54 protein-coding genes, 1 pseudogene and 1 riboswitch (1 of these 56 only partly in view) are annotated in these 56,861 nt (G+C 71.8%); of the genes and pseudogenes, 38 read left to right on the top strand and 17 right to left on the bottom strand.

All coding sequences use genetic code 11. The annotated features are described in order from the left end of the window. The 8 genes from lepB to QHG49_RS10535 form a co-directional block, all read left to right on the top strand. Positions 1-249: the final stretch of a signal peptidase I gene (gene lepB / locus QHG49_RS10570; protein ID WP_301488874.1), read on the top strand. The gene continues 537 nt to the left of window position 1, outside the view; the window shows 249 of its 786 coding nt (coding positions 538-786); its start codon lies beyond the left edge, outside the window; its stop codon occupies positions 247-249. Beyond that, positions 239-757, top strand: coding sequence for an NUDIX hydrolase (locus QHG49_RS10565; protein WP_145485573.1), 519 nt, complete (start codon positions 239-241; stop codon positions 755-757). Before lepB ends, QHG49_RS10565 begins: the two co-directional genes overlap by 11 nt. A 56-nt stretch (positions 758-813) precedes the next feature. Next, positions 814-1,122 (top strand): DUF2469 domain-containing protein, encoded by a 309-nt coding sequence (locus QHG49_RS10560; RefSeq protein ID WP_014675276.1) that lies wholly within the window; start codon positions 814-816, stop codon positions 1,120-1,122. A gap of 126 nt (positions 1,123-1,248) precedes the next feature. Next, positions 1,249-1,611, top strand: a complete 363-nt coding sequence (locus QHG49_RS10555) for a YraN family protein (protein WP_167532241.1) — start codon at positions 1,249-1,251, stop codon at positions 1,609-1,611. After that, a complete protein-coding gene (locus tag QHG49_RS10550) occupies positions 1,612-3,237 on the top strand; it encodes a YifB family Mg chelatase-like AAA ATPase (protein WP_159705422.1) in 1,626 nt (541 codons plus the stop codon). It abuts the gene before it with no gap. Beyond that, entirely contained in the window at positions 3,234-4,589 is a 1,356-nt protein-coding gene (gene dprA, locus QHG49_RS10545; protein ID WP_301488861.1) for a DNA-processing protein DprA, read from the top strand. Before QHG49_RS10550 ends, dprA begins: the two co-directional genes overlap by 4 nt. Positions 4,590-4,924: 335 nt before the next feature. Further along, the gene (gene whiG, locus QHG49_RS10540; RefSeq protein ID WP_145485569.1) at positions 4,925-5,767 is read left to right on the top strand and encodes an RNA polymerase sigma factor WhiG; all 843 of its coding nucleotides are present in this window, start codon (positions 4,925-4,927) and stop codon (positions 5,765-5,767) included. A gap of 65 nt (positions 5,768-5,832) precedes the next feature. Further along, positions 5,833-6,387 carry a TetR/AcrR family transcriptional regulator gene (locus tag QHG49_RS10535; protein WP_159708595.1) on the top strand — a complete coding sequence of 185 codons (555 nt, stop codon included), beginning with the start codon at positions 5,833-5,835 and terminating at the stop codon, positions 6,385-6,387. A gap of 12 nt (positions 6,388-6,399) precedes the next feature. Here the strand turns inward: QHG49_RS10535 and QHG49_RS10530 are convergent, their stop codons facing one another. Further along, a complete protein-coding gene (locus tag QHG49_RS10530) occupies positions 6,400-7,002 on the bottom strand; it encodes a M23 family metallopeptidase (RefSeq protein WP_301488857.1) in 603 nt (200 codons plus the stop codon). 271 nt (positions 7,003-7,273) lie between these two features. On the opposite strand from QHG49_RS10530, the gene rpsB reads away from it, so the two are divergent. From rpsB to QHG49_RS10475, 11 genes are all read left to right on the top strand, one after another. After that, positions 7,274-8,191, top strand: coding sequence for a 30S ribosomal protein S2 (gene rpsB, locus QHG49_RS10525; RefSeq protein ID WP_301488855.1), 918 nt, complete (start codon positions 7,274-7,276; stop codon positions 8,189-8,191). 159 nt (positions 8,192-8,350) lie between these two features. Then, positions 8,351-9,187: a translation elongation factor Ts gene (gene tsf / locus QHG49_RS10520; protein ID WP_145485566.1), complete on the top strand. Its 837-nt coding sequence runs from the start codon at positions 8,351-8,353 to the stop codon at positions 9,185-9,187. Between the two features lie 204 nt (positions 9,188-9,391). Further along, on the top strand, positions 9,392-10,150 hold the full coding sequence (pyrH, locus tag QHG49_RS10515; protein WP_046421052.1) for a UMP kinase: 759 nt from the start codon (positions 9,392-9,394) through the stop codon (positions 10,148-10,150). Between the two features lie 184 nt (positions 10,151-10,334). Next, positions 10,335-10,892, top strand: coding sequence for a ribosome recycling factor (gene frr, locus QHG49_RS10510; protein ID WP_046421122.1), 558 nt, complete (start codon positions 10,335-10,337; stop codon positions 10,890-10,892). Positions 10,893-11,032: 140 nt separating this feature from the next. Further along, positions 11,033-12,289, top strand: coding sequence for a phosphatidate cytidylyltransferase (locus QHG49_RS10505; RefSeq protein ID WP_301488849.1), 1,257 nt, complete (start codon positions 11,033-11,035; stop codon positions 12,287-12,289). A 196-nt stretch (positions 12,290-12,485) separates the two neighbouring features. Continuing rightward, complete coding sequence (locus QHG49_RS10500) at positions 12,486-13,262, top strand: VOC family protein (RefSeq protein WP_159705434.1); 777 nt, start codon at positions 12,486-12,488, stop codon at positions 13,260-13,262. A 275-nt stretch (positions 13,263-13,537) separates the two neighbouring features. Beyond that, positions 13,538-14,644 carry a 23S rRNA (adenine(2503)-C(2))-methyltransferase RlmN gene (gene rlmN / locus QHG49_RS10495; RefSeq protein WP_145485563.1) on the top strand — a complete coding sequence of 369 codons (1,107 nt, stop codon included), beginning with the start codon at positions 13,538-13,540 and terminating at the stop codon, positions 14,642-14,644. A gap of 51 nt (positions 14,645-14,695) precedes the next feature. After that, positions 14,696-14,802, top strand: a riboswitch (TPP riboswitch). A 70-nt stretch (positions 14,803-14,872) separates the two neighbouring features. After that, complete coding sequence (locus tag QHG49_RS10490; RefSeq protein ID WP_145485562.1) at positions 14,873-15,943, top strand: thiamine ABC transporter substrate binding subunit; 1,071 nt, start codon at positions 14,873-14,875, stop codon at positions 15,941-15,943. Positions 15,944-15,990: 47 nt separating this feature from the next. After that, positions 15,991-17,592 carry an iron ABC transporter permease gene (locus tag QHG49_RS10485; RefSeq protein ID WP_301492750.1) on the top strand — a complete coding sequence of 534 codons (1,602 nt, stop codon included), beginning with the start codon at positions 15,991-15,993 and terminating at the stop codon, positions 17,590-17,592. Next, the gene (locus tag QHG49_RS10480; RefSeq protein WP_301488845.1) at positions 17,592-18,608 is read left to right on the top strand and encodes an ABC transporter ATP-binding protein; all 1,017 of its coding nucleotides are present in this window, start codon (positions 17,592-17,594) and stop codon (positions 18,606-18,608) included. Before QHG49_RS10485 ends, QHG49_RS10480 begins: the two co-directional genes overlap by 1 nt. Positions 18,609-18,663: 55 nt before the next feature. Next, the gene (locus tag QHG49_RS10475) at positions 18,664-19,104 is read left to right on the top strand and encodes a maleylpyruvate isomerase N-terminal domain-containing protein (RefSeq protein ID WP_370530450.1); all 441 of its coding nucleotides are present in this window, start codon (positions 18,664-18,666) and stop codon (positions 19,102-19,104) included. A 224-nt stretch (positions 19,105-19,328) separates the two neighbouring features. On the opposite strand, the gene QHG49_RS10470 is transcribed toward QHG49_RS10475, so the two are convergent. From QHG49_RS10470 to QHG49_RS10450, 5 genes are all read right to left on the bottom strand, one after another. Next, entirely contained in the window at positions 19,329-20,456 is a 1,128-nt protein-coding gene (locus QHG49_RS10470; RefSeq protein WP_301488843.1) for an LOG family protein, read from the bottom strand. Between the two features lie 162 nt (positions 20,457-20,618). Further along, positions 20,619-21,950 (bottom strand): hypothetical protein, encoded by a 1,332-nt coding sequence (locus tag QHG49_RS10465; RefSeq protein ID WP_301488841.1) that lies wholly within the window; start codon positions 21,948-21,950, stop codon positions 20,619-20,621. After that, the gene (locus QHG49_RS10460; RefSeq protein ID WP_145485558.1) at positions 21,932-22,672 is read right to left on the bottom strand and encodes an ABC transporter ATP-binding protein; all 741 of its coding nucleotides are present in this window, start codon (positions 22,670-22,672) and stop codon (positions 21,932-21,934) included. The genes QHG49_RS10465 and QHG49_RS10460 overlap by 19 nt, the downstream gene beginning before the upstream one ends. A 190-nt stretch (positions 22,673-22,862) precedes the next feature. Next, positions 22,863-24,245 carry an aspartate aminotransferase family protein gene (locus tag QHG49_RS10455; RefSeq protein ID WP_145485557.1) on the bottom strand — a complete coding sequence of 461 codons (1,383 nt, stop codon included), beginning with the start codon at positions 24,243-24,245 and terminating at the stop codon, positions 22,863-22,865. After that, entirely contained in the window at positions 24,230-24,748 is a 519-nt protein-coding gene (locus QHG49_RS10450) for an Lrp/AsnC family transcriptional regulator (RefSeq protein WP_145485556.1), read from the bottom strand. Before QHG49_RS10450 ends, QHG49_RS10455 begins: the two co-directional genes overlap by 16 nt. Before the next feature lie 205 nt (positions 24,749-24,953). Between QHG49_RS10450 and QHG49_RS10445 the strand changes: the two genes are divergently transcribed. The 3 genes from QHG49_RS10445 (at position 24,954) to QHG49_RS10435 (ending at position 28,214) form a co-directional block, all read left to right on the top strand. Beyond that, entirely contained in the window at positions 24,954-26,390 is a 1,437-nt protein-coding gene (locus tag QHG49_RS10445; protein ID WP_159705449.1) for a gamma-aminobutyraldehyde dehydrogenase, read from the top strand. A gap of 160 nt (positions 26,391-26,550) precedes the next feature. Continuing rightward, positions 26,551-27,741: an extracellular solute-binding protein gene (locus QHG49_RS10440; protein ID WP_159705452.1), complete on the top strand. Its 1,191-nt coding sequence runs from the start codon at positions 26,551-26,553 to the stop codon at positions 27,739-27,741. 287 nt (positions 27,742-28,028) lie between these two features. After that, a complete protein-coding gene (locus QHG49_RS10435) occupies positions 28,029-28,214 on the top strand; it encodes a hypothetical protein (protein ID WP_301488832.1) in 186 nt (61 codons plus the stop codon). Here the strand turns inward: QHG49_RS10435 and QHG49_RS10430 are convergent. The 5 genes from QHG49_RS10430 to QHG49_RS10410 are packed head-to-tail and all read right to left on the bottom strand — an operon-like array spanning position 28,198 to position 33,510. After that, positions 28,198-29,073, bottom strand: coding sequence for a carbohydrate ABC transporter permease (locus QHG49_RS10430; protein ID WP_236576468.1), 876 nt, complete (start codon positions 29,071-29,073; stop codon positions 28,198-28,200). The two genes, QHG49_RS10435 and QHG49_RS10430, sit on opposite strands and share 17 nt — an antisense overlap. Continuing rightward, entirely contained in the window at positions 29,070-30,026 is a 957-nt protein-coding gene (locus tag QHG49_RS10425; RefSeq protein WP_145485553.1) for a carbohydrate ABC transporter permease, read from the bottom strand. Before QHG49_RS10425 ends, QHG49_RS10430 begins: the two co-directional genes overlap by 4 nt. After that, a complete protein-coding gene (locus tag QHG49_RS10420) occupies positions 30,020-31,336 on the bottom strand; it encodes an extracellular solute-binding protein (RefSeq protein WP_301488830.1) in 1,317 nt (438 codons plus the stop codon). Before QHG49_RS10420 ends, QHG49_RS10425 begins: the two co-directional genes overlap by 7 nt. Then, the gene (locus tag QHG49_RS10415) at positions 31,333-32,310 is read right to left on the bottom strand and encodes a GNAT family N-acetyltransferase (protein ID WP_301488828.1); all 978 of its coding nucleotides are present in this window, start codon (positions 32,308-32,310) and stop codon (positions 31,333-31,335) included. Before QHG49_RS10415 ends, QHG49_RS10420 begins: the two co-directional genes overlap by 4 nt. 30 nt (positions 32,311-32,340) lie before the next feature. Further along, a complete protein-coding gene (locus QHG49_RS10410) occupies positions 32,341-33,510 on the bottom strand; it encodes a DUF1343 domain-containing protein (RefSeq protein WP_301488827.1) in 1,170 nt (389 codons plus the stop codon). A 168-nt stretch (positions 33,511-33,678) separates the two neighbouring features. On the opposite strand from QHG49_RS10410, the gene QHG49_RS10405 reads away from it, so the two are divergent. Beyond that, positions 33,679-34,200: a hypothetical protein gene (locus QHG49_RS10405; RefSeq protein WP_301488825.1), complete on the top strand. Its 522-nt coding sequence runs from the start codon at positions 33,679-33,681 to the stop codon at positions 34,198-34,200. Here QHG49_RS10405 and QHG49_RS10400 read toward each other — a convergent pair. Continuing rightward, positions 34,148-34,579, bottom strand: a complete 432-nt coding sequence (locus QHG49_RS10400; RefSeq protein ID WP_145485549.1) for an ATP-binding protein — start codon at positions 34,577-34,579, stop codon at positions 34,148-34,150. The two genes, QHG49_RS10405 and QHG49_RS10400, sit on opposite strands and share 53 nt — an antisense overlap. A gap of 193 nt (positions 34,580-34,772) precedes the next feature. On the opposite strand from QHG49_RS10400, the gene QHG49_RS10395 reads away from it, so the two are divergent. Genes QHG49_RS10395 through QHG49_RS10370 form a run of 6 tightly spaced genes read left to right on the top strand, consistent with a single transcriptional unit; the run spans position 34,773 to position 40,881 of the window. Beyond that, positions 34,773-35,621, top strand: a complete 849-nt coding sequence (locus tag QHG49_RS10395) for an STAS domain-containing protein (RefSeq protein ID WP_301488823.1) — start codon at positions 34,773-34,775, stop codon at positions 35,619-35,621. Further along, positions 35,618-35,986 carry an STAS domain-containing protein gene (locus QHG49_RS10390; RefSeq protein ID WP_159705467.1) on the top strand — a complete coding sequence of 123 codons (369 nt, stop codon included), beginning with the start codon at positions 35,618-35,620 and terminating at the stop codon, positions 35,984-35,986. Before QHG49_RS10395 ends, QHG49_RS10390 begins: the two co-directional genes overlap by 4 nt. Further along, the gene (locus QHG49_RS10385) at positions 35,983-36,402 is read left to right on the top strand and encodes an anti-sigma regulatory factor (protein WP_145485546.1); all 420 of its coding nucleotides are present in this window, start codon (positions 35,983-35,985) and stop codon (positions 36,400-36,402) included. The genes QHG49_RS10390 and QHG49_RS10385 overlap by 4 nt, the downstream gene beginning before the upstream one ends. After that, positions 36,390-37,442, top strand: a complete 1,053-nt coding sequence (locus tag QHG49_RS10380; RefSeq protein ID WP_370530449.1) for an ATP-binding SpoIIE family protein phosphatase — start codon at positions 36,390-36,392, stop codon at positions 37,440-37,442. The genes QHG49_RS10385 and QHG49_RS10380 overlap by 13 nt, the downstream gene beginning before the upstream one ends. After that, a complete protein-coding gene (locus tag QHG49_RS10375) occupies positions 37,439-39,256 on the top strand; it encodes an ATP-binding protein (protein ID WP_301488818.1) in 1,818 nt (605 codons plus the stop codon). The genes QHG49_RS10380 and QHG49_RS10375 overlap by 4 nt, the downstream gene beginning before the upstream one ends. Beyond that, positions 39,253-40,881 carry a fused response regulator/phosphatase gene (locus QHG49_RS10370; RefSeq protein WP_301488817.1) on the top strand — a complete coding sequence of 543 codons (1,629 nt, stop codon included), beginning with the start codon at positions 39,253-39,255 and terminating at the stop codon, positions 40,879-40,881. Before QHG49_RS10375 ends, QHG49_RS10370 begins: the two co-directional genes overlap by 4 nt. On the opposite strand, the gene QHG49_RS10365 is transcribed toward QHG49_RS10370, so the two are convergent. Beyond that, positions 40,878-41,561, bottom strand: a complete 684-nt coding sequence (locus tag QHG49_RS10365; protein ID WP_301488816.1) for a glycerophosphodiester phosphodiesterase — start codon at positions 41,559-41,561, stop codon at positions 40,878-40,880. The two genes, QHG49_RS10370 and QHG49_RS10365, sit on opposite strands and share 4 nt — an antisense overlap. A 32-nt stretch (positions 41,562-41,593) precedes the next feature. Further along, positions 41,594-42,737, bottom strand: a pseudogene (locus QHG49_RS10360) (adenosine deaminase). A 225-nt stretch (positions 42,738-42,962) separates the two neighbouring features. Here QHG49_RS10360 and QHG49_RS10355 point away from each other — a divergent pair. Then, complete coding sequence (locus QHG49_RS10355; protein ID WP_301488813.1) at positions 42,963-43,709, top strand: DUF4190 domain-containing protein; 747 nt, start codon at positions 42,963-42,965, stop codon at positions 43,707-43,709. Positions 43,710-43,785: 76 nt separating this feature from the next. Here the strand turns inward: QHG49_RS10355 and QHG49_RS10350 are convergent, their stop codons facing one another. After that, complete coding sequence (locus tag QHG49_RS10350) at positions 43,786-44,343, bottom strand: NADAR family protein (RefSeq protein WP_301488812.1); 558 nt, start codon at positions 44,341-44,343, stop codon at positions 43,786-43,788. 210 nt (positions 44,344-44,553) lie between these two features. Between QHG49_RS10350 and QHG49_RS10345 the strand changes: the two genes are divergently transcribed. The 8 genes from QHG49_RS10345 (at position 44,554) to QHG49_RS10310 (ending at position 54,311) form a co-directional block, all read left to right on the top strand. After that, positions 44,554-46,089, top strand: coding sequence for a gamma-aminobutyraldehyde dehydrogenase (locus QHG49_RS10345; protein WP_301488810.1), 1,536 nt, complete (start codon positions 44,554-44,556; stop codon positions 46,087-46,089). Positions 46,090-46,201: 112 nt separating this feature from the next. Then, positions 46,202-47,449 carry a PotD/PotF family extracellular solute-binding protein gene (locus tag QHG49_RS10340; RefSeq protein ID WP_301488808.1) on the top strand — a complete coding sequence of 416 codons (1,248 nt, stop codon included), beginning with the start codon at positions 46,202-46,204 and terminating at the stop codon, positions 47,447-47,449. Between the two features lie 8 nt (positions 47,450-47,457). Then, positions 47,458-48,603 (top strand): ABC transporter ATP-binding protein, encoded by a 1,146-nt coding sequence (locus QHG49_RS10335; protein ID WP_145485729.1) that lies wholly within the window; start codon positions 47,458-47,460, stop codon positions 48,601-48,603. Continuing rightward, positions 48,603-49,532, top strand: coding sequence for an ABC transporter permease (locus tag QHG49_RS10330; RefSeq protein ID WP_145485536.1), 930 nt, complete (start codon positions 48,603-48,605; stop codon positions 49,530-49,532). The genes QHG49_RS10335 and QHG49_RS10330 overlap by 1 nt, the downstream gene beginning before the upstream one ends. After that, complete coding sequence (locus QHG49_RS10325) at positions 49,533-50,333, top strand: ABC transporter permease (RefSeq protein WP_145485535.1); 801 nt, start codon at positions 49,533-49,535, stop codon at positions 50,331-50,333. Between the two features lie 55 nt (positions 50,334-50,388). Further along, complete coding sequence (locus QHG49_RS10320) at positions 50,389-51,819, top strand: FAD-binding oxidoreductase (RefSeq protein ID WP_159705497.1); 1,431 nt, start codon at positions 50,389-50,391, stop codon at positions 51,817-51,819. A 124-nt stretch (positions 51,820-51,943) separates the two neighbouring features. After that, positions 51,944-52,402, top strand: coding sequence for a hypothetical protein (locus QHG49_RS10315; RefSeq protein WP_145485533.1), 459 nt, complete (start codon positions 51,944-51,946; stop codon positions 52,400-52,402). A gap of 85 nt (positions 52,403-52,487) precedes the next feature. Continuing rightward, entirely contained in the window at positions 52,488-54,311 is a 1,824-nt protein-coding gene (locus QHG49_RS10310) for a chitinase (RefSeq protein WP_301488803.1), read from the top strand. Here the strand turns inward: QHG49_RS10310 and QHG49_RS10305 are convergent. Continuing rightward, complete coding sequence (locus QHG49_RS10305) at positions 54,250-54,942, bottom strand: phosphatase PAP2 family protein (protein WP_301488801.1); 693 nt, start codon at positions 54,940-54,942, stop codon at positions 54,250-54,252. The genes QHG49_RS10310 and QHG49_RS10305 overlap by 62 nt on opposite strands. 399 nt (positions 54,943-55,341) lie before the next feature. Further along, a complete protein-coding gene (gabT, locus tag QHG49_RS10300) occupies positions 55,342-56,676 on the bottom strand; it encodes a 4-aminobutyrate--2-oxoglutarate transaminase (protein ID WP_145485530.1) in 1,335 nt (444 codons plus the stop codon). Positions 56,677-56,861 lie beyond the last annotated feature (185 nt).

Below are 56,861 nucleotides of genomic sequence, written 5' to 3'. Positions count from 1 at the left end.
GTCGCCCGCACCGCGGTGATCGCCCGTGTGGACGCCGTCGTCTTCCCGTGGAAGGGCGGACTGAAGCGCCCCACCGGGTTCGAGGCGCTGGGCCCCCTCTCGCAGCCGGGTCCGCTGGCCACCATCGAGCTGCTGATCGTCGTCGGCGCCGTGCTCGTCCTCGGCGGCGGCGCCTACGGGCCGATCGCCAAGCGGGCCGGCCGCTCCCGGGCGCGTGCCGCCCGCGCGGAGGCGGCCGGTGTCCGCTGAGCCCGAGTGCGAACAGCCGTACGAGGGTGGCCTGCGCAAGGTGGCCCGTGTGGTGCTGCTCGACCCCCAGGACCGCATCCTGCTGCTGCACGGCCATGAGCCCGACGACCCCGCCGACGACTGGTGGTTCACGCCCGGCGGCGGCCTGGAGGGCACCGAGACCCGCGCTGAGGCCGCGCTGCGGGAACTGGCCGAGGAGACCGGCATCACCGAGGTCGACCTCGGCCCGGTGCTGTGGCGGCGCCGCTGCTCCTTCCCGTTCGCGGGCCGCCGCTGGGACCAGGACGAGTGGTACTACCTGGCCCGTACGACCCGGACCGCGACCGCGCCGACCGGTCTGACGGAGCTGGAGCGGCGCAGCGTCGCCGGAGCGCGCTGGTGGACGTGCCGGGAACTGACCCGGGCACATGAGACGGTGTATCCGACCAGACTCGCCGAGCTGCTGCGCACGCTGCTCGACGAGGGTCCCCCGGCCGCCCCCGTGACCCTCGACACGGAAATCGTCTGAGGGCCGGCGGAACTGGCGCACAATGGGTGGATCGCACGGCTGAAGGGGAACATGCCATGAGCGCCGAGGACCTCGAGAAGTACGAGACCGAGATGGAGCTGAAGCTCTACCGGGAGTACCGAGATGTCGTCGGTCTGTTCAAATACGTGATCGAGACGGAACGGCGCTTCTACCTCACCAACGACTACGAGATGCAGGTGCACTCCGTCCAGGGCGAGGTGTTCTTCGAGGTGACGATGGCCGATGCCTGGGTCTGGGACATGTACCGGCCGGCCCGGTTCGTCAAGCAGGTCCGGGTGCTCACGTTCAAGGACGTGAACATCGAGGAGCTGAACAAGAGCGATCTGGAACTGCCGGGCGGCTGATGACCTGCGGTTTCCGTCCGATAGACCCATCCGGGTGACGGGTTTTTCCACAACCACCCGGTAGCCCACCAAGATCCACTCGGTGGGGCGGGATGCGTGACGGTTGGCGCCGGAGGTGGTGCCGACATGAACGCACGAGAAGCGATCGGCAGGTACGGAGAAGACCTGGCCGCCCGGCGGCTGGCCGAGGGCGGGATGACGATCCTGGCGCGCAACTGGCGCGCCGGACGCAGCGGCGAGATCGACATCGTGGCCAGGGACGGCGAGATCCTGGTCGTCTGCGAGGTCAAGACCCGCGCGGGCGGCCGGTACGAACATCCCATGGCCGCGGTGACCCCCGAGAAGGCCGCCCGGCTGCGCGACCTCGCCGAACACTGGATCCACGCCCACGGCGGCGCCCCACCGGGCGGGGTCCGCATCGACCTGGTCGGCGTCCTCGTCCCCGGCCGCGGCGCACCCCAGGTCGAGCACGCCCGGGGGGTGGCCTGAATGGCATTCGCCCGCACCTGCTCCGTCGCCCTCGTCGGCGTCGAGGGCGTGGTCGTCGAGGTCCAGGCCGACCTCGAACCCGGCGTCGCCGCCTTCACCCTGGTCGGCCTCCCGGACAAGAGCCTGACGGAGAGCAGGGACAGAGTGAGGGCGGCGGTGGTGAATTCCGGCGCGCCCTGGCCCGCCAAGAAGCTCACCGTCGGCCTCAGCCCCGCCTCCGTGCCCAAGAGCGGAAGCGGCTTCGACCTGGCGGTCGCCGCGGCCGTCCTCGGGGCCGCGGAACGGATCGACCCCCGGGTCCTCGCCGACATCGTGATGATCGGGGAACTCGGGCTGGACGGTCGGGTGCGTCCCGTACGGGGCATCCTGCCCGCGGTCCTCGCCGCGGCCGACGCGGGGTACGAGCAGGTGGTCGTGCCCGAGTGCGCCGCCGCGGAGGCCGCGCTGGTCCCCGGTGTCTCGGTGCTCGGCGTCCGCAGCCTGCGCCAGCTCATCGCGGTACTGGCCGAGGAACCCGTGCCCGAGGAGGAGCCCGATGAACTGGGCCGCCCGGACCCGCTGCTGGCCGGGCTGCGGGTGCCGGGCACCGGCGCCGCCACCGGCATGCACAGTCTCGGCGCGGCCCAGCACGACTGCGAGCACGACCTCGCGGACGTCGTCGGCCAGACCTCGGCCCGTACGGCCGTGGAGGTGGCCGCCGCCGGCGGACACCATCTGTTCCTGGAGGGGCCGCCGGGCGCGGGCAAGACGATGCTGGCCGAACGCCTGCCCGCGGTGCTGCCGAGGCTCACCAGGGAGGAGTCCCTGGAGGTCACAGCGGTGCACTCGGTGGCGGGGCTGCTGCCACCGGGCAAGCCGCTCATCGACATCGCCCCCTACTGCGCCCCGCACCACTCGGCGACGATGCAGTCGCTCGTGGGCGGCGGCCCCGGCATCGCGCGCCCGGGGGCGGTGTCCCTCGCCCATCGCGGAGTGCTGTTCCTGGACGAGGCACCCGAGTTCCACAGCCAGACCCTGGACGCGCTGCGGCAGCCCCTGGAGTCCGGGCATGTCGTGATCGCGCGCAGCGCGGGAGTGGTCCGCTTTCCGGCGCGCTTCCTGATGGTGCTCGCGGCCAACCCCTGCCCCTGCGGCCGCTTCTCCCAGCGCGACGCCCTGTGCGAGTGCCCGCCCTCGGCGATCCGCCGCTACCAGGCCCGGCTCTCCGGGCCCCTGCTGGACCGGGTGGACCTGCGCGTCGAGGTCGATCCGGTCACCCGGGCCCAGCTCACCGCGCCGGGCGCCCGCGGGGAGCCCACGGCGACCGTCGCGGACCGGGTCCGCGGGGCAAGGGAGCGTACGGCGGCCCGCCTCGCCGGCTCACCCTGGCGCACCAACAGCGAGGTCCCCGGCAGGGAGCTGCGCAGCCGGTTCCAGGCCGTCAGCGGGGCGATGGACGAGGCCGAGCGCAGCCTGGAGCGGGGCGTGCTCACCGCCCGTGGCATCGACCGGGTGCTGCGTGTCGCCTGGACGGTCGCCGACCTCGTCGGACACGACCGCCCGGACGCGACCGACGTCGCCCTCGCCCTGCATCTGCGCACCGGCGTCCCGCGCGGGGTCCCGATGGCCATCGGCGCACTGACATGACCGGCGACGGCCTCACGGCAGGCCGACCAGCACCCGGACGGACCGAGGAGAACCCGCCACCCCCCGAACCGACTTCACCGGCCAGGACCGGAGGAGACGGTCCTGGCCCCGGCCCCGGCCCGAGCCTTGGCCTCGGTTCCTGCCCTGATCCTCGCCTGACCGAGGTCGGTCCTGGTGCGGCAGCCCCGCCCCCCGACCCCGACCCCCCTGTGGACGAGGAGACACTCGGCCGGATCTTTCTGGGGCGGGTGATCGAGCCCGGGGACGAGGTCGGGGGGCGATGGGTGAGGGAGGTCGGAGTCGGAGAGGTGGTGCGGCGGGTCAGGGCAGGGGGCGCGGCGCTGCCGGGGGTCGGCAAGGTGCGGTGGGCCGGGCTCCTGGCGCGGGCCGCGCGGGCCGAACCGGAGCGGGACCTGGCACGGGCCCGGGCGGCGGGCGCCCGCTTCGTCGCGCCGGGAAGCCCCGAGTGGCCCCGGCAGCTGGACGACCTCGGGGACGCCCGCCCCCTCGGACTCTGGGTCCGCGGCCGCCCCAGCCTGCGCATGTGGGCGCTGCGCTCGGTCGCCGTGGTCGGCGCCCGCGCCTGCACCGAGTACGGCACCCACGTCGCCGCCACCCTCGCCGCCGGCCTCACCGAACGCGGCTGGGTCGTCGTCTCCGGCGGCGCCTACGGCATCGACGCCGCCGCCCACCGCGGCGCCCTCGCCGCCGGCGGAGCCACCGTCGCCGTCCTGGCCAGCGGCGTCGACCGGCCCTACCCCCGCGGCCACACCACCCTGATCGAACGGATCGCGCACCAGGGCCTGGTGATCGGCGAACTGCCCCCGGGCGACCACCCGACCCCGAGCCGCTTCATCCTGCGCAACCGCGTCATCGCCGCCCTGACCAGGGGCACCGTCGTCGTGGAGGCCGCCTGCCGCAGTGGCTCGCTCGCCACCGCGCGGGCCGCGCAGCGCCTGGGCAGACACACCATGGGCGTGCCGGGCCCGGTCACCAGCGCCCTCAGCGCCGGGGTGCACGAACTGCTGCGCGGCGAGGCCACCCTCGTCACCGACGCCGCCGAGGTGGCCGAACTCGTCGGCGACATGGGCGACCTGGCCCCGCCCCGCAGGGGCCCGGTGCTGCCCCGCGACCTGCTGGCACCGGCCGCCGGAACCGTCCTCGCCGCGCTGCCCGGCGACCGCGCGGCCCCCGCCGGGGAGATCGCGGCGGCCGCCCGCACCACCCCGGACGAGGCGATCGCGAGACTGTACGAACTCCGAGCACTTGGATACGTCGAACGACATGGCGATGGCTGGAAGTTGACACGCCAGGCGGTGATCTCGGCCCGGACGGGCCGCTCCCCATGCTGACCGAGCGTGTTCGGCCGTCCGGGGGAACACCCGACGCCCTTGGGGTTTCCCGCAGTTGGCGCCCATCCGCCATCACACAGAGCGACCTGCGGAAGGTGATGCCGATGGGGCCCCCGAGACCCGCGCAGGGGTGGTGCCTCGTCGTTCGCGCACCGCGACTCCTCAGTCACGCTACGCTCACGAAGACGTCTCCACAGACCACCCAACTCGACATCGGACCGACACCTCACCCAGGCGGCCCCCTTTCGGCCCACGACCTCCCCGCACCGCACACACGGTCACGGCACTTGACGGCACTTGACGGCACTTCACGGCAGAACGGCACAAGGCGACGAATGCCCCAGCACACCTCCGGGTCCGACCGGGCGGCGATCCCCCCAGCCGCCCGCGACGGTGGCAGCGTGCGGCCGCCCGCTCCCTCGACGCTCGACGAGCTGTGGCGGTCGTACAAGGCGACGGGGGACGAACGGCTGCGGGAGCAGCTGATCCTGCACTACTCGCCGCTCGTGAAATACGTGGCGGGCCGGGTGAGCGTCGGCCTGCCGCCCAACGTGGAGCAGGCCGACTTCGTCTCCTCCGGGGTGTTCGGGCTGATCGACGCGATCGAGAAGTTCGACATCGACCGGGAGATCAAGTTCGAGACGTACGCGATCACCCGGATCCGCGGTGCCATGATCGACGAGCTGCGGGCGCTGGACTGGATCCCGCGCTCGGTGCGGCAGAAGGCGCGCAATGTCGAGCGCGCCTACGCCACCCTGGAGGCCCGGCTGCGGCGCACCCCGAGCGAGAGCGAGGTGGCCGGGGAGCTGGGCATGGAGGTGGACGAACTGCACGCCGTCTTCAGCCAGTTGTCGCTCGCCAACGTGGTCGCCCTGGAGGAGCTGCTGCACGTCGGCGGCGAGGGCGGGGACCGGCTCAGCCTCATGGACACGCTGGAGGACACCGCCGCGGACAACCCCGTGGAGGTGGCCGAGGACCGGGAGCTGCGAAGATTCCTCGCGCGGGCCATCAACACACTGCCCGACCGGGAGAAGACGGTCGTCACGCTCTACTACTACGAGGGCCTCACGCTGGCCGAGATCGGCAATGTCCTCGGGGTCACCGAGAGCCGGGTCAGCCAGATCCACACCAAGTCGGTCCTTCAGCTGCGGGCCAAGCTGGCGAGCTTCGGACGCTGAGCGGACACCGCATCGCGCGGGCGCGTCCTAAAGTGGTCGACGTGCCAAGGATTCGAGCGGCCTCCGTGGCCGAGCACCGGTCGATGCAGCGAGCCGCCCTGCTGGACGCGGCTCGTTCCCTGTTGTCCGAGGGCGGGACGGAGGCGCTGACCTTCCCCGCGCTGGCCGAGCGCACCGGGCTCGCGCGCTCCTCCGTGTACGAGTACTTCCGGTCCCGGGCGGCCGTGGTCGAGGAGCTGTGCGAGGTCGACTTCCCGCTGTGGGCGGCGGAGGTGGCCGCGGCCATGGAGCGCGCGGACTCACCCGAGGGCAAGGTCGAGGCGTACGTCCGCCGGCAGCTGGTCCTCGTCGGGGACCGGCGGCACCGGGCGGTCGTGGCGATCTCCGCGAGCGAGCTGGACGCCGGGGCCCGGGAGAAGATCAGGGCGGCGCACGGCGAGCTGGTCGCGATGATCGTCGAGGCGCTGGGGGAGCTGGGCCAGGCGCAGCCGAGGCTGGCGGCGATGCTGCTCCAGGGCGTCGTGGACGCGGCCGTACGACGGATCGAGATCGGCGCGGAGGACCCGGCGGCGGTGACGGAGGCCGCGGTCCGGATGGCGCTGCGGGGCGTACAGGGCTGAGCGGCGCGGGGGTCAGCCGGTGAGCACCGGCAGCAGTCTCGACGGCCCCCGCCCCAGCAGCCACGGCGGCAGCAGGGACAAGGGGTTCAGATAGGCTGCGCCCCGCAGCAGACCCCAGTGGACACAGGCCGCCGCCCCGCAGTGCGCGCCCGTCGCCACCACCCCGACCACGTCACCCGCCGCCACCTCCGCCCCCTCCTCCACCGAGGGGCTCACCGGCTCGTACGTCGTCCGCAGCCCGGTCCCCGTCAGCTCCACCGTCACCACTCCCCGCCCGGCCACCCGGCCCGCGAAGGACACCCGGCCCGCCGCCACCGCCCGTACAGGGCTCCCGGGCGCGGCGGCCAGATCCACGCCCCGGTGCCCGGGGCCGTACGGTGTCGCCGGCGGCTCCCAGCCGCGCAGGACCGGCGGCCGTACGCCCACCGGCCAGACCCGCGCGACCGCCGGCACCCCGGCCCCGGCCCCGGCCGGAGCCCAGGGCGGCCCCGTCGGCGAAGACCCCGCCCACGCCAGCCCCCCGAACCCGGGTCCCACCCCGGTCCCGTACACCACCAGCGTCAAGGCCGTCACCAGGACCGCCCAGCCCGCCCCGCATCCCACACGTCGTCGCATGCCCCCACGGTCCCGCAGCCCACCGCCCCGGCACCTTCACCTGTGGGCTACTCCCCGGTTGTGGACAGCCGCGTCACCCGGTGGCCCGGCGGTCCCGTACACTTCTTCTGGCGATCCGGGTCACCGGGTCGACTTCGCACGCCCCGGTACGGCATCCGGAAACGGTTCGTACCAAGCGCCTCTCGGTCCTTCGCGGCACGGCGCACGCGGGCGTCAGGCGCGACCGCCGTCCGGCGGACGCGGCACAACCGAGAAACTCAAGGAGATGGCCATGGCCGTCGTCACGATGCGGGAGCTGCTGGAGAGCGGCGTCCACTTCGGTCACCAGACCCGTCGCTGGAACCCGAAGATGAAGCGCTTCATCTTCACCGAGCGCAACGGCATCTACATCATCGACCTGCTCCAGTCGCTGTCGTACATCGACCGCGCCTACGAGTTCGTCAAGGAGACCGTCGCCCACGGCGGCACGGTCATGTTCGTCGGCACGAAGAAGCAGGCGCAGGAGGCCATCGCCGAGCAGGCCACCCGCGTCGGCATGCCCTTCGTCAACCAGCGTTGGCTGGGCGGCATGCTCACCAACTTCTCGACCGTCTACAAGCGTCTGCAGCGCCTCAAGGAGCTCGAGCAGATCGACTTCGAGGACGTCGCGGCCTCCGGTCTGACCAAGAAGGAGCTGCTGGTCCTCTCCCGCGAGAAGGCCAAGCTCGAGAAGACCCTCGGCGGTATCCGCGAGATGCAGAAGGTGCCCAGCGCCGTCTGGATCGTGGACACCAAGAAGGAGCACATCGCCGTTGGTGAGGCCCGGAAGCTGAACATCCCGGTCGTCGCGATCCTCGACACCAACTGCGACCCCGACGAGGTCGACTACAAGATCCCGGGCAACGACGACGCGATCCGCTCCGTCACCCTGCTCACCCGCGTGATCGCCGACGCCGTCGCCGAGGGCCTCATCTCCCGCTCTCGCGTCGCCACCGGTGACAAGGGCGAGAAGGCCGCGGGCGAGCCGCTCGCCGAGTGGGAGCGCGACCTGCTCGAGGGTGAGAAGAAGGACGAGGCTCCGGCCGCCGAGGCCACCGAGGCCACGGAGGCTCCGGCCACCGAGGCTCCGGCCGCTGAGGCCCCCGCCGAGGCTCCCGCCGCCGAGGCCGCTCCGGCCGAGGAGAAGGCCGCCGAGGGCGAGCAGGCCTGATCCGCCGCGTCAGCGTTTGACAGCGGGGGCGGCGACATCAACTCCGCCCCCGCTGTTCACCCATAGGTCGGTACGACGTACGCGCTCCGCGTCTTCATGCGGATCGTGAACCGTGCGGATCTGAAGATCTCCCAGACTTCGAGAAAGACTCACTGACTCATGGCGAACTACACCGCCGCCGACGTCAAGAAGCTCCGTGAGCTCACGGGCGCCGGCATGATGGACTGCAAGAAGGCGCTCGACGAGGCCGAGGGCAACGTCGACAAGGCCGTCGAGGCGCTGCGCATCAAGGGCCAGAAGGGCGTCGCCAAGCGCGAGGGCCGCTCCGCCGAGAACGGCGCCGTGGTCTCCATCATCGCCGACGACAACTCCTCCGGCGTCCTGGTCGAGCTGAAGTGCGAGACGGACTTCGTCGCCAAGGGTGACAAGTTCCAGGCCGTGGCCACGGCCATCGCCGAGCACGTCGCCAAGACCTCCCCGGCCGACATCGAGGCCCTGCTCGCCTCCGAGATCGAGGCCGGCAAGACCGTCCAGGCGTTCGTGGACGAGGCCAACGCCAACCTCGGTGAGAAGATCGTCCTGGACCGCTTCGCGCAGTTCTCCGACGGCTACGTCACCGCCTACATGCACCGCACCATGCCCGACCTGCCCCCGCAGATCGGTGTCCTGGTCGAGCTGGACAAGCCGAACGCCGAGGTCGCCAAGGGCATCGCCCAGCACATCGCCGCGTTCGCGCCGAAGTACCTGGCCAAGGAGGACGTCCCGGCCGAGGTCGTCGAGTCCGAGCGTCGCATCGCCGAGGAGACGACCCGCGCCGAGGGCAAGCCCGAGGCCGCGATCGCCAAGATCGTCGAGGGTCGCGTCAACGGCTTCTTCAAGGACGCCACCCTGCTCGGCCAGCCGTACGCGCTGGACAACAAGAAGTCGGTCCAGAAGGTGCTGGACGAGGCCGGTGTCACCCTGAAGCGCTTCACGCGCATCAAGGTCGGCATCTGAGTCCGTACCGCGATCGACGCGCGACCCGCGGAGAAATCCCGATAGGGTCGACAGCAGTCGTCCGCGACCACCGCCACACCCGGGTGTGGGGCGGACGGCAGCAGATCTGACGAGGAGGCCATTGCCGCGTATGGGAGCGAATAGCGACCCCACCGGCAATGGCCTTCTTCGTATGTGCAACACGTGAAAGAGGCGGGATCTCCCATGACCGACAAGGCCCAGAAGAGCGACGACGGCAAAGTACGCGGCCGGTTTCTGCTGAAGCTGTCCGGAGAGGCGTTCTCCGGTGGCGGCGGCCTGGGCGTCGACCCGGACGTGGTGCACAAGATCGCTCGCGAGATCGCGGCCGTCGTACGGGACGGCGCGCAGGTCGCGGTCGTCATCGGCGGCGGCAACTTCTTCCGTGGCGCCGAACTCCAGCAGCGCGGCATGGACCGCGCCCGCTCCGACTACATGGGCATGCTCGGCACCGTGATGAACTGCCTCGCCCTCCAGGACTTCCTGGAGAAGGAGGGCATCGACAGCCGGGTGCAGACCGCCATCACCATGGGCCAGGTCGCCGAGCCGTACATCCCGCTGCGCGCCGTGCGCCACCTGGAGAAGGGCCGCGTGGTCATCTTCGGCGCCGGTATGGGCATGCCCTACTTCTCCACCGACACCACCGCCGCCCAGCGCGCCCTGGAGATCGACGCCGAGGCGCTGCTCATGGGCAAGAACGGGGTGGACGGGGTCTACGACTCCGACCCCAAGACCAACCCCGACGCCGTCAAGTTCGACGCCCTCGGCTACGGCGAGGTCATCACCCGGGACCTGAAGGTCGCCGACGCCACCGCCATCACGCTGTGCCGCGACAACAAGCTCCCGATCCTCGTCTTCGAGCTTCTCGCGGAGGGCAATATCGCCCGTGCCGTCAAGGGTGAGAAGATCGGCACGCTGGTGGGTGACCACGGCAGCCGGAACTGACCGGCACGCCCCCCGTCGCCCGGGTACGACACCTGTCCGAGGGACGGACGGGACGCGCCTCGGCCGGGGGATGGACAATGTCTTGCCGGTCGGGAACCGTGCAGGAAGAAGACGCGACGCAGCCGGCCGCCGGACCGCTGAGGAACCGCAGCCGGGCCTTACTCAAGACACGCAGGAGCAAGTGGTGATCGAAGAGACCCTCCTCGAAGCCGAGGAGAAGATGGAGAAGGCCGTCGTGGTCGCCAAGGAGGACTTCGCCGCGATCCGCACCGGCCGTGCGCACCCGGCGATGTTCAACAAGATCGTGGCCGACTACTACGGTGCCCTGACGCCGATCAACCAGCTGGCCTCGTTCTCCGTGCCGGAGCCGCGGATGGCGGTCGTCACGCCGTTCGACAAGAGCGCGCTGCGCAACATCGAGCAGGCGATCCGCGACTCCGACCTGGGCGTCAACCCCAGCAACGACGGCAACATCATCCGGGTGGTGTTCCCCGAGCTGACCGAGGAGCGCCGTCGCGACTACATCAAGGTCGCCAAGGGCAAGGCCGAGGACTCCAAGGTCTCCATCCGTTCCGTGCGCCGCAAGGCCAAGGACGCCATCGACAAGATGATCAAGGATGGCGAGATCGGTGAGGACGAGGGCCGCCGTGCGGAGAAGGAGCTGGACGACCTGACGGCGAAGTACGTCGCCCAGGTGGACGAGCTCCTCAAGCACAAGGAATCGGAACTGCTCGAAGTCTGATGAGCGACTCTTCCTGGGGGGCGCCGCCACCGGCGGGGCGGACCGGCTACTGGGGGCCCACCGAGGGTGGGCCCGTCCAGGGCGGGGACGCCCCGGCGGGTCCCGCGTACGATGCGCCCGCGGCGCAGCACACGCGCCCCATGCCCATCGTGCCCGATGTACCCGCGTATGGCGGAGACCAGGACGAGACCCGGGGGGCTGCTCGGCTGAGCGGCCCCTTGTCCCGGGACGAGCCCCAGCCGCAGTACGGCACACCGCCGCAGTACGGCACCGAGCCCCCCTACGGGGAACGGCCGCCGTACGAGCGGCAGCCCGGCCACGGCGACCCGCGACCGCCCGCGGGTCCGGGACCGTACGACCCCTACGGGACGCAGTCCCCGACGGGGGAGCGGCCGTCGTACGAACAGCCGCAGCAGCAGCCGTTCGAGCAGCGGCCGCAGTACGGGCACCAGCAGCCCTACGGGGCGCGGCCGCAGCCCCCGTACGGGACGCCCCAGCCGCCCCCGGCTCCGACCCCGAGCCCGAGCCAGAATCCGGTACCCATGCCCGACGCCCCGCAGCCGACGCCGGCGCCGCAGAAGAAGAGCGCGGGCCGCGACCTCAGCGCGGCCATAGGCGTCGGTGTTGGCCTCGGCGTGGTGATCATCGCGTCGCTGTTCATCGTCAAGGCCGTGTTCGTCGGTGTGATCGCGGTCGCCGTCGTCGTCGGACTGTGGGAGCTGACCAGCAGGCTCCAGGAGCGCAAGGGCATCAAGGCGCCGCTGGTGCCGCTCGCGGTCGGCGGTGCGGCGATGGTGGTCGCCGGCTATGTGCGCGGCGCCGAGGGCGCCTGGGTCGCCATGGCCCTCACCGCGCTCGCGGTGCTGGTCTGGCGGATGACGGAGCCACCGGAGGGCTACCTCAAGGACGTCACGGCCGGTGTCTTCGCGGCGTTCTACGTGCCCTTCCTGGCCACCTTCGTCGCGCTGCTGCTCACCGCGGACGACGGTCCCTGGCGGGTGCTGACCTTCCTGCTGCTCACCGTCGTCAGCGACACCGGCGCCTATGCCGTCGGCTGGCGCTTCGGAAAGCACAAGCTCGCCCCGCGGATCAGCCCCGGCAAGACCCGCGAGGGCCTGTTCGGCGCGGTGTCGTTCGCGATGGTCGTGGGCGCGCTGTGCATGCAGTTCCTGATCGACGGCGGCCACTGGTGGCAGGGCCTGCTGCTGGGCCTCGCGGTCGCGGCCAGCGCCACCCTGGGCGACCTCGGCGAGTCCATGATCAAGCGCGACCTGGGCATCAAGGACATGGGCACCCTGCTCCCGGGGCACGGCGGCATCATGGACCGCCTGGACTCCCTGCTGCCCACGGCTCCGGTGGTCTGGCTGCTGCTGGTGCTCTTCGTCGGCTCCACCTGACGAAACCCGGCATCGCGCGCCGACTCGGCCGTACGGGCCCCGTCCTGATCCCCAGGGCGGGGCCCGTCGTCGTACGGCGGTCCGCTCGTCCGGCCCTGCGCGGTGCCCCGCCCCTGACGCGCGGGCGCTCGTGTTTGGCCACACGATGGTGGCAAAGAGCGCCCCGTGGCGTGGCCCCTGGTAGGGAGAGCGAGAGATGCCCGAAGTCACCACCCCGTACGCGACCGGCACCCCGTGCTGGGTCGACCTGATGGCGTCGGACCAGCAGGCCGCGCTGGACTTCTACCGCGACCTGCTCGGCTGGCAGGGGCAGCCGGGGCCGGCCGGGTTCGGCGGCTACACGGTCTGCGAGCTGCATGGCAAGGCCGTGGCGGGCCTCGGCCCCAAGCCCCAGGACATGCCGGAACCGCCGCCCACCGTCTGGACCAGCTACCTGGCGTCCACCGACGCCGAGGCCACCCAGGACGCGATCGTCTCGGCCGGGGGCACCCTGCTCGTCCCGGTGATGGACGTCGGCGATCTCGGCCGCATGCTGATCGCCGCCGACCCGCAGGGCGCCGTCTTCGGCGTCTGGCAGCCCGGCGAGTTCTCCGGCGCCCAGGTGGTCAACGAGGCCGGCGCGCTCGTCTGGAACGAGCTGCACACCAACGACGTACCGGGTGCCACCGGCTTCTACGGCGAGGCGTTCGGCATCGAGATCGAGCCCATGGAGGGCGCGGACTCCTACTGGGCGCTGCTGGTCGGCGGCCGCGCGGTCGGCGGCGTCACCCGGCTCGCCGACGACCCGCCCGGCACCCCGGCCCACTGGCTGACCTACTTCGCGGTCGACGACGTCGACTCCACCGTGGACGCCCTGGTCAGAAGCGGCGGCACGGTCCTGGCCCCGCCCTTCGACATGATGGCCGGCCGCATGACCGTGGTCACCGACCCCCAGGGCGCCCCCTTCGCCCTGATCAAACCGAAACCGATGTGACCCACCCACGCCGACCGGGCCCCCGAGCCGACCGGCCCCCGACCCGACCCGCCCCCGGCCGGGCCGCCCCCGGCCGGGCCGCCCCCGGCCGGGCCGCCCCCGGCCGGGCCGCCCCCGGCCGGGCCGCCCCCGGCCGGGCCGCCCCCGGCCGGGCCGGGCCGGTCGGCCCCCGGCACCCGGCCGGGGGGCGGCCCGACCGGCCCGGCCCGGCCGCGATACGCGCCACAACCAGCGGCCCCAGGTCACCCCATTGGATCTGCGACACTGGTACCACCATGCCCAAGCCCGGAGAACTCACCTTTGTCGCGCCGCGCGGAGCCAAGAAGCCGCCGCGGCATCTCGCCGATCTCTCGCCCGCCGAGCGCAAGGAAGCGGTGGCCGGGATCGGTGAGAAGCCGTTCCGTGCCAAGCAGCTGTCGCAGCACTACTTCGCGCGGTACGCGCACGACCCGGAGCAGTGGACCGACATCCCGGCCGGCTCCCGGGAGAAGCTGCGCGAGGCGCTGTTCCCGGAGCTGATGACGGTCGTCCGGCATCTGGCGACCGACGAGGGCACCACCCGCAAGACGCTGTGGCGGCTGTTCGACGGCACCCTCGTGGAGTCCGTGCTGATGCGGTACCCGGACCGGGTCACCATGTGCATCAGCTCGCAGGCGGGCTGCGGGATGAACTGCCCCTTCTGCGCGACCGGCCAGGCGGGCCTGGACCGCAATCTGTCCACCGCGGAGATCGTCCACCAGATCGTGGACGGCATGCGGGCACTGCGCGACGGCGAGGTGCCGGGCGGCCCGGCGCGGCTGTCCAACATCGTGTTCATGGGCATGGGCGAGCCGCTCGCCAACTACAAGCGGGTCGTCGGCGCCATCCGCGCGCTCACCGACCCCGCGCCGGACGGCCTCGGCCTTTCCCAGCGCGGTATCACCGTCTCCACCGTCGGGCTGGTGCCGGCCATCCACCGGTTCTCCGACGAGGGCTTCAAGTGCCGCCTGGCGATCTCCCTGCACGCCCCCGACGACGAGCTGCGCGACACCCTCGTCCCCGTGAACACGCGGTGGCAGGTGCGCGAGGTGCTGGACGCCGGGTTCGAGTACGCCGAGAAGAGCGGGCGCCGGCTGTCGATCGAGTACGCGCTCATCCGCGACATCAACGACCAGGCGTGGCGCGGCGACCGGCTCGGCCGGCTGCTGCGCGGCAGGCCCGTGCACGTCAACCTCATTCCGCTGAACCCGACTCCGGGCTCCAAGTGGACGGCCTCGCGGCCCGAGGACGAGAAGGCGTTCGTGGAGGCGATCGCCGCGCACGGTGTGCCGGTGACGATCCGGGACACCCGTGGGCAGGAGATCGACGGAGCCTGCGGTCAGCTCGCCGCCACCGAGCGGTAGTCTGGGCCCGTTCCATCACATCTTCATCATTGAAATAGTCGAAACATCTTCATATTCCGACAGGGGAGCGCCACAGCGCTGAGAGTGCGGCACCAGGCCGCAGACCCTCTGAACCTCGCCCAGGTCATTCTGGGTAGGAAGTTCGGTCACTACTCAAGCTGTTGCGCCCTGTCCGGTTCCTCCGGACAGGGCCGCGTTCTTCCTGGCCGACCCCAGGAGGACAACCAAGTGCACAACAAGACCTTCGTGGTCGCGGCGGTCGGGCTCGGCCTGGTCGCGCTGTCCGCGTGCGGCGGGGCGCAGGGACAGGACGAGGCGGACGCCAAGACCGTCACCCTCGTCAGCCACGACTCGTGGGCCGTCTCCAAGAGCGTGCTCGCGGACTTCGAGAAGCGCTCCGGGTACAAGGTCCGCGTCCTCAAGGACGGCGACGCCGGACAGGCCGTCAACAAGGCCATCCTGACCAAGGACAACCCTCAGGGCGACGTCCTCTTCGGCGTCGACAACACCCTGCTCTCCCGCGCCCTCGACAACGGGCTGTTCCAGCCGTACACCGCCAAGGGCCTGGACAAGGTCGGCGCCCCGTACCAGCTCGACGGCAAGCACCGTGTCACGCCCGTCGACTACGGCGACATCTGCGTCAACTACGACAAGGCGTACTTCAGCGAGCACCACCTCGCCCCGCCGCAGTCGTACGCCGACCTCGCCAAGCCCGCGTACAAGAACCTCCTCGTCACCGAGAACGCGGCCACCGCCTCGCCCGGCCTCGGCTTCCTGCTCGGCAGCGCCGCGCGGTTCGGGGACCAGGGCTGGCAGGACTACTGGAAGAAGCTCAAGGCCAACGGCGTCAAGGTCGTCGACGGCTGGGAGCAGGCCTACTACCAGGAGTTCTCCGGCTCCTCGGAGGGCAAGAAGGCCGGCGGCGACCGCCCGCTCGTCGTGTCGTACGCCTCCTCCCCGCCCGCCGAGGTGATCTACGCCAAGAAGCGCCCCGCCACCGCCCCGACCGGCGTGGCCACCGGCACCTGCTTCCGCCAGATCGAGTTCGCCGGGCTGCTGAGCAACGCGAAGAACCCCAAGGGCGCCAAGGCGTTCCTCGACTTCCTGGTCTCCAAGGAGTTCCAGGAGGACATGCCGCTGAACATGTATGTCTACCCGGTCGTCGCGGGTGCCCGGGTGCCCGCCGACTTCACGAAGTACGGTCCGGCCGCCCGGCACCCCGAGACGATGGCCCCCGGGAAGATCGCCGCCAACCGTGATCAGTGGGTCAAGACGTGGACGTCACTCGTACTGAAGTGACCGCCCGCGCGCGGACACGGCGCGGGAGCGCGGCGCGGCTGGGGCTGATGGCCCTGCCCGTCGCGTTCTTCGCCGTGTTCTTCGCCTGGCCCGTCGCCGCCATCGTGGCCCGCGGACTGGAGACCGGCGGCGCCTGGCAGTTCGGGCGGATCGCGGACGTCGTCACCCAGCCGGACATCCGGCACGTGCTCTGGTTCACCACCTGGCAGGCGCTCGCCTCCACCGCGCTCACCCTGCTGCTCGCGCTGCCCGCCGCGTTCGTCTTCGCCCGCCTCGACTTCCCCGGCAAACAGGTGCTGCGGGCCGTCGTCACCGTCCCGTTCGTGCTGCCCACCGTCGTCGCCGGCAGCGCCTTCCTCGCGCTCGTCGGCCACGGCGGACTGCTCGACCAGCTGTGGGGCGTACGCCTGGACACCACCGTGTGGGCGATCCTGCTCGCGCACGTCTTCTTCAACTACGCGGTCGTCGTACGGACCGTGGGCGGACTGTGGGCCCAGCTCGACCCGCGCCAGGAGGAGGCCGCGCGGATGCTCGGCGCCTCGCCGTTCGCCGCGTGGCGGAAGGTGACCCTGCCCGCCCTCGCGCCCGCCGTGGCCGCCGCCGCGCTGATGGTGTTCCTGTTCACCTTCACCTCCTTCGGCGTCGTCCAGATCCTCGGTGGCCCCACCTTCTCCACCCTCGAAGTGGAGATCTACCGGCAGACCTCCGAGGTCTTCGACCTGACCACGGCCGCCGTCCTCACCCTCGTCCAGTTCGCCGCCGTCGGCGCGATCCTCGGCGTCCACGCCTGGACGGTACGGCGCCGGGAGAGCGCCCTGCGCCTGGTCGACCCCCGGCTCACCGCGCGCCGGCCGTGCGGCACCGGGCAGCGGGCGCTGCTCGCCGGCGTCCTCGCCACCGTGGCGCTGCTCCTGGTGCTGCCGCTCGCCGTCCTCGTCCGCCGCTCCCTCGACGCCCCCGGCTTCGGCTACTACCGGGCGCTGACCCGCACCGACGGCGGTACGTTCCTGGTGGCGCCGGTGCACGCGGTGTGGACCTCGCTCCAGTACGCCGTCGCCGCCACCGCCATCGCCGTGCTGATCGGCGCCCTCGCCGCCGCCGCGCTGGCCCGCCGGGACGCGGGCCGCCTGGTGCGGGGCTTCGACGCGCTGCTGATGCTGCCGCTCGGGGTGTCCGCCGTGACCGTCGGCTTCGGCTTCCTGATCGCCCTCGACAAGCCGCCGCTGGACCTGCGCCAGTCCTGGATCCTGGTGCCGCTCGCCCAGGCCCTGGTCGGCGCCCCCTTCGTGGTCCGCACCATGCTGCCGGTGCTGCGCGCGGTCGACACCCGGCTGCGGGAGGCGGCGGCCGTGCTCGGGGCCTCGCCCTGGCGGGTGTGGCGGGAGATCGATCTCCCGCTGGTACGGCGGGCGTTGCTGGTCGCGGCGGGGTTCGCGTTCGCCGTCTCGCTCGGCGAGTTCGGCGCGACCGTGTTCATCGCCCGGCCCGACAACCCGACCCTGCCGGTCGCCGTGGCCCGGCTGCTCAGCCGCCCCGGGGACCTCAACTACGGCCAGGCGATGGCCCTTTCGACCATTCTGATGGTGGTGTGCGCCGCCGCCCTGCTCCTCCTGGAGCGGCTGCGGACGGACCGGACAGGGGAGTTCTGATGCTGAGCCTTCAGGGCGCGACCGTGCGCTTCGGCGGGCGGGCCGTGCTGGACGCGGTGGACCTGGAGGTCGCCGAGCACGAGGTGGTGTGCGTGCTCGGGCCCAGCGGCAGCGGCAAGTCCACCCTGCTGCGGGCGGTCGCCGGGCTCCAGGCCCTCGACGCCGGGCGGGTGTCGCTCGCCGGACGGGACCAGGGCGGGGTGCCCGCGCATCGGCGCGGGGTCGGCCTGATGTTCCAGGACCACCAGCTCTTCCCGCAGCGCGACGTCGGCGCCAACGTGGCGTTCGGGCTGCGGATGCACGGCGTGGCGAAGGGCGAACGGGACGCCCGGGTGGGCGAGTTGCTGGAACTGGTCGGGCTGCCGGGCGCGGCCCGCCGGTCGGTGGCCGCGCTGTCCGGCGGCGAGCAGCAGCGCGTCGCCCTCGCCCGCGCGCTCGCCCCCCGGCCCCGGCTGCTGATGCTGGACGAACCCCTCGGTCAGCTCGACCGCTCCCTGCGCGAACGCCTCGTGGTCGAACTCCGGGAACTCTTCGGCCGGTTGGGTACGACCGTGCTCGCCGTCACCCACGACCAGGGCGAGGCGTTCGCGCTGGCCGACCGGGTGGTGGTGATGCGGGACGGCCGGATCGCCCAGTCCGGCACGCCACTTGAGGTCTGGCAGCGGCCCGCCGACGCGTTCGTGGCCCGCTTCCTCGGCTTCGAGAACGTGGTCCCGGCGACGGTCACGGGCACGGCCGCCGACAGCCCCTGGGGGAAACTGCCGGTCCCGCAGGACGCCCCGCAGGGTGCCAGGACCCTGCTCGTCCGGCCCGCAAGCGTACGGCTCGTCCCCGCCGGCACCGGGCTGACCTGCACGGTCGCCGCCCGCACCTTCAAGGGCACCCATGTCGCCGTCCATCTCCAGCCGCAGGACGGTCCCCGCCTCGAAGCGGCCTGCGCGCTGCGGGACGCGCCGGAGAGCGGGGACACGGTGGGCGCGGAGTTCGACGCGGCCGAAATCGTCGTGCTCGACTGATCGCCCGCGACCTGGGGTGGGCCCATGAATCACCTCACGCACGAGCGGTACTGCGATGAAATCGCCCTCCAGGGAACCGGTCGCCTCCGGCGCGGATCTGTCGGCCACCGTGCCGACCTGCCCGGAGCGGACGCTGCAACAGCTCGTCCGGCACACGGGCGGCGCCCTGCGCTGGTCCGGCACGCTGGTGCGGGAGCGGGCCCAGGAGATGATCCCGTGGGACCGGATCCCGCTCCGCGGCGGCCCCGAGGAGCAGGGCGATCCGGTTTCCGGGCGCGCCGGACGGCCTACGAGATCACCGCCCACCGCCCGGACGCGGCGCTCACCGTCGGGGCGCCGTACGAGGTCGCGCCCGATATCGCCGCCGACGCGCTGGACGAGTGGCTGGAGCTGGTGGAGTGGGCGCGGCGTACCGGCGCTGGTGCGTGGGCCGCGGATCCGCACGGGCCCGGCCGCGGCATCCAGCTGCACGCCACCGACGCCGAACCGGCGCTGAACGCCGAGTGGCTGGTCGAGACGGGTGAGCAGGGCGTCAGCCGGCGGCGGGGCCACGAGAAGGCGGCGGTCGCGTCGCGGGGGCCGCTCACGTCCGTGCTGCCCGCCTTCCACCGCCGACTGCCGCTGGACACTCCGGGCCTCGAAGTCGTGGGTGAGCGTGGGATGTGGAGTCCCGGCTGGAGAAGTCCGCCTTCTGACGAGCGCCGTAGGGATACTTCTGCCTCAGTCCGCCCCCAGCCGGGCCAGGGCCTCCGGAGCCTCCTCGATCCGGTCCACCAGAGCGATCCGGGACTCCAGCTCCCGCCCCCGCGCCAGCGAGCGCAGCAGCGGCCACGCCGGCAGCTCCCGCGTCCAGTGGTCCCGGTCCACCAGCACCATCGGCCGCGGCGCGCCGTACGACGCGTAGTAGTTGGGCGTCGCGTTGTCGAAGATCTCCTGTACGGTCCCGGCGGCGCCCGGCAGGAACACCACCCCGGCGGTGGAGCGGGCCAGCAGGCCGTCCTCCCTGGTGGCGTTGGCGAAGTACTTGGCGATGTGCGCGGCGAAGGCGTTCGGCGGCTCATGGCCGTAGAACCAGGTCGGGATGCCGATCGAGGCGCCGCCCTCGGGCCAGCGGGCGCGCACCTCGAAGGCGGCCCGCGCCCACTCCGTGACGGACGGCCGGAACGAGGGCGCCTTGGCGAGCGGCACCAGCGCCTCGTCCAGCATCGTGTCCGCGTACGGGGCGGCGTACGCGCCGAGGTTCGCCGCCTCCATCGCGCCCGGACCGCCACCGGTGGCGACCGTGAAACCGGCGCGGGCGAGGGAGCGGCCGAGCCGCGCGGCACCGGCGTACTCGACCGTGCCCCGGGCCATCGCGTGACCGCCCATGACCCCGGCCACCCGGCAGCCGTCGAGGCGTTCGTCCAGCGCGTCGGAGACGGCGTCGTCATGGATCGCGCGCAGCATCGAGGCGAAGACGTCGCCGTCGGCCGTGGTCCGCCGGAACCAGTCGTGGGCCCGCGCGTCCGGCGTCGCCTCGTACCCCTCCTCCAGCGACGCGTACAGCTCGTCCGGCGTGTAGGGGCGGCCCCGGTACGGGTCGAAGGGCACGCCCGGGACCGGCGGGAACACCAGGGCGCCGGACGCGCGCACGCGGGCGGCGGCCTCGGGGGCCATCGGGCAGCCCAGGAAGACGGCGTCCGTGGTGTCGAGACGCAGCAGCGCGCCGGTACGGCCCGTCAGGTCCACGGCCTGGACGCGGAAGCGGGCCAGCGAGCCGTGCTCGGCGACGGCACGGTCGAACTCGGCGAGCGACTCGATCTCCTGGGCGCGGGCGGCGCGCCGCGGCTGGGCGGGTGGAGTGGGCATCCGCCCATGCTAGGGACCGGCCCGGTGCCCGGCCGCGACCGGGGGTACGGCGATGCCCCTCAAACCCCAAGCCCCCAAGCCCCGAAGCCGTCAAGCCCTCAGCGGCCCGGCGAGTCAGCGGCCTGGCGAGTCAGCGGCCCGGCGATTCAGCGGCCCGGCGATTCAGCGGCTCAGCGGAAAGGCGGCCAGGGCCGCGATCGCCAGGGTGAGCGGCGCGAAGAAGGCCAGCAGGGTGAACGCGCGCAGGGCGGCGGCGCCGCGCAGCACCGACGCGGGGGCGCCGAGGCGCAGCAGCGCGTCGGTGGTCCCGGCGCGGCACTGGCGGGTTTCGACGGCCACGGTCAGCAAAGTGGCGAAGGCGCAGCCGGCGACGACCAGCGCGCCGAGGGCGCTCAGCGGGCCGAAGGGGCGGCCGGGGGCGTCGTACAGGGTGGTCATGGCGTACCCGGCGGCGGTGACCGCGCACAGGATGCCGAGGGGGCGGCCGATCCTGGTGGCCTCCGCCATCAGACCCCGGCCCGCGAGGAGGCGGAGGGCGCCGGGGCGGGCGCACTGGAGGAGGCGGCCGCACAGGTGGGTGAGGCCGGGCGCGGCGAGGACCAGACCGACGGCGGTCAGCAGCCAGCCGAGGAGGAAGAAGCCCGCGCCGGTGGGGGCGGCGGTGAAGGTGAAGGCGGGCGTGCGGGGTGTGCGCCCCGCGTACGCCTGGGCGGTGAGTCCGGCGGCGACGAGGGCCACCGCCCAGGGGAGACCGGAGGGGGTGTCGCCGGGGCCTTTGTCGTCGTCGGTCTTGTCGGGGCGCGGTGGCGGCGCGAACCGGGGGTCGATCCGGTTGGCCGGCACCGGCGGGGCGCCCCCACCGGAAGGGGCGGCCCCGGTGGCCGCCTCTTCCGTCCCGGCCGCGGTACGACCGGCCGCGGCCGGACCCCCGGCCTGCCTGACGAACGGCAGATACCGGCGCTGCGGCCGCGCCACCGGCCGTGGATCCCTCGGCCGCAGGGCCACCGCCACCGCGACCGTCGCCACCACCGGTACCACCGCCAGCAGGGTCCCGGTCGCCGCGAGGGGGAGGGGCTTCCCGGTGGCCAGGAAGGCCGCGGCCGCGCCGTCGAACGGCAGCCCTTTCAGATCGCCCCGCAGATGCAGGAAGAGGGAGAGGGCGACGAGCGAGCCCAGCGTGGTGGCCAGGGCCGTGACCAGGGCGGAGATGGCCATCAGGCGGGCCGGGCCGAGGCCGATGGCGGAGAGGCCGGGGCGCGGGCGGGTGCCGGGGTCGGTGCGGGCCACGGCGAGGGCGAGGTACACCGTCGCGGCGACCGGCACCACGCACCAGGCCAGCCGCAGCGCGCCCGAGCCCGCGGCCTCGGGGCGTTTCAGGGCGTACCCGAGGCAGGACAGCAGCAGGAAGCCGGTGCCCGCCGAGGCCCCCGCCACCAGCAGGCGGCGCAGCTGGACGGCGGGCCGGGCCGCGCGGGTCAGACGGAGATCGAGCACGCGGCCCGGCCTTCCGCGTCGGGGACCTCCGGCAGGTGTACGGTCCGCACCGGCCGGCCGTCCAGCAGGTTCACCGTGCGGTCGGCGAAGGCCGCGGTCTCCGGGTCGTGGGTGGCGAGCACCACGGTGATGCCGTGCGAGCGGGCGGCGCTGGTGAGGGTGCGCAGCACATGGCCGCGGTCGGCGCGGTGCAGCGGGGCCGTCGGCTCGTCGGCGAACAGCACGGTGGGCGCCGGGGCCAGTGCGCGGGCGATGGAGATCCGCTGGCGTTCGGACTGGCGCAGCCGGTGCGGGCGCTTGCGGGCCAGTTCCCCGATGTCCAGGCGCTCCAGCCACTCCAGCGCGGTGGTCTTGGCCCGGCGGCGGCTGGTGCCGCGCAGCATCAGCGGCAGCGCCGTGTTCTCCCAGGCGTTCAGCTCGGGCACCAGGCCCGGCTCGGGGCCGATCCAGCAGAAGCGGTCGCGGCGCAGCCGCTCGCGGTTCGCCGGGCCGAGGGTGTGCACGGGCGTGCTGTTGAACCAGACCTCGCCCTCGCGCACCGGCTCCAGGCCCGACAGACAGCGCAGCAGGGTCGTTTTGCCGCTGCCCCGGGGGCCGCTGACGGCGAGGATCTCGCCCTCCCGGACGGCGATCGAGACCCCCGCGAGTCCGGGGGAGCCGTCGGGGTGCGTGAAGTGCAGGGACCGTGCCCACAGCACGTCGTTGTCCGGCGGAGCCTCCATGGGCGTACACCTCGGTTCTGATCCGTTTTCCCGTGCCCGTTCCTCCATACGGGGGAACGAAGGCAGGGCCGATCGGTCACTGGCACGCTAGGCAGCCGCCGCACGGTGGCCGGACAGCACACGGCCCCGGGCCCCCGTTCTCACTCGAACGGGCGGCTCCGGGGCCGGTCGCGGTCACACCGTCAGCTGATTACAGCTTGGTCCACGCCTCCGTGAGGGTGGCCCGCAGGATCTGCTCGATCTCGTCGAACGTCTCCTGGTTGGAGATCAGCGGCGGGGCGAGCTGGATGACCGGGTCGCCGCGGTCGTCGGCACGGCAGTACAGGCCGTTCTCGAACAGCGCCTTGGACAGGAAGCCGTACAGGACGCGCTCGGTCTCCTCGTCGCTGAAGGACTCCTTGGTGGCCTTGTCCTTCACCAGCTCGATGCCGTAGAAGAAGCCGTTGCCGCGGACGTCGCCGACGATCGGCAGGTCGTGCAGCTTCTGCAGCGTCTGGAGGAAGTTGCCCTCGTTGTCCAGCACGTGCTGGTTGAGGTTCTCGCGCTCGAACAGGTCGAGGTTGGCGAGGCCCACGGCCGCGGAGACCGGGTGGCCGCCGAAGGTGTAGCCGTGCAGGAAGGTGTTGTCACCCTGGTAGAACGGCTCCGCCAGGCGGTCGGAGATGATGCAGGCGCCGATCGGGGAGTAGCCCGAGGTCATGCCCTTGGCGCAGGTGATCATGTCCGGGACGTAGCCGAACTTGTCGCACGCGAACATGGTGCCGAGGCGGCCGAAGGCGCAGATGACCTCGTCGGAGACGAGCAGCACGTCGTACTTGTCGCAGATCTCGCGCACGCGCTGGAAGTAGCCCGGCGGCGGCGGGAAGCAGCCACCGGCGTTCTGCACCGGCTCCAGGAAGACCGCGGCGACGGTGTCCGGGCCCTCGAACAGGATCTCCTGCTCGATCTGGTCGGCGGCCCAGCGGCCGAAGGCCTCCGGGTCGTCACCGAAGAGCGGCGCGCGGTAGATGTTGGTGTTCGGCACCTTGTGCGCGCCCGGCACCAGCGGCTCGAAGGGGGCCTTCAGGCCCGGCAGGCCGGTGATGGACAGGGCGCCCTGCGGGGTGCCGTGGTAGGCGACCGCGCGGGAGATGACCTTGTACTTGGTGGGCTTGCCGGTCAGCTTGAAGTACTGCTTGGCCAGCTTCCAGGCGGTCTCGACGGCCTCGCCGCCGCCGGTGGTGAAGAAGACCTTGTTCAGGTCGCCGGGGGCGTAGTCGGCGAGGCGCTCGGCCAGCTCCACGGCCTTCGGGTGGGCGTAGGACCACACCGGGAAGAAGGCCAGCTCCTGGGCCTGCTTGAAGGCGGTCTCGGCGAGCTCCGTGCGGCCGTGCCCGGCCTGGACCACGAACAGGCCCGCGAGACCGTCGAGGTAGCGCTTGCCCTTGTCGTCGTAGATGTAGGTGCCCTCACCCCGGACGATCGTCGGGACGGGAGAGTTCTCGTACGAGGACATGCGGGTGAAGTGCATCCACAGGTGGTCGTACGCGGTGCGGCTGAGGTCCTTCTGGGTCACGGTTATCGGGTTCCCCACATGTAGGTCTGCTTCTTCAGCTTCATGTATACGAAGCTTTCGGTGGAGCGCACGCCGGGCAGCGCCCGGATGCGTTTGTTGATGACGTCCAGCAGGTGGTCGTCGTCCTCGCAGACGATCTCGGCGAGGATGTCGAACGAGCCCGCGGTCATCACCACGTACTCGACTTCCGACATGTCAGTCAGCACGTCAGCGATCGACTCGACATCGCCCTCGACGTGGATGCCCACCATCGCCTGCCGGCGGAAGCCCACGGTGAGCGGGTCCGTGACGGCGACGATCTGCATCACGCCCTGGTCCAGCAGCTTCTGGACGCGCTGGCGCACGGCCGCCTCCGACAGGCCCACGGCCTTGCCGATCGCGGCGTACGGCCGGCGGCCGTCCTCCTGGAGCTGCTGAATGATGGCGAGGGAGACGGCATCCAACTGCGGGGTGCCGTTCCTGGACTCGCGGGAGGAGTCCCTCTGGTCTGCGCTTCGACTGGCCACGCGCTCACTGTGCACGAGGTCTCGTCCGTTTTGCAAGCCCCGATCGATGAAATTCGTTGTTTGAGGGATCAAAGCTTGCGGATTTCGCAGATGTGGCCGGGTTGGGGGTGTTGAAAACGTGGGGGTGCCGACTAGGGTGGGGTGTCTCAGTGATCGGACAGCCGCAGCGGCCGTCCGGGCTGGACCGCTCGAACCCTCGAACCAGATCAGGAGGCCGGCAGTGAGCACCGAGCTGCGTCGTCTGCGCAACTACATCGACGGTGAGTTCCGGGACGCCGCCGACGGACGGACCACCGAGGTGGTCAACCCCGCGACCGGCGAGGCGTACGCGACCGCGCCGCTGTCCGGACCGGCGGACGTGGACGCCGCCATGGAGGCCGCCGCCCGCGCCTTCCCCGCCTGGCGCGACGCCACGCCGGCCGAGCGCCAGCGGGCCCTGCTGAAGATCGCGGACGCCTTCGAGGAGCGGGCCGAGGAGCTGATCGCGGCCGAGGTGGAGAACACGGGCAAGCCCACCGGGCTCACCCGCTCCGAGGAGATTCCGCCGATGGTCGACCAGATCCGCTTCTTCGCCGGTGCGGCGCGGATGCTGGAGGGCCGCTCGGCCGGCGAGTACATGGACGGGCTGACCTCGATCGTTCGCCGCGAGCCGATCGGCGTCTGCGCCCAGGTCGCGCCGTGGAACTACCCGATGATGATGGCCGTATGGAAGTTCGCCCCGGCGCTCGCCGCGGGCAACACGGTCGTCCTCAAGCCCTCGGACACCACCCCCGCCTCCTCGGTGCTGATCGCCGAGATCATCGGCTCGGTGCTACCCAAGGGCGTCTTCAACGTCATCTGCGGCGACCGTGACACCGGCCGCCTGATGGTCGAGCACGAGACCCCGGCGATGGCCTCCATCACCGGCTCCGTGCGCGCCGGCATGTCGGTCGCCGAGTCCGCGTCCAAGGACCTCAAGCGGGTCCACCTGGAGCTGGGCGGCAAGGCGCCCGTCGTCGTCTTCGAGGACACCGACATCGCCAAGGCCGTCGAGGACATCTCGACGGCGGGCTTCTTCAACGCCGGCCAGGACTGTACGGCCGCCTGCCGCGTCCTCGTCCACGAGTCGATCCACGACGAGTTCGTGGCCGCGCTGGCCAAGGCCGCCGAGGAGACGAAGACCGGGCAGCCGGACGACGAGGACGTGCTCTACGGCCCGCTGAACAACCCCGACCAGCTCAAGCAGGTCGAGGGCTTCATCGAGCGGCTGCCCGCGCACGCGCGGGTGGAGGCCGGCGGCAAGCGGGTCGGCGACAAGGGCTACTTCTTCGCCCCGACCGTGGTCTCCGGCGTCAAGCAGGACGACGAGATCATCCAGAAGGAGGTCTTCGGCCCGGTCATCACCGTCCAGTCCTTCACGGACGAGGACCAGGCCCTGGAGTACGCCAACGGCGTCGAGTACGCCCTGGCCTCCTCGGTGTGGACCAAGGACCACGCCCGCGCGATGCGGATGTCCAAGAAGATGGACTTCGGCTGCGTGTGGATCAACACCCACATCCCGCTGGTCGCGGAGATGCCGCACGGCGGCTTCAAGAAGTCCGGCTACGGCAAGGACCTCTCGGCGTACGGCTTCGAGGACTACACCCGGATCAAGCACGTGATGACGTCGCTGGGCTAGCCCTCCCGGCGCCTCACCGGCGGCCCCCGCACAGGTCCACCTCCTGTGCGGGGGCCGCCTTTTGGCGGGCCCCGCTGATCGACAAGGTGTCGGACGGGGCGCTCCCCGCTCGACGCAGCGTCGATTGTGTGACCGGACCGGGGACCGGCATCCTTCCGGGGTGCCCCAGACTTCTTCGCGTACGACCGTGTCCCGCCGTTCCCTGCTGCGCGCGCTCGGCGGCACCGCCGCGCTCGGCGCGCTGGCCGGCTGCGGAGTGCCCGCCGCCTACGTCCGGCCCGGCGATCGCTCGGTGGGGGACGCGTCCGCCACCGAACACCGGCTGACCTGGGCGAACTGGCCGCTGTACATCGACACCGACGACAAGAACCCGAATCGCCGGCCCACCCTCGACGCGTTCGAGAAGCGCACCGGGATACGCGTGGAGTACGTCGAGGAGATCAACGACAACGACGAGTTCTTCGGCAAGATCAGCCCCGCGCTGATGAACCACCAGTCCACCGGCCGCGATCTGATCGTCATCAGCGACTGGATGTGCGCCCGGTTCGTACGGCTGGGCTGGGTGCAGGAGATGGACCGCGCGCACCAGCCGAACGTGGCGAAGCACCTCGACCCGCTGCTGCGCACGCCCGCCTTCGACAAGGGCCGCAGGTTCACCGTGCCGTGGCAGTCCGGCATCACCGGTATCGCCTACAACCGCAAGAAGCTCGGCCGCGAGATCCGCGCGGTCAAGGACCTGTGGGCGCCCGGCCTCAAGGGCCGGGTCACCCTCCTGTCCGGCCTGGACGAGTCCTTCGCGCTGCTGATGCAGGGCAACGGCGTGGACGTCACCAGGTGGACCGCGCACGACTTCCACACCATGTGCGACGAGGTGGAACGGCAGGTCCGCCGGGGCCAGATCCGCCGCTTCACCGGCAACGACTACACCAAGGACCTGGTCAGCGGCGACGTCCTCGCCTGTCAGGCGTACTCGGGCGATGTCATCCAGCTCCAGGCGGACAACCCCGACATCCGCTTCGTCGTCCCCGAGGAGGGCGCCGAGCTGTGGTCGGACTCCCTGATGATCCCCGACCGGGCCGCGCACAAGGCCAACGCCGAGCGGCTGATCGACTACTACTACGAGCCCGAGGTCGCCGCGAAGCTGGCCGCCTGGGTCAACTACGTCTGCCCGGTCCCCGCCGCCAAGGACGTCCTTGCCGACGCCCCCGACAAGGACACCGCCGCCCTCGCCGACAACCCCCTGATCTTCCCCGACTCCACGATGCGCTCCCGCCTCGCCATCGCCCGCGACATCACCTCCACGGAACGCGTGGAGTTCGCCCGGCGCTGGAACCAGATCGTGGGTCTGTGAGGGACGCCGATGCAGCACGTCACCGCCGTCTGGCAGGACCACGGGTTCTTCCTGGACCCCCGGGCGTACCTGGCGAAACTGCCGAAGATCCGCGCTGAACTGCCGCCCGGGGCGCGGGACTTCGCCTGCGACCCCGGGCATTACGACATTCCGGGTGCCACCCGCTGTGTCAAAGACCTGGAGCTGTGCGGGATCCACCTCGCCACCGACAAGAGCGGCGAACTGGTGCTGGAGTTCGCGCCCACCGGTGGAAGCACGAGGCGGGGCTGCGCATCACCTACTCGGGCGTGCGGCACTTCGCCGTCGACCACCACCGCGCCATCGACTGGCTGCTCGTCGACACTGTGCTGCTGGACGAGATCCTCCCGGACGGGGAGGGCGGCTGCACGCACGAGATCGCGCTCACCGACGCCTCGGTCACCGTCCGGTGCGCGGATCTGGACGCGCGCTGGTGTCTCACTTCAGGCCGCTGAGCATCACGCCCCGGATGTAGTGCTTCTGGAGCAGCAGGAAGAGGGCGAGGACCGGGAGGATGCTGAGGACCAGGCCGGCCATGACGACCGGCATGGTGCGGGTGGGGTCGACGTAGTCCTGGAGGAGCTGGATGCCGACCGGGAGGGTCATCACGTCGGGGTCGGCGGTGGAGATCAGCAGGGCCCAGATGTACTCGTTCCAGGCGTCCACGAAGGTCAGCAGGGCGAGGGTGACGAGGACCGGCCCGGTCTGGGGGAGGACGATGCGCCACCAGAGGGTGAACTCGCCCGCGCCGTCGAGGCGGGCGGCCTCCAGGATCTCGTCCGGGACGGAGACCATGAACTGGCGCATCAGGAAGATCCCGAACCCGTTGACGAGGAACGGCATCGCGAGCGCCACGATGCTGACGGTCAGCCCCGCGCCGCCCCGCCCGAGCAGGTCGTTGCCGCCCGCCAGCGGCCAGTGCACCAGGATCAGGAAGTGCGGGATGAAGAAGAGGAACGGCGGGAACATCATCGTGGCCAGCACCAGCCGGAAGATGAAGTCCCGCCCCGGGAACCGGAGTTTGGCGAGCGCGTACCCGGCGAGCGACGAGGTGAGCAGCACCGAGCCGGTGATCAGGGCCGTCGCGGTGACGCTGTTGCGGAACAGCACCGGCAGGTCCAACTGGTGCAGGGCCGCGCGGTAGTTGGCGAAGCCGAATGCCTTCGGGAGGAAGCGGTACGGCAGTCTCCCCGACTCTCCGGGCCCCTTGAAGGACGTCATCACCATGTCGAGGAACGGCACCACCATGAGCACGGCACCGGACACGACGAAGAGGTACGACACCCACGGCCACCGGTGACGACGAGGGCTCACGCGTCCTCCCCCTTGCGCCGGAACACCCACAGCTGCACCAGCGTGATCACCAGCACCACCACGAACAGCACGAACGCCGCCGCGCTCGCCGTGCCCCAGTCGCCGTACGAGAACGCCTGCCGGTACATCTCCAGCGCCGCCACCGCCGTGGCGTCCCCGGGGCCGCCCTTGGTCATCACCGTGATCAGCGCGAACGACTGGAGCCCGGTGAGGAACTGGGTGACGCACACGAACAGCAGCGACGGCCGCAGCAACGGCAGCGTGATCCTCCGGAAGACCGTGCCGGCACCGGCGCCGTCCAGCTCCGCGGCCTCGTAGTACGAGCGCGGGATCGACTTCAGCCCCGCCGTGAGGACGAGGACCGCCGACCCCGCCGAGGCCCACGCCTGTACGACCACCACCGCGGGCAGCGCCGTGCGCGGATCCTGGAGGAAGGCGACCGAGCCGAGCCCGAGGGCGTTGAGGACGCCGTTGACGAGGCCGCCCGGCTCGTACATGTACTTCCACACATTGCCGACGGCGACCACGGTCGTCACCATCGGCAGGAAGTACAGCGTCCGCCACAGCCCCTGGAACCGCAGCCGGTCGACGCAGGTCGCGACGAGCACCGAACCCGCGAGCGCGACGGCCACCGTCCCCAGCGCGAACAGCACCGTGTTGGTGAGGACCGGCGTCAGGAACGTCGATCCCCGCGCGAACAGCCCCGTGAAGTTGTCCAGGCCGACCGGCCGGATGTCCCCGGGGTCGAACCCGGCCCAGCGCGACATCGACAGCAGCAGCGCGAAGCCGAGCGGCAGCACCAGGAACACCGCGAAGAACAGCAGGACCGGCGCCAGGAAGAGGTAGGCGACCACCGTCTGGCGGCGCCGGGCGCGCGCGGCGAGGCCGGGACCCGGCGGCCGCGCGCGGGACGCCGGACGCCCGGCCCGCTCCGGGGCCAGCGTGTTCACCACAGCCGCGACACCTCCTGATCGACCTGCCGGCGCGTGGTGCGCAGCGCCTGATCGACCGACTGCTGACCGGTCCACAGCGCCTCGATGTTGGTGCGCAGCAGTGTCTTCGCCTGCTGCGCGCCCGGCACGTTCGGCTCCGGCACCGCGTACGCCAGCGCGTCCAGGAACGGCCGCAGATTCGGGTCCCCGCCCCTGCCGAGCAGCGCCCGCATGTCGTCGGCCCGGCCGGTGAGCGAGCCGACCGACACCTGGAGGGCGCTCATACGGGTCACGCCCTTCGCGCCGGTCCGCTCCGCGTTGAGCCAGCGCAGGAACTCCCAGGCCTCGCGCGGGAACCGGCTGGCCGCGTTGACCCCGAGCAGGAATCCGGTGGAGAGCGTGGCGCGCCGGTCCCCCGCACGGGGGACCGGTACGGGGGCGACGCCCACGTCCCGGTAGTCCGCGCCCATCAGCGGCTTCAGACTGCCGGTCCACCAGCCCGCGCTGATCACCATGGCCACCTGCCCGGCGGGGAACGCCTGGTACACGTTGACGCCGGGGCTGCTCGCCCCCCGGCTCACCAGGCGGTGCTCCAGCTCGAACACCGCCCGCCCGGCCGGTGAGTCGATCGCGGTGCCCCGGCCGTCCAAGCCGACGAAGGTGCCCCCGGCGGCGTTCAGCAGCGCGAGGGTCTGCCCGACGGTGGTGGAGTCGTCGTACGAGGAGAGGCCGAACCCCTGCACCAGCGTGTTGCCGTACCGGTCCCGGCGGGTGGTGCGCTCGGCCGCCTCGGTCAACTCCGGCCAGGTGCGCGGGGGTCGGGAGATGCCGGCCGCGCGCAGCAGCCGCGCGTTGTAGTAGAGGGCGTACGTCTGCACCTCGGTGGGATAGCCGTAGACCCGGCCCCCGGCCGACACGGCGCCGACCGCGGCCGCGCTGTAGCCGCGCCGGATCTCCGCCGTGTGCGCGGCCGGGGCGGGCCGCAGCACCCCGGCCCGGACGAGCTGGCCGGTCCACAGGCAGTACGGCTGGATGATGTCGGCGCCCTGCCCCGCCGCCTGCCGGACCGTGAAGGTGGTCAGCAGATCGGTGAACTCCACCGCTTCCGTACGGACCTTGACCCGGTCGTGCGTGGCGTTCCACTCGTCCACCGGGTCCTGGAGCGCGCTCTTCAGCGCCCCGCTGGAGTAGTGCGAGAGCAGGGTCAGCACGATCGGATCCCCGGGGCGGCCGGTGCCCCGGTGCGGCGCGGCACAGCCCGCGGTGAGCAGGGCGGAGGGCAGCGCGAGCGCGAAGTGCCGCCGCTTCAGGGCGGGTTGGGGGCGCGTCACCGGGGGGTCTCCCGGCGCAGTACCCGGAACACCCGGGTCGTGGTGAACCCGGCGGCACGGTAGAGACGGCCCGCCGGTGACCGCTCGCCGGTCCACAGGAACCACGCCCCGTGCGCGCCGCGCGCCCGCATCCGGGCCAGGACCAGATGGAGCAGGACCTTGCCGAGCCCGGTGCCGCGCGCCTGTGCCAGCACCCCGAACGGCCCGAACCGCTCGATCGCCGACTCGTACGCCCCGTGCATCGCCCACCCCACCAGCCGCCCCCCGGGCTCCCGGGCGGTCACGATCCGGTCCAGCGGGGCACCGGCCGCCAGGCACTCCCGGATCGCGCGCGCCCAGTCCGGGGTGAAGTGGTTCCCGGCGAGCGCGATCAGCTCCACCAGGTCGTCGTCGGCCGGGGTGCCGAACCGGTAGCCCCGGTCGGCGAGTTCGTCCCGGCGCCGGGCGACGGCGTCCGGCATCCGGTGGCCGACCAGCGAGCGGTCCATCGCTGCCGCCTCGTACAGCGTCCGGAACCCGAGCGCGTCCAGGAGCTTCGCGGCCTCCGGACAGGTCTCGGCGTCCAGGCCGGGGAGGATGTAGTGCGGCGTGTAGGAGGAGAAGTCCACGGTGGTACGGCCCTGGGCGCGCAGCCAGTCGAGGGCATCCGTCAGCAGCAGGCGGCCGAGCCCCTGCCCGCGCGCGGCGGGATCGACGAAGAAGAACGGGATCCAGCCCTGCTGCGGCTCCAGGTCGGTGCCGTGCAGCGGGGTCAGCCGGCGTACCGCGTAAGCGGCGCCGAGGACGCGCCCGCCGGCCACGGCGACCCGGAGGCCCTCGGGGTCGAAGTTGGCGTCGAGCAGGACGAGGGTGCGGAAGCGGTCCGGGGTGATCGGATCGGCCGGTGCGCTCCGGCACCAGGCGGCCACGAGCGACGGCCCGTCACCCGCCCGGAACCCCCGAATCTCCCTGTCGAAGAGGGGAGTTGACGTCATCGGTGGGTCCGTCCTTCCCCGCGCGGCGGCTCAGGAGTACAGCAGTACGTCGTCGCCCGCCCACGCGGCCGGCGGCGCGGGCGGATCGCACAGCGGCAGCGGGTCCGCCCCCGCGTCGAGGACGTCCCGGAGCCGGTCGGAGCCCCAGAGCAGGTCGATGGCGTACGCGCCGTCACCGCGGTCCCACGCGAAGTCGTCGGGGTGGAGGCGGCGCAGGGTGGCGAGCATGGCGACGGCGGTGCGCACGGGCCGGAACGCGGCGCGGTCGGTGACATGGAGCTGCACCCCGCGCAGGGATCGACCGGCGTGCTTGTGGAAGGTGGGGACATAGCGCAGATCACGGAAGTGCACTCCGGGCAGGGCGAGTTCGTTGAGCGCGGGCGCGAGGCGGGCGTCGACGTAGGGGGCGCCGACGATCTCGAAGGGCTGAGTGGTGCCACGGCCCTCGGAGAGGTTGGTGCCCTCGAACAGACAGGTGCCCGGGTAGACGGCGGCGGTGGCGGGGGTCGGCATGTTCGGCGAGGGCGCGATCCAGGGGAGCCCGGTGGACCCGGCGTCCATGGCGCGCCGCCAGCCGGTCGCCTCGATCACGGTCAACTCGGCCGGTCCGCCCGCGCGTCGGGGTACCGCCTCGGTGTTGAAGTACCGGGCGAGTTCCCCGGCGGTCAGGCCGTGCCGCACGGGGATCGGCACCCGTCCGACGAAGCTCGCCCACGCGGGGTCGAGCAGCGGGCCCTCGCTGACCGTCCCGCCGAGGGGGTTGGGCCGGTCGGCGACCACGAACCGCACACCGGTACGGGCCGCGGAGACCATCAGGTCGAACATCGTCCAGACGTACGTGTAGAACCTGGCGCCGACGTCCTGGAGGTCGTACACGAGGACGTCGACCCCGCTGTCGGCGAGCAGCTTGTCGAGCCGCTCCCCGTCGCACCGGTACGTGTCGTACACCGGCAGCCCCGCGACGCGGTCCGCGCCCCCGCCGGCGCCGGCCTGACCGCTCCCGTCCACCCCGTGCTCGGGCCCGAACAGGGCGACAAGGCGCAGCCCCGCCGCCGCCAACGCGGGTGCGGCGGGCCGCAGACCGGGCAGCACCGTGGTGTGGTTCCCCACCAGCCCGGCCCGGCCGCCCCCGGCGAGCGCGGGCGCCGCGCACAGCCGCGCGATCCCGGTCTCCACCGCGCCATGCCCGTCCGCGCTCATCCCTCGCCCCGTCTGCCGGTCACCTCTCGAAACGGTGGTCCGAAATGTACAGGCATGTGGGGGAGTGGGGCGTGATTGACGGCCGGTCCGGATCTCGTCGACCGCGTGTGCGGATTCTCTCCGGGGACCGCGTTTTGAACGCGTTCAACTCGGGCGTACGCTCTGCCCATGAGCGACAGAGCCGCCCTTTTGAAGGGCATTCGCCGCTGGCTGGTCTTCTTCGTGGTGTGTCTCGTGCTGAGCGGGGCCACGGCCTTTTGGCTGGTGCACGAACTGCGCTGGACGGAGAGCGTGTTGCGGGCGCTGGGGACGCCGGATCCGCTGCCCGGCCTGACGGGCTGGATCGCGCGGGTGCGGGACGGGCTCGACGCCGTCGACGCGAAGTACCCCTTCGTCCTCTACGGCACGGACTGGCTGGCGTTCGCCCACCTCGTCATCGCGGTCGCCTTCTACGGCCCGTACCGCGACCCGGTGCGCAACATCTGGGTGATCGAGTTCGGCATGATCGCCTGCGCCGGCATCGTCCCGCTCGCCCTCGTCTGCGGCCCGATCCGCGGCATCCCGTTCTGGTGGAGCCTGATCGACATGTCCTTCGGCGTCTTCGGGGTCGTCCCGCTGTACGTCGTACGCGCGAAGATCAAGCATCTTGAGTCGCTTTCGGGGGCGCGGGTGGCCGGAAGCACGCCATGACGTCCTTGCCGCGGGGGCAGCGGTGGATCTCCCAGTCATGGGCGAGGGCGTCGACGAGGAGCAGACCGCGCCCGCCCAACGCGTCGGCGCCGGGCTGCCGTTGCTGGGGGAGGCGGGAATCGGAGTCGTGCACCGTCACATGGAGGCAGCCGTTGTCCCAGGTGAGGATCAGCTGCGCCGTGCTGCGGGCGTGGACGTGGGCATTGGTCACCAGCTCGGAGACGGTCAGCACGATCGAATCCACCAGCTCCGGAGCGGTCCGGGTCCAGCCGAGCGTCTCCAGATGCGCGCGCGTCCAGTCCCTGGCCGCCTTCGCCCCGCTGTTCAGGGGCAGGGTGCGGGCCCAGCCCACAGCCTTCAACGAAGACCCGTCTTCCATTCTCTTCTCCTCCGGCGGTCGGCCATGTCCCTTCCGTGTGCCCGCGTTCGGCGGGTACCGCACCAGGCGCGCCGCACGGACATGCCTTCGGACGCGATGCCCGTGAACGGCGTCGGGCCACGGGAGGGGAGGATCACCGACTGTCGTATCGTTCCTCCGGCAGTACACGAAGCGGAGATTGGGTGAGGACAACGTGACGGCTGAGACCAACACGCGCCTGCTGGTCGAGATATTGACCGCGCGGCGTGAGGACTTCCTCGCCCAGTGGACGAGGACGATCGGCGACGACCTCCAGGGCCGGCTGAGCCTGGCGGAACTGGGCTACGAACTCGGGGAACTGTACGAGGCCGTCCTCAAGGCCGTCTCCATCGGCGGGCTCGACGCCCGCGGGGAGCACTTCGGCGAGACGCGCAGCCTGCTGATCGAGCTCTCGCGCAACCGGGCCCGGCAGGGCTTCACACCCACCGAGACCGCGCGGAGCGTCTTCGCCCTCAAGGAGGTGCTGGAGCCCTCCCTCACCGGCGAGACCGCGTCCGCCCGCGCGTACCTCCAGTTCGCCCGGCTGCTGGACGACCTCGGGCTGCTGACGACCGAGGCGTACGTCCGCACCCGTGAGGAGATCATCTCCTCCCAGGCCGAGCAGCTCCTCGAACTCTCGACCCCGGTGGTCAAGCTGTGGGACGGGGTCGTCGGCGTACCGCTGGTCGGCACCCTCGACTCGGCCCGCACCCAGGTCGTCATGGAGAAGCTGCTCCAGACCCTGGTCGACACCGACTCCACGCACGCCATCATCGACATCACCGGTGTGCCCACGGTGGACACCCAGGTCGCCCAGCACCTGCTCAAGACCGTCGTCGCCGCCCGCATGATGGGCGCGCGGTGCATCATCTCCGGCATCCGCCCGCAGATCGCCCAGACGATCGTGGCCCTCGGCATCGAGTTCGGTGACATCCCCACCAACTCCTCCCTGGCCGACGCGCTCCGCCAGGCGCTGAAGGAGATCGCCCTGGAGGCCGAGGACGACCTGAAGGGTCTGCTGTGACCGAGCGCGTTCCCGTCCTCAAGATCGGCGAGACCCTTTTGGTCTCCATCCAGACGGATCTCGAGGACCAGATGGTGATGGACCTCCAGGAGGATCTGTCCAACCGGATCGTCGACACGGGGGCCAAGGGGGTCGTCATCGACATCTCGGCCCTGGAGATCGTGGACTCGTTCGTGGGCCGCATGCTGGCCACCAACGCCTCGATCTCCCGGGTCCTCGGCGCCGAGACCATCGTCGTCGGCATGCGGCCCGCCGTCGCCATGACCCTCGTCGAGCTGGGGCTGTCCCTCAACGGCGTCCGTACCGCTCTCAACCTGGAGCGGGGTCTGAAACTTCTGCGGCGCCTCAGCGCAGAACGCGCATGAAAGACTTCGGCGCCGCGGACCTCGCGGCGGAAGTCGTGCAGGTCGCCAGCAGCAGCGATGTCGTCGCCGCGCGGCAGACGGTGCGCACCCTCTCCCAGCGCAGCGGCATGTCGCTCGTGCACCAGACGAAGCTGGTCACCGCGGCCAGCGAACTGGGCCGCAACATGCTGATATACGGCGGCGGTGGCGTGGTGCGGGTGGCGACCGTCATGGACGGGGGCCGCTCCGGCATCTTCGTGGAGTTCCGCGACCAGGGCCCGGGCATCGGGGACATCGAGCTGGCGATGACCGACGGCTGGACCTCGGGCAACGGCATGGGGCTCGGGCTGAGCGGCGCCAAGCGGCTCGTGGACGAGTTCGACATCGAGACGGGGCCGTCGGGCACCACGGTGCGCATTGTGAAGTGGGGCAGGTGACCAGCACCTTCGTCGCCGAGGCCGGCGATGTCTGCTGGCTGCGCGCGGACGTCGCGCTCGCGGCCGCCGCACGTCACCAGGGGGCCCAGCTCGCCCGTGGCGTCCACCTCTCCGCCGAGCACACGGCCCGGCTGGAGCTGTGCGTCACGGAGATGGCGACCAATCTGCTCAAGCACGCCCACGACGGCGCGCTCGCCCTGCGGGTGGTGCGCGCTCGCGGCCGGGCGGCCGTGGAGTGCCTCTCCCTCGACAGCGGGCCCGGCATCGAGGACGTCCCCCGGGCACTGCGTGACGGCACGTCCGCCACCGGCACCCTGGGCATCGGCCTGGGCGCCATCGGGCGGCTGGCCGACGAGTCCGGGGTGCACTCCCTGCGCGGGCGCGGCACGGTCCTCTACGCGCGTTTCTGGGCGGGCGCGGCCGACGGGGCGGCGCCGGACCCGGTGGCGACCGGCGGGCTGACGCGTCCGATCAGCGGTGAGCAGGTGTGCGGGGACTCCTGGGCCGTGCGCGCGGTCATCGGTCACGGCTGCGGGGCACTGTCGCTGATGATGTGCGACGGACTCGGGCACGGGCCGCTCGCGGCACGGGCCGCCGACCGGGCCCGGGAGGCGTTCCGCGACAGCCGTCACATGGATCCGGCGGCCGTACTGGAGGACGTGCACCGCGGCCTGCGCGGGACGCGCGGGGCGGCCGTGGCGATCGCCCTGGTCGACCTGGGCGCGGAGCGGGTGCGGCTGAGCGGGGCGGGCAACATCAGCGCGCTGGTCGCCACCGAGAGCACCCGGAGCGGACTGCTGTCCCTCCCGGGGATCGTGGGCGTGCAACTGCCCCGCCCGCGCACCTTCGAGGCCGCGTTCCCGCCCGGGTCCGCCCTCGTCATGCACTCCGACGGCCTCAGCGACCGCTGGAAGCCGGCGGACTTCCCCGGGCTGTTCGCCCAGGATCCCTCGCTGGTCGCCGCGCAGATCCTCAACCAGGCCGCCGTACGCAGGGACGACGCCGGGATCGTCGTCGCCGTGCGCGGGCAGCGGCCATGACCCCGGGCCCGGTCGGCCATGAGGTGTTCACGATCGCTCTGCGGGAGGGGAGCGACGTGATCGCCCTGCGCCGGTGCACCCAGTCGGTGTGCCGGGCCGCGGGGCTGACCGGCAGCCCGCTGGTACGGATGACCACCGTGGTGAGCGAGGCCGGGGAAAGCCTCCTGGGCGCACCGGGGCTCACCGCGCGGCTCTGCCTGGAGGAGTCCGGCACCGCCGTACTGGCCGTACGCTTCGGCTGGCTGGACGCCTCGCGGCCGCCGGCCCGTCTGCTCGCCGCCGCCACGCACCTGCTGGACGACAGCCGGCTGCGGGTCGCGCCGGACGACGGCGGCCAGGAACTCGTGCTGGCCCAACGCACCCCCACGCCGCCCGCGGCCCTCGGTGAACTGGCCCTCGAACTGCGCGGCAGGCTCGGCGGCGACGATTCCAGGGCCGACCTGGTCGAGGCCCTGCGCACCCAGAACCACCAGCTGCTGGCCGCCCTGGAGGAGTCCCAGCGCCAGCAGGAGGAACTCCAGCGCCTCAACGCCGAACTGGAGGAGACGAACGCCGGTGTCATGGCGCTGTACTCCGAGCTGACGAGCGAACTCCAGGCCACCAACAGCGGGGTGGTCGCGCTCTACGCCGAACTGGAGGACAAGACCCGGCAGCTCGAACTCGCCCATGAGTACAAGACCCGCTTCTGGGCCAACGTCAGCCATGAGCTGCGCTCCCCGGTGAACTCGGTCATCGCCCTGGCCCGGCTGCTGCTGGACTCCCGGGCGGAGCCGCTGACCGACGAGCAGCGCCAGCAGATCTCGCTCGTCCAGGCATCGGGCAGCACCCTGCTCGCCCTCGTGGACGAACTGCTCGACGTCGCCAAGGCGGAGTCCGGCCGACTGGAGCCCCAGCCCGCCGTGACCGATCTGCGGGCGCTGCTGCACCAGTTGCGCGGCACGCTGAGGGGCACCACACAGCCCGGTGTCGTCCTGCGCATCCCGGACCACGACCAGCGGGCGCCCCTGGTCACCGACGAGGTCATGCTGACCCGGGTGCTGCGCAACGTGCTGTCGAACGCGCTGAAGTTCACCGTCGAGGGCTCGGTCGAACTCGGCGTCACCGAACGGGAGGACGAGCACGGGCCGCGCTTCGTCTTCCGCGTCCGGGACACCGGTGTCGGGATACCGGCCGACGAACTCGACCGGGTCTTCGAGGAGTTCTACCAGGTACGGGGTCCGCACCAGCGGGGCCGGGCGGGCACCGGCCTCGGACTGCCCTACGCCCGCCGCCTGACCGAACTGCTGAAGGGCACGCTGACGCTCGACAGCGCGGTGGGACAGGGCACCCAGGTGGTCATCGACATCCCGGCCCTTCCCCCGCAGGCGTCACGGGAGACGGCGGCCGTGGTGGGGTCCGTGCTGGTCGTCGACGACGACGAGACATGGCTGCCCGGCTTCCGGGCCCTGCTGGCGGAACTCGCCGGGTCCGTCATCGTGCTCACCGACGGCGGCGCCGCCGTCGCCGCCGTCGAGCGTGAGCGGCCGGACGTCGTCGTACTCGACCTCAACATGCCCGGCGCGAGCGGATACCGGATCCGGCGGCAACTGGCCGCCCGTCCGGCCACCGCCCAGGTGCCCGTGATCGTCGTCACCGCGCTGGAACCCGCCGACGTGGACCACGCGCGTCTCGCCCCGGTCCGCGCCGTGCTGAACAAGTCCCGCCTCACCTCGGCGATCCTCGCCGCGGCTCTGGGGCAGGACGAGAACGTGGCGGCCGTCCGACGCACGCCCGCCGATTCTCCGCCGCCACCCCCCGCCGAGGAACGTCGATGACCCACCGGCCCGACCCGGACCACGCCCCCGCGCACATCCTGGTGGTCGACGACACCCCCGCGAACCGGTACGTCCTGTCCACCACGCTGCGCCGCGGCGGGCACCGCGTCACCGAGGCGGAGGACGCCGGCCGCGCGCTCGAACTGCTCGACGGCCCCTGCCCCGAGCCGGAACTCGCCATCGTCGACGTACGGCTGCCCGACATGACGGGCTTCGAGGTGTGCGAACGGATCAAGAGCAACCCGGTCACCGCGGCCCTGCCCGTCATCAACATCTCCGCCTCCGCCGTCACCGTGCACGACCGGGCCCAGGGGCTCTACCGCGGAGCCGACGCCTACCTCGTGGAACCCGTCGCCCCGGACGAACTGCTCGCGACGGTCACGGCGACCCTGCGCTACGCCCGTGCCCGCCGCCGCGCCGAACTCCTCGCGGACCGGCTGCACCTGCTCAACCGCGCCACCCTGGCGATGTACAGCGCCGCCGACGCCCAGGAACTGGTCAAGGTGACCGCCGAGAGCGCCGCGGCCGTCCTGCGCTGCGACGTGGCCGCACTCCTCACCACCCCCCAGGGCGCCCCCCTGATCGCCCACACCCGGCACGCGCCGGGACCGCGGACCCGCACGACGACGACCGCCCTCCCGCACCGCTTCGACGACGAGGACCCAGGGCTCCCGGACCTGGACCTGCCCGGTCTGCCGCCCGGACTCGCGCAGGGCGCCCGACGCCGCACCGTCATCGGCCGCACCAGGGCCGACCGGCCGCCCGTGGCCATCGTGACGCCGGCGGACGCCGTCACCACCCTGGACGACGAGCAGCTGCTGACCCAGCTCACCCAGGCCGGCGCGCTCGCGCTGGAGGCGCTGCGCAGCTACAGCGAGGAACACGCCCTGGCCCTCACCCTGCAACGCAGCTTCCTCCCCGAGCGGCTGCCGGAGACCGCACGGGCGGACCTGGCCGTGCGCTATCTCCCCGCCAGCGAACGCACCGAGATCGGCGGCGACTTCTACGAGGCGATCAGCACGCCCGACGGACTGGTGGTGGCCGTCGGCGACGTGGCCGGGCACTCCCTCGACGCCGCCATGGTGATGGGCCAGGTCCGCCACGCGCTGCGCGCCTACGCCGTCGAGGGCCACTGCCCCACGGCGATCCTGGACCGCCTCGACCACCTGATCACCTCGGTGGCGCCGGGCGCCACCGTCACGCTCTGCGTCCTGCTGATCGAGTTCGACACGGACCTCGTCCATGTCGCGAACGCCGGCCATCTGCCGCCCCTGCTGCGCGGTCCGGACGGTACGACCGGCTATGTGCGCGAGCACGGCCCCCTCCTCGGCCTCGGACTTCCGCATCCGCCCGCGCGGCGGCTCACCATGGCGCCCGGCTCCCTGATCGTCCTCGTCACCGACGGACTGATCGAGCGCCGCCACGAAGACCTGGAACGGTCCCTGGAACGCCTCGCCGCGGTGGTCGAGGACGCCCCCGCGGACCCGGAGGAGGCGTGCGCGCACCTCCTCGACGGCCTGACTCCCGACGGCAGCGACGACGTGGCCCTGATGGCGGTACGGCTGAACGGCCGGGCGGACGGCTCGTCCTTCGGGCGACGACGGGAGTTGCCGGACAGGCTCTAGCGGGAGCGCAGCTCGTGCAGGACGTCGATGCGGTTCGTGGTGATCGAGTCGACGCCCAGGGCCAGCAGCCGGCGCAGGGAGCGCCGGGTGTCCGGGGTCCACACGGAGACGAGCCGCCCGGCGCGGTGCACCTCGGTGACCAGGTCGCGGTCGACCAGGGAGAAGCGGTAGTTGAGCCAGCGGGGGTTGATCGCGGCCAGCAGCGCGGGGCGCGGCGGGGCCAGGGTCGTCCAGGTCAGCGCGATCTCCGCGGCCGGTTCGGCGGCGCGCACGGTGAGCATCGTCTCCGCGCCCGCGCTGTAGTACACCCGGTCCCCGGCCCCGCACTGGCGGACCACGTCCAGGATCCGCTCCATCGTCCGCCGCGTCACCCGCCCGCACAGATCCACCATCACCCGGCTGTCACCGGTCGCGGCGAGCGCCTCCGCCAGCGTCGGCACCCGGCCGTCGGTGAGCCCGCGCAGCTCCTCGGCGGACAGCGCGCTCAGCGGCCGGTCCACCTCCCACAGCCGTTTCAGCGTGTCGTCGTGCAGCAGCACGGGCACGCCGTCGCGGGTGAGCCGGACATCGAACTCCACGGCGTCCGCGCCCCGGTCGAGACCGGAGCGCAGCGAGTCGAGGGTGTTCTCACGGAAGCGGTAGGGGTCGCCGCGGTGGGCCACGGCGGTCACGGTCTGCATGGCCCCCATTGTGGTGCGGATCGCGGTGCGCCTCAGCCGGCGAGCCGGCCGGCGGTGTACGTGTCGATCTCCGCCGCGAGCCGCGCCTTGCCCGCCGCGTCCAGGAAGGACGCCTCCACCGCGTTCTTCGCGAGGTCCGCGATCCCGCGCTCGTCCAGGTCGAGGAGGCGGGCGGCCACCGCGTACTCGTTGTTGAGGTCGGTGCCGAACATCGGCGGGTCGTCGGAGTTGACCGTGATCAGCACCCCGGCCTGGGCGAACTGCCGGATCGGGTGCTCGTCCAGGGTGCGCACCGCGCGGGTGGCGATGTTGGAGGTCGGGCAGACCTCCAGCGGGATGCGCCGCTCGGCGAGGTGCGCGAGCAGCGCCGGGTCCTGCGCGGAGCTGGTGCCGTGCCCGATGCGCTCGGCGCCCAGTTCGTTCAGCGCGTCCCACACCGACTGCGGACCCGTGGTCTCGCCGGAGTGCGGCACCGAGCGCAGACCGGCCGCGACGGCACGGTCGAAGTACGGCTTGAACTGCGGGCGGGGCACGCCGATCTCGGGCCCGCCGAGCCCGAAGGAGACCAGGCCCTCCGGCCGGATCCGGTCGTCGGTGGCGAGCCGCACGGTCTCCTCCGCCGACTCCAGGCCGGCCTCCCCGGGGATGTCGAAGCACCAGCGCAGCACGGTGCCGAACTCGGCCTCCGCGCTCTTGCGGGCGTCCTCGATCGCCTCCATGAAGGCGCGCGCGTCGATGCCGCGCCGGGTGGAGGAGAACGGGGTGAGGGTCAGCTCGGCGTAGCGCACCTGCTGGCGGGCCAGGTCGCGGGCCACCTCGAAGGTGAGCAGCCGGACGTCCTCCGGGGTGCGGATCAGCTCCACCACCGACAGGTACACCTCGATGAAGTGCGCGAAGTCGGTGAAGGTGAAGTACTCGGCGAGCGCCTCGGGGTCGCTGGGGACCCGGGAGTCGCGGTGGCGCGCGGCCAGCTCCGAGACGATGCGGGGGGAGGCGGAGCCCACGTGGTGGACGTGCAGTTCGGCCTTGGGCAGTCCGGCGATGAACGCGCGCAGGTCGCGGTCGGCCGAGTCGGCGGCGGGTACGGAACTGGCGGTCAAGGGGGCCTCCCCGGGCAGGGCGCCGACGGGCCCTCACGGGCGCGGCGCGGGTGATCGGCTGATCGTCACTGGACATCGTAGGCGGGCGCGGGACGGAGGAACCGGGCGGGCGGGGGGCGAGTGCCGGACGGGCGGGGGGCGGGTGCCGGACGGGGGAGGGGGCCGTACGAGCCGTGCGGGGAGAAGCCGTAGGAGGGGTACGGCCCTGCTGGGCCCCGGTGCCGGACGGTGGGACCGGCCGGCCGGGGCGGGCCGGGGAGGCCGTAGCATGGCGGGACGAACGACCGAGGGGGAAGTACGCGTGTCAGACGGAACGCAGTCGAGTGGGGCGGCCGGCGGCGGCCACGACCCGTGGGCGCCGCCCGAGCAGGGGTTGTCGCTGGACAAGGACCGGCCCGCCGCGCCGGGTGCGGGACAGCCCCCGGCGCAGCCGCCGTCCGTGCACGAGCAGGCCACGGTGACCGACCTGCCCACCGGCGGGTACGCCCAGCCGAACTTCGCCCCGCCCGCCCAGCCCGCCCCGGGCTTCGGCGCGCCCACCCCGCCCGCGTTCGGCGCCCCCGCCCCGGGTGAGCCGGTGCCGCCCCCGCCGATCGCGCCCACCGGCGCCGGTGTGCCCCCGGTGTCCGCGCCGCCCGCAGGCGGCTACGGCTACCCCGGCTACCCGGCCGGTGGCGGCTATGGCTGGAGCGGTGTGCCGATGGCCCCGCAGAACGGCATGGGCACCGCGGCGATGGTGCTCGGCATCCTCTCGATCTGCCTGTTCTGCCTGTACGGCGTCGCCTCCGTGATCCTGGGCATCCTCGCGGTGGTCTTCGGCGTCAAGGGACGGCGCCGGGCCGAGCGCGGCGAGGCGACGAACCACGGCCAGGCCCAGGCCGGTCTGATCATGGGCGTCATCGGGATCATCGTCGGCGTCGCCGTGATCGTGCTCCTCGCGATCGGCATCACCGCCGCGATCAACGAGGACCACTCCAGCGACGATCCGTACTACTACGGCTCGCTGCACTCCGTCTCGGCGCCGGTGACGGTGGCGGCACAGCGCTGACCGCTTCGGTCCATGCCCGCCGGACCCGGGGAACCACCCGGTCCGGCGGGCATCGTCGTACCCGGCCCCCGCCCGCCTACCTCGCGGCCAGCTCCGCCCGCGCCTCCATCAGGGCGAAGCCCAGCAGGTTCAGCCCCCGCCAGCGCTCCGGGTCCCGGGCCGCCTCGTCGTCCGCGGTCAGGCCGATGCCCCACACCCGGTCCACCGGGCTCGCCTCGACCAGCACCCGCTCGCCCGTGCCCAGCAGGAACGCGCGCAGCGCGGGGTCGGCGGCGAACTTGTGCGCGCTGCCCTCGGCCACGATCCGGAACCGCTCCCGCTCCCATATCGCCTCGTCGAAGCCGCGCACCAGACGGCCCGCCTTCTTGGCCTGGGCGGGATGCGCCGAGTCGAGGACCTGGCGCTCCGCCTCGGCGTCGCCGAACAGCCGGGCCTTGGCGGCCATCATCCAGTGCTCCGCCGTCGCGTACCGCCTGCCGTCGACCACGAAGGGTGAGGGCCACCACTGGCTCAGACAGCTCGCGCCGATGGTGCCGTCCGGGCGGGGGCGGTGGCCCCAGAAGTGCAGATACTTGATCCGGGACCCCGCCCGGACCTCGCTGACCAGGGCCTGGAGCCCGTCGATCCTCCCCATGCACGCGAGTCTGGCACGCACCACTGACACTCCGTCCGGCTTTTCCTCGTCCGACTCGACACCTGGTCGACAGATTCCGTCGCGTAACCAAAAGGCAACAACGGAATCACTTGTTGGAGGCTTATAGCTCTGTCAGGATCGGCACTCAAATCGAGCTGGAGCTACGCCACCCACCCCCGGGACGGGGGGTGATCGGCGGAGGAGAGCGACATGCACAACCCGGGCACCGCCGGCCAGGAACGATTTCCCGCAGCCGACCATTTCGCGGAAGGCGCTCAATTCATCGCCGGCCGTCTGACCAAGGGCACCTCGGGGCGCCGCCACGCCGTGGTCGACCCGGCCACCGGCGACGAGGTGTACACCTACGACCTGGCCGGCACCGACGACGTCGACGCGGCCGTCGCCGCCGCCCGCGAGGCGTTCCCCGGCTGGGCCTCGGCCACTCCGGGCGAGCGCTCGGACTCCCTGCACCGCTTCGCCGCCGTGCTCGCCGAGCGCGCCGAGGACTTCGCCCGCGCGGAGTCGCTCCAGTGCGGCAAGCCGCTCAAGCTCAGCCGCGAGTTCGACGTCCCCGGGACCGTCGACAACACCGCCTTCTTCGCGGGCGCCGCCCGGCACCTCCAGGGGCAGTCCGCCGGTGAGTACTCCGGCGACCACACGTCGTACGTCCGGCGCGAGCCGATCGGTGTCGTCGGGTCCATCGCGCCCTGGAACTACCCGCTCCAGATGGCCGCCTGGAAGGTGCTCCCGGCGATCGCCGCGGGCAACACCATCGTGCTCAAGCCGGCCGAGCTGACCCCCCTGACCTCGCTGCTCTTCGCCCAGGCCGCCACCGCCGCGGGCCTCCCGGACGGCGTGATCAACATCGTCACCGGCACCGGCAAGGAGGCCGGTGAGCACCTGGTCGGCCACCCCGATGTCGCCATGACCTCCTTCACCGGCTCCACCGGCGTCGGCAAGCGCGTCGCCGAGGTCGCCACCGCCACCGTCAAGCGGCTCCACCTGGAGCTGGGCGGCAAGGCCCCCTTCGTGGTGTTCGACGACGCCGACCTGGACGCGGCCGTCAACGGGGCCGTGGCCGGCGCGCTCATCAACACCGGCCAGGACTGCACCGCCGCCACCCGCGCCTATGTGCAGCGTCCGCTGTACGAGGCGTTCGTGGAGCGCACCGCCGCCCTCATGGAGACCGTGCGGCTCGGCGACCCGTTCGCCCCCGGCACCGACCTCGGACCGCTCATCTCGCACGCCCAGCGCGACCGCGTCGCCGGCTTCGTGGAGCGCGCCCGCGCCTACGCCCGCGTGGTCACCGGCGGCGAGGCCCCCGGCGGCGACCTGGCCGAGGGCGCCTACTACCGGCCGACCCTCATCGCCGGCGCCGCCCAGGACAGCGAGATCGTCCAGTCCGAGATCTTCGGACCCGTCCTGGTCGTCCTGCCCTTCGACACCGACGACGAGGGCATCCGGCTCGCCAACGACACCCCGTACGGCCTCGCCGCCTCCGCCTGGAGCGGCAGCGTCTACCGGGCCAACCGCGCCACCCGCGACATCAAGGCGGGCTGCGTCTGGATCAACGATCACATCCCGATCATCAGCGAGATGCCGCACGGGGGCTACAAGGCCTCGGGCTTCGGCAAGGACATGTCGACGTATTCCTTCGAGGAGTACACGCAGGTCAAGCACGTAATGTTCGACAACACGGCGGTGGTCCGCAAGGACTGGCACCGCACGATCTTCGGGGACCGGTAGAGCGACCCCCGGCCGCGGGTCCCCCCGCCCGCGGTCCGCTCCACCGGGTACGACGCCCGTCCCCTCCACCGGGCACCCGCACCCCCTCCCCTCCCGAAAGGCCACCACGCGCATGGAGAGTTACGAGCCCGACCGCCCGGCACCGGTCGACAAGGCCGCCATACGCCGAAGTTCCCGCGGCGGCAGGGCCGCGCCGACCCGCCGTTCGCTGCTGCGCGCCGGTGCCGGTGGCGCGCTCGCGATCGGCGGCCTCGGGACGCTGAGCGCCTGCGGCATCCCCGCCGCGACCAAGAACCAGGGCGGCGTGTCCGCCGACGACCACTCGGCCACCGAGAAGGTCGTCGACTTCTCCAACTGGCCCGAGTACATCGACGTGGACGACTCGGGCAAGCACCACCCCACCCTCGACGCGTTCGCCAGGCGGACCGGCATCCAGGTCAAGTACACCGAGGACATCAACGACAACGACGAGTTCTTCGGCAAGATCCAGCCGGAGCTCGCCGCGGGCCAGGACACCGGCCGCGACCTGATCGTCCTCACCGACTGGCTGGCCGCCCGCATGATCCGGCTGGGCTACGTCCAGAAACTGGACGCGGCCAACCTGCCGCACGCCTTCGCCAACCTCTCGGACCAGTTCCGCAACCCCGACTGGGACCCGGGCCGCGCCTACTCCTACCCCTGGCAGGGCATCTCCACCGTCATCGCCTTCAACAAGAAGGCCCTCGACGGCGTCGAGGTGAAGTCGGTCTCCGACCTCCTGGACAACCCCAGGCTCAAGGGCCGCGTCAGCTTCCTGACCGAGATGCGCGACACCGTCGGCATGACCCTGCTGGACCTCGGCAAGGACCCGGCGAAGGTCACCGACGACGACTACGACGCGGCCGTGGCCCGCCTCCAGAAGGCCGTCGACAAGGGCCAGATCCGCCGCTTCACCGGCAACGACTACACCTCCGACCTGGCCAAGGGCGACATCGCCGCCTGCGTCGCCTGGGGCGGCGACATCGTCCAGCTCCAGGCCGACAACCCGGACGTCGGCTACCTCATCCCGGACAGCGGCTACATGACGTCGACCGACAACCTGCTGGTCCCCAACAGGGCGCGCCACAAGACGAACGCCGAGCGGCTCATCGACTACTACTACGAGCCCGAACCGGCCGCCGAACTCGCCGCCTACGTCAACTACGTGAGCCCGGTCGCGGGAGTCGTTCCCTACCTCGCGAAAATCGACAAGTCGGCCGCGAGCAATCCGCTGATCGTGCCCGACAAGGCCATGCAGGCGAAGTCCCACCCCTTCCGCGCCCTGACGCAGAAGGAAGAGACCGCCTACCAGCAGAAGTTCTCCAAGCTCACAGGGGCGTGACGACCACGATGACGACAGACAACAGCGGCGACGTCCGCCTCTCCGGTATCGGCAAGACCTACGGCGCCTTCACCGCCGTACACCCGCTGGACCTCACCGTGCCCCAGGGCTCCTTCTTCGCCCTGCTCGGCGCCTCCGGCTGCGGCAAGACCACCACCCTGCGCATGATCGCGGGCCTGGAGGAGCCGACCAGCGGCACCGTGCACCTCGGCGACCAGGACGTCACCCATCTGCCGCCGTACAAGAGGCCCGTCAACACGGTCTTCCAGTCCTACGCCCTCTTCCCGCACCTCGACATCTTCGAGAACGTCGCCTTCGGTCTGCGCCGGCGCGGCATCAAGAGCGTCAAGAAGCAGGTCGGGGACATGCTGGACCTGGTCCAGCTCGGCGAGCAGGCGCGCAAGAAACCGCACCAGCTCTCCGGCGGCCAGCAGCAGCGCGTCGCCGTCGCCCGCGCCCTGATCAACCACCCCAAGGTGCTGCTCCTCGACGAGCCGCTCGGCGCCCTCGACCTCAAGCTGCGCCGCCAGATGCAGCTGGAGCTCAAACGCATCCAGACCGAGGTCGGCATCACCTTCATCCATGTCACGCACGACCAGGAGGAGGCCATGACCATGGCCGACACGGTCGCGGTGATGAACGGCGGCCGCGTCGAGCAGCTCGGCGCCCCCACCGACCTGTACGAGAACCCGCGGACCACCTTCGTCGCCAACTTCCTCGGCACCTCCAACCTGATCGAGGCCGAGGTCGACACGGAGAGCGGCGACGACATCGTGCTCAAGGCCGCCGGCGACAAGCTGGTGCTGCCCGCCGCCCGATGCAGCGCGCCCGCCCCGGCCGGCGGCAAGGTGCTGGTCGGCATCCGCCCCGAGAAGATCGCGCTCGCCCACGCCGACGACGCGGGCGGCATCCCCGAGGGCCGCAACCGCCTCACCGGCAAGATCGCCGACGCCAGCTTCATCGGCGTCTCCACGCAGTACGTCATCGACAGCCCGGCCTGCGCCGAACTCTCGGTCTACGTCCAGAACGTCGAGCGGGACGCCCGCCTGGTCCCCGGCGCGGACGTCGTCCTGCACTGGAGCCCCGCGCACACCTTCGGCCTCGACGCGGCCCAGGCCATCGACGCGGGCACCGGGGAAGAGGTCGCCGCCTGATGTCGACACTCACCGAGGCGCCCCCGCCGCTCGCCCCCGCAAAATCCGCGGCCAAGCCCCCGCGCAGGCGCGGCCGGTTCACCCCGTACTGGCTGCTGCTGCCCGGCATCCTGTGGCTGGTCGTCTTCTTCGCGCTGCCGCTGGTCTACCAGGCCTCCACATCCGTGCAGACGGGCTCCCTGGAGGAGGGCTACAAGGTCACCTGGCACTTCGCGACCTACTGGAACGCCCTCTCCGAGTACTGGCCCCAGTTCCTGCGGTCCATCTTCTACGCCGCCGGCGCCACCGTGCTGTGCCTGCTGCTCGGCTACCCGCTGGCGTACCTGATCGCCTTCCGCGCGGGCCGCTGGCGCAACCTGATCATGATCCTGGTGATCGCGCCGTTCTTCACCAGCTTCCTGATCCGCACCCTGGCCTGGAAGACGATCCTCGCCGACAACGGGCCCGTCGTGCACGCGCTCAACTCGCTGCACATCCTGGACCTCACCGACTTCCTCGGCTGGACGGCCGGCGACCGGGTGCTGGCCACCCCGCTCGCGGTGGTGTGCGGACTGACGTACAACTTCCTGCCGTTCATGATCCTGCCGCTGTACACCTCGCTGGAGCGGATCGACGGACGGCTGCACGAGGCGGCCGGCGACCTGTACGCCAAGCCGTCCACCACCTTCCGCAAGGTGACCTTCCCGCTGTCGATGCCGGGCGTGGTCTCCGGCACGCTGCTGACCTTCATCCCGGCGGCCGGTGACTACGTCAACTCCGAACTCCTCGGCTCCACCGACACCCGCATGATCGGCAATGTGATCCAGACGCAGTTCCTGCGCATCCTGGACTATCCGACGGCGGCGGCCCTCTCCTTCATCCTCATGGCCGCGATCCTGGCCATGGTGACGATCTACATCCGCCGGTCCGGGACGGAGGACCTGGTCTAAATGCCCGTCGTCAACTGGCTCAAGCGCCATCTCGTCGTCATCGCGGGACTCTTCACCCTCGCGTATCTGCTGCTGCCCAACGTCATCGTCACGGTGTTCTCCTTCAACAAACCGAAGGGGCGCTTCAACTACCAGTGGCAGCAGTTCTCCCTGGACGCCTGGAAACAGCCGTGCGGCGTCGCCGACATGTGCAACTCGCTGTCCCTCAGCCTCCAGATCGCCGTCTGGGCGACGCTGGGCGCCACCGTCCTCGGCACGATGATCTCCTTCGCGCTGGTCCGCTACCGCTTCCGCGCCCGCGGCGCCATCAACTCGCTGATCTTCCTGCCGATGGCGATGCCCGAGGTCGTCATGGCCGCCTCGCTGCTCACCCTGTTCCTCAACATGGGCGCCCAGCTGGGCTTCTGGACGATCCTGATCGCCCACATCATGTTCTGTCTGAGCTTCGTCGTCACCGCCGTCAAGGCGCGCGTGATGTCGATGGACCCGCGCCTGGAGGAGGCCGCCCGGGACCTGTACGCCGGGCCCGTGCAGACCTTCCTGCGGGTCACCCTGCCGATCGCGGCACCCGGAATCGCCGCGGGCGCGCTGCTGTCCTTCGCGCTCTCCTTCGACGATTTCATCATCACCAATTTCAACGCCGGCTCGACCGTCACCTTCCCCATGTTCGTCTGGGGCTCGGCACAGCGCGGAACACCCGTTCAGATCAATGTGATCGGCACGGCGATGTTCCTGCTCGCGGTGCTGCTGGTCCTCGTGTCGATGCTGATCAACAATCGCCGTAACAGCCAAAAGGCGTAAGCCGAAAAAGCGCACAGCGAACAAGCGCGAAAAAGCTCTGTAGGGAGTTGAAATCATGGCCCCAAGCGCCATGAGTCGTGGCCAAGACAACTGGATCTCCTCTCTCTCCGAAGCCCAGCCGGTCCCGTACTGGCTGGAAGACCCCGGCAAGCCGGCGCCCGAGCCCGCCCTCACCGGCGCCGAGACCTGCGACCTGCTGGTCGTCGGCGGCGGCTACAGCGGACTGTGGACCGCGCTCATCGCCAAGGAGCGCGACCCGGGGCGGGACGTCGTCCTGCTGGAAGGCCGCGAGGTGGGCTGGGCCGCCTCCGGCCGCAACGGCGGCTTCTGTGCCGCCTCCCTCACCCACGGCCTGCCCAACGGGCTGACCCGCTGGCCCGACGAGATCCACAAGCTGGAGGAGCTGGGCCGGCGCAACCTCGACGAGATCGAGGCGGCCGTCGCCCGGCACGGCATCGACTGCGAGTTCGAGCGCACCGGCGAGATCGACGTGGCCACCGAGACCTACCAGGCGGCGGAGCTGCGCGACTGGCACCGGGAACTCCAGGAGCGGGGCCTCGCGGACGGCATGGACTTCCTGGACGAGGCCGCCGTGCGCGCCGAGGTGGACTCGCCGACCTTCAAGGCGGGCCTGTGGGACCGCCGGGGCGTCGCCATGCTGCACCCGGCGAAGCTCGCCTGGGGCCTGAAGCAGGCGTGCGTACGGCTCGGGGTGCGGGTGTACGAGCACACGCCCGCGCTCACCCTCAAGCAGTACGGCGCCGGGATGGCCGTCCGCACCCCGTACGGCGCCGTCCGCGCCCGCAAGGTCGCGCTCGGCACCAACATCTTCCCGAATCTGCTGCGCCGCGTGCGCTCGTACACCGTCCCGGTCTACGACTACGCGCTGATGACGGAGCCGCTGAGCGAGGAGCAGCTCGCGGAGATCGGCTGGCGGGGCAGGCAGGGGCTCGGCGACAGCGCCAACCAGTTCCACTACTTCCGGCTGTCCGCCGACAACCGGATCCTGTGGGGCGGTTACGACGCCATCCACCACTACGGCGGCCGGGTCCGGGCGGAGTACGACGACCGCCCCGAGACCTACGCCAAGCTCGCCGGGCACTTCTTCACCTGCTTCCCGCAGCTGGAGGGCGTCCGCTTCACCCACGCCTGGGGCGGCGCGATCGACACCTGCTCCCGCTTCTCGGCCTTCTTCGGCACCGCCCACCAGGACAAGGTGGCGTACGCGGCGGGCTTCACCGGCCTCGGCGTCGGCGCGACCCGCTTCGGCGCGGACGTGATGCTCGACCTGCTGGACGGGGAGCGCACCGAGCGCACCGAGCTGGAGATGGTGCGCAAGCGGCCGCTGCCGTTCCCGCCCGAGCCGTTCGCCTGGACCGGCATCGCCCTCACCAAGTGGTCGCTGGCCCGTGCGGACGCCCACGGCGGCCGCCGGAACCTGTGGCTGCGCACGATGGACAAGCTGGGCCTCGGCTTCGACAGTTAGTTCGCGTGACCCAGGTCACTCCGTAAGGGCGCCGGAACCCGCGTAATGCTCCGGTACGGCCTCCCTCTCTCCCCCCGAGGCGACGCGAGAGCGTCGCGCACCGAGGAGAGCGGGAGGCCTGCTCATGGGTGGGACGAAGACGGCGGTGGAGTGGCTGGCATCTGTGGCACCGGATCCCCGGGGGTGCCGCCGGGAGTGGGAGCGCAATCCGCACGGGGTCGCGCTGCTGCCCGCGGGCCGGGCCTGGGACGTGCTGATCCTCCCGGCCCATCTGGGCCATCCGACGCTGGACGTGCTGACCCGGATGCTCGGCCGGCCCGGCCCGGTGCTCGCCGACTTCGGCGACAACCGGATCGGGTTCTTCGTGGCGCCGGGTACCGCGGAGCGCTGGCTCGGCACGGGGGTGCGCACCGCCGGGAACGGCACCTGGATCGTCGTACCGCATCCGGGCCGGGCGAGCCGGGGGGTGCGTTGGCTGGTGCCGCCGGACGGATCGGGCACGCTGACCGACGCGGCGCTGCTGGAGCTGGCGATGCACGAGGCGGCGGCGCGCCTGGTGCTGGGGGCGGGGGAGGACGGGTAGCGCGCGCATGTCTTGACACCAGGATTGGTCTGGACCAAATTGAGTGCCGTTCCACCCTCCAACTCCCCCCTGCCCGGAGGTCTTCGTGGACCGCTCCAGACCCCTGCTCGCCCTCCTCGCGGCCACGGCCCTCGCCGTGCCCGGCCTCACCGCGCTCTCGTCGGCCGCCCGCGCGGCCGACGCGGACGTGCTCCAGAACGGCGGCTTCGAGTCCGGCCTGTCCGGCTGGACCTGCTCCGCCTCCTCCGGTACGACCGTCAACTCGCCTGTGCACAGCGGTAGTTCCGCGCTCCAGGCCGCCCCGGCGGGCAGCGACAACGCCCAGTGCGCCCAGACGGTGAGCGTCCAGCCCAACTCCCAGTACACGCTGGCCGGTTACGTCCGGGGCTCGTACGTCTACCTGGGCGCGAGCGGCACCGGCACCACCGACGTCTCCACCTGGACCCAGTCGGCGCCGGACTGGCAGAAGCTGAGCACCACCTTCACCACCGGGCCCTCGACCACCAAGGTCACGGTGTACACCCACGGTTGGTACGGCACCGGTGCCTACGACGCCGACGACCTCTCCCTCACCGGCCCCGGCGGCAGCGGCGGCACCACCCAACCGCCCGCCGTACCGGCCGGGTTGACCGCCTCCTCGGTCACCTCCTCGTCCGTCGCCCTGTCCTGGTCGGCGGTGAGCGGCGCCACGGGGTACGCGGTCTACCGCGACGGCGTCAAGGTCCAGAGCGCGAGCGGGACGTCGGCCACCGTCACGGGGCTCACCGCCTCGACGGCGTACAGCTTCCAGGTCACGGCGGTCGACGGCGCGGGGGAGTCCGCGAAGTCGGCGGCGGTGGTGGTGACCACGAGCACCGGCGGGACGGGCGGCGACCCGGGCGGCGGCTCCGCCGGTCTCCCGGCCCACGCCCTCGTCGGCTACCTCCACGCCAGCTTCGCCAACGGCTCCGGATACACCCGGCTCGCGGACGTCCCCGACAGCTGGGACGTCATCGACCTGGCCTTCGCCGAGCCCACCTCGCCGACCTCCGGGGACGTGGAGTTCACCCGCTGCCCGGTCACGGACTGCCCGAACGCCGAGAGCGACGCCGACTTCAAGGCGGCGATCAAGGCCAAGCAGGCGGCCGGCAAGAAGGTGCTGATCTCCATCGGCGGCCAGAACGGCCAGGTCCAGCTGACCACCACGGCGGCCCGGGACGCCTTCGTCTCCTCCGTCTCGAAGATCATCGACACCTACGGCCTCGACGGCCTCGACATCGACTTCGAGGGCCACTCGCTGTCCCTGGACACCGGCGACACGGACTTCAAGAACCCCACCACGCCCGTGATCGTCAACCTCATCTCGGCGCTGAAGACCCTGAAGGCCGAGTACGGCGCAAAGTTCGTGCTGACCATGGCCCCGGAGACCTTCTTCGTGCAGAACGGCTACCAGTACTACGGCACCGGCAAGTGGGGCGGCCAGGACCCGCGCTGCGGCGCCTACCTCCCGGTGATCTACGCCCTGCGCGACGACCTCACCCTGCTGCACGTCCAGGACTACAACTCCGGCCCGATCATGGGCCTGGACAACCAGTACCACTCCATGGGCGGCGCCGACTTCCACATCGCCATGACCGACATGCTGCTCACCGGCTTCCCGGTGGCCGGCGACCCGAACAACGTCTTCCCGCCGCTGCGCCCCGACCAGGTCGCGATCGGCATGCCCGCCTCCACCAACGCGGGCAACGGCTACGTCGCCCCGTCCGAGGTCACCAAGACCCTGGACTGCCTGACGAAGAAGACCAATTGCGGCTCGTACACCACCCATGGCACCTGGCCGGATCTGCGCGGCCTGATGACCTGGTCGATCAACTGGGACCGCTACGCGAACTGGGAGTTCCAGAAGACGTTCGACGGCTACTTCGGCTGAACCGGCGGCTCCTTCGGCTGAACCCCGGCAGGGCGCCGAGCGCGGTCAGCAGCACCGCGCTCAGGCACCAGCTGCCCAGCACGTCCAGCGGCCAGTGGTAGCCGTGGCGGACCAGGCCGTAGGAGACGCCCAGGACCAGGGCCGCGCAGAGTGCGAGGGCGGTCACCCGGGCGGCGCGGGTGCGCAGCCAGGGCAGCAGGAGGAGGGTCGCGGAGCCGTAGGCCACGGCGGCGGTCGCCGTGTGCCCCGAGGGGAAGTAGCCGACGGCCGGGGGCACCGCGGGGGTCCCCGGCCGCGCGATCCAGTCCTTCAGCGGTACCACGAGCGCCGGGAGCAGCGCCATCAGGACGGCGGCCGCGAGGGGCGGCAGCCACCAGCGCGGGTGCCCGGCGCTCCGGCCGCGCCACAGGGCGTACCCGGCGGCGGCCAGGAGGACCGGGACGGCGACCTGGACATTGCCGAGGTCGGAGAGGAACTGCGCGAGTCCGTCGGGGTGGACCAGGTCCCGGCTGAGGCGGGCGTCCGCGCGCAGCAGCGGGCCGTGGCCGAGGACCTGCCAGGTGAGCAGCAGGAAGAGGACGACGGGGGCCGGGATGCCGAGAAGGAGGGCGCGGCGGACGGGGTACGACACGGGGGCCAGCCTGGCAGGCGGGCGCGCGAGCGGTCGTACCGGGGCGGCCTTCCGGTGAGGCCCGGGGGAGGAGGCCGGCCGCCCCGGAACAGGGGGGGTGGTCACGGGGCGGCCGTCCGGACCGGAACGTCGCACGCCCCGGGGGGTTTGGGGCGGCGACCGTCCGATCGGTGAGGAGATCCCGGCGTCAGGCGCCGGTTGTGTGCGCGAAGGCACGACCAGGTCGAAGCTGGGGATGCCCCGGCCTGATGTCGCCCACGGTCCCCCGTGGACGGGGTGTATCTCTCATCTGGGTAGAACCTACGGCAGGCCGAGGCGCTTGGGCAGGCGGATTCCCGTCCCGACATGTACCCCGCACACCTTCTTCACACGGCCTGCCGCAGCCGGGAAACCGGAACCTCAGATACGGGCCAGGGCCTGCTCGACGACGTCCAGACCCTCGTTCAGCAGGTCCTCGCCGATGACCAGCGGCGGCAGGAAACGCACCACGTTGCCGTAGGTGCCACAGGTCAGGACGAGAACACCCTCGGCGTGGCAGGCCTTGGCCAGCGCGGCGGTGGCCTCCGTGTCCGGCTCCTTGGTGGCGCGGTCCTTGACCAGCTCGATGGCGATCATGGCGCCGCGGCCGCGGACCTCGCCGATGATGTCGAACTTCTCGGCCATGGCGGAGAGGCGGCCCTTCATGACCTCCTCGATGCGCTTGGCCCTGCCGTTGAGGTCGAGCTCCTTCATGGTCTCGATGGCACCGAGCGCACCGGCGCACGCGACGGGGTTGCCGCCGTACGTGCCACCGAGGCCGCCGGCGTGCGCCGCGTCCATGATCTCGGCGCGGCCGGTCACCGCGGCGAGCGGCAGACCACCGGCGATGCCCTTGGCGGTGGTGATGAGGTCCGGGACGATGCCCTCGTCCTCGCACGCGAACCACTGGCCGGTGCGGCAGAAGCCGCTCTGGATCTCGTCCGCGACGAAGACGATCCCGTTGTCGGCGGCGAACTGGCGGATCGCGGGCAGGAAGCCCTTGGCCGGCTCGATGAAGCCGCCCTCGCCGAGCACCGGCTCGATGATGATCGCGGCGACGTTGTCCGCGCCGACCTGCTTGCTGATCTGGTCGATGGCCTGCTTGGCGGCCTCCGGGCCGGCGTTCTCCGCGCCGGTCGGCCAGCGGTAGCCGTAGGCGACCGGGACGCGGTAGACCTCGGGCGCGAACGGGCCGAAGCCGTGCTTGTACGGCATGTTCTTCGCCGTCAGCGCCATGGTCAGGTTGGTGCGCCCGTGGTACCCGTGGTCGAACACCACGACGGCCTGCCGCTTGGTGTACGCACGCGCGATCTTCACGGCGTTCTCGACGGCCTCGGCGCCGGAGTTGAACAGCGCGGACTTCTTGGCGTGGTCACCCGGCGTCAGCTCGGCCAGCGCCTCGGCGACGGCCACGTAGCCCTCGTACGGGGTGACCATGAAACAGGTGTGGGTGAAGTCCGCGAGCTGGGCGGAGGCACGGCGTACGACGGCCTCGGCGGAGGCGCCGACGCTGGTCACGGCGATACCGGAGCCGAAGTCGATCAGGCTGTTGCCGTCCACGTCCTCGATGACACCGCCGCCGGCACGCGTGACGAAGACCGGCAGCGTGGAGCCCACGCCCTGGGCGACCACGGCGGTACGGCGGGCCTGAAGCTCCTGCGACTTCGGGCCGGGGATGGCGGTGACGACGCGGCGCTCCTGCGGAAGTGCGGTCATGCGGGGCTCCTGGGGGTATTACGGACGCTTGCCTTCTTTTCCCGCAGGCTAAGACGGGTGCGGGGAGCTGGGCATGCTCCATGTGGGCGTTGTGCGGCGCCGCGGTTGTCCGCGGTGGACATAGCGAGCGTACGGCCGTACGGCCCCCTCGGCGCCCCCTCCGGCCCCGCAACCCCCGAACTCCC

This window comes from Streptomyces sp. WP-1 (assembly GCF_030450125.1).
Taxonomy (GTDB): Bacteria; Actinomycetota; Actinomycetes; order Streptomycetales; family Streptomycetaceae; genus Streptomyces; species Streptomyces incarnatus.
This window is presented reverse-complemented; position numbering and strand designations above follow the sequence as displayed.

Bases quoted from the DNA above. Each gene is read 5' to 3' on its own strand.
- gabT (WP_145485530.1), bottom strand. From the start codon at position 56,676: ATGACCGCACTTCCGCAGGAGCGCCGCGTCGTCACCGCCATCCCCGGC.
- QHG49_RS10550 (WP_159705422.1), top strand. From the start codon at position 1,612: ATGGCATTCGCCCGCACCTGCTCCGTCGCCCTCGTCGGCGTCGAGGGC.
- QHG49_RS10460 (WP_145485558.1), bottom strand. From the start codon at position 22,672: ATGGAGGCTCCGCCGGACAACGACGTGCTGTGGGCACGGTCCCTGCAC.
- QHG49_RS10560 (WP_014675276.1), top strand. From the start codon at position 814: ATGAGCGCCGAGGACCTCGAGAAGTACGAGACCGAGATGGAGCTGAAG.
- QHG49_RS10375 (WP_301488818.1), top strand. From the start codon at position 37,439: ATGACCCCGGGCCCGGTCGGCCATGAGGTGTTCACGATCGCTCTGCGG.
- QHG49_RS10500 (WP_159705434.1), top strand. From the start codon at position 12,486: ATGCCCGAAGTCACCACCCCGTACGCGACCGGCACCCCGTGCTGGGTC.
- QHG49_RS10345 (WP_301488810.1), top strand. From the start codon at position 44,554: ATGCACAACCCGGGCACCGCCGGCCAGGAACGATTTCCCGCAGCCGAC.
- rpsB (WP_301488855.1), top strand. From the start codon at position 7,274: ATGGCCGTCGTCACGATGCGGGAGCTGCTGGAGAGCGGCGTCCACTTC.
- QHG49_RS10400 (WP_145485549.1), bottom strand. From the start codon at position 34,579: ATGGAAGACGGGTCTTCGTTGAAGGCTGTGGGCTGGGCCCGCACCCTG.
- QHG49_RS10340 (WP_301488808.1), top strand. From the start codon at position 46,202: ATGGAGAGTTACGAGCCCGACCGCCCGGCACCGGTCGACAAGGCCGCC.
- QHG49_RS10410 (WP_301488827.1), bottom strand. From the start codon at position 33,510: ATGAGCGCGGACGGGCATGGCGCGGTGGAGACCGGGATCGCGCGGCTG.
- pyrH (WP_046421052.1), top strand. From the start codon at position 9,392: ATGACCGACAAGGCCCAGAAGAGCGACGACGGCAAAGTACGCGGCCGG.
- QHG49_RS10485 (WP_301492750.1), top strand. From the start codon at position 15,991: ATGGCCCTGCCCGTCGCGTTCTTCGCCGTGTTCTTCGCCTGGCCCGTC.
- QHG49_RS10330 (WP_145485536.1), top strand. From the start codon at position 48,603: ATGTCGACACTCACCGAGGCGCCCCCGCCGCTCGCCCCCGCAAAATCC.
- dprA (WP_301488861.1), top strand. From the start codon at position 3,234: ATGACCGGCGACGGCCTCACGGCAGGCCGACCAGCACCCGGACGGACC.
- QHG49_RS10385 (WP_145485546.1), top strand. From the start codon at position 35,983: ATGAAAGACTTCGGCGCCGCGGACCTCGCGGCGGAAGTCGTGCAGGTC.
- QHG49_RS10370 (WP_301488817.1), top strand. From the start codon at position 39,253: ATGACCCACCGGCCCGACCCGGACCACGCCCCCGCGCACATCCTGGTG.
- QHG49_RS10335 (WP_145485729.1), top strand. From the start codon at position 47,458: ATGACGACAGACAACAGCGGCGACGTCCGCCTCTCCGGTATCGGCAAG.
- QHG49_RS10555 (WP_167532241.1), top strand. From the start codon at position 1,249: ATGAACGCACGAGAAGCGATCGGCAGGTACGGAGAAGACCTGGCCGCC.
- QHG49_RS10315 (WP_145485533.1), top strand. From the start codon at position 51,944: ATGGGTGGGACGAAGACGGCGGTGGAGTGGCTGGCATCTGTGGCACCG.
- QHG49_RS10365 (WP_301488816.1), bottom strand. From the start codon at position 41,561: ATGCAGACCGTGACCGCCGTGGCCCACCGCGGCGACCCCTACCGCTTC.
- QHG49_RS10505 (WP_301488849.1), top strand. From the start codon at position 11,033: ATGCCCATCGTGCCCGATGTACCCGCGTATGGCGGAGACCAGGACGAG.
- QHG49_RS10480 (WP_301488845.1), top strand. From the start codon at position 17,592: ATGCTGAGCCTTCAGGGCGCGACCGTGCGCTTCGGCGGGCGGGCCGTG.
- QHG49_RS10350 (WP_301488812.1), bottom strand. From the start codon at position 44,343: ATGGGGAGGATCGACGGGCTCCAGGCCCTGGTCAGCGAGGTCCGGGCG.
- QHG49_RS10405 (WP_301488825.1), top strand. From the start codon at position 33,679: ATGAGCGACAGAGCCGCCCTTTTGAAGGGCATTCGCCGCTGGCTGGTC.
- whiG (WP_145485569.1), top strand. From the start codon at position 4,925: ATGCCCCAGCACACCTCCGGGTCCGACCGGGCGGCGATCCCCCCAGCC.
- rlmN (WP_145485563.1), top strand. From the start codon at position 13,538: ATGCCCAAGCCCGGAGAACTCACCTTTGTCGCGCCGCGCGGAGCCAAG.
- QHG49_RS10320 (WP_159705497.1), top strand. From the start codon at position 50,389: ATGGCCCCAAGCGCCATGAGTCGTGGCCAAGACAACTGGATCTCCTCT.
- QHG49_RS10415 (WP_301488828.1), bottom strand. From the start codon at position 32,310: ATGACGTCAACTCCCCTCTTCGACAGGGAGATTCGGGGGTTCCGGGCG.
- QHG49_RS10325 (WP_145485535.1), top strand. From the start codon at position 49,533: ATGCCCGTCGTCAACTGGCTCAAGCGCCATCTCGTCGTCATCGCGGGA.
- QHG49_RS10475 (WP_370530450.1), top strand. From the start codon at position 18,664: ATGAAATCGCCCTCCAGGGAACCGGTCGCCTCCGGCGCGGATCTGTCG.
- tsf (WP_145485566.1), top strand. From the start codon at position 8,351: ATGGCGAACTACACCGCCGCCGACGTCAAGAAGCTCCGTGAGCTCACG.
- QHG49_RS10470 (WP_301488843.1), bottom strand. From the start codon at position 20,456: ATGCCCACTCCACCCGCCCAGCCGCGGCGCGCCGCCCGCGCCCAGGAG.
- QHG49_RS10530 (WP_301488857.1), bottom strand. From the start codon at position 7,002: ATGCGACGACGTGTGGGATGCGGGGCGGGCTGGGCGGTCCTGGTGACG.